Raw genomic sequence first — 56,140 nt, 5'->3', positions numbered from 1 at the left:
CGGCTTCCTGGAGGCCGGTATCCGCTGGCGCAAGCAGCAGGAGCAGAGCCAGGAGAAGTGACGGCGCGGGGCGACGGCCCCGCTGCCCGTGGTCGATGTCGCAACGGCTCCCGGACCGGGGGCCGTTGCTTTTTTGTGTGGCAGTTTCGTCACAGTCGTACCGGCATACCCCGGCAAACAGATCATTCCGGATGTTTTTCCTTTAACTTGCCTTGACGGTGGGCGGGTTCCTCGGAAGGGTGGACGCGGCATGCGTGTACTAGGGGCGCGTGCGTACGGGGAGACACGTCAACGACCTTCCGGCCGGACGAGGAAGGCGCGCCCCGCAGCCGGACACCGCCCCTGACGTCGCTGCACCAATGACGAGAACAGCTACTGGGGGTAGCAGACACATGACGAAGAAGACGCGGGTGCGCGTGGCGCGTATCGCGGCGAGCGCGGTGATCGCGGCCGGTGCGTCGCTCACCGCGGCAGGGGCGGCCTCCGCCTCGGAGGACCCGCAGGCCACCACCAAGGACGACGGCGGCATCATCGGCGGCCTCATCGGTGGCCTCATCGGTGGCGGCGACGGCGACCAGGACGGCAGCCAGAACGGCGGCGGTGACGGCAGCGAGAACGGCGGCATCATCGGCGACCAGGACGGTAGCCAGGACGGTTCGCAGAACGGCGACCAGAACGGTTCGCAGAACGGCGACCAGAACGGCAGCCAGGTCGGCGACCAGGACGGTTCGCAGAACGGCGACCAGAACGGTTCGCAGAACGGCGACCAGAACGGCAGCCAGAACGGTTCGCAGAACGGCAGCCAGACCGGCTCGCAGGACGGTTCGCAGAACGGCAGCCAGGACGGTTCGGACAACGGTGACGGCGACGGCACCGGGACCGACAACCAGGGCAGCAAGCCGGCGCAGCAGCCGGGTGCGTCCAAGGACCAGATCGGCAGCACCCCGAAGCAGTCGCAGCCGTCCGCCGACGGCCAGCTCGCCGAGACCGGTTCCTCCGGCACCACCTTCCTGATCATCGGTGCCGCCACCATGATCGCCGGTGGCGTGGGCTTCCGCCTGCTGCCCCGCCTGATGAACCGCGACGGCGGCGCGGCGGCTGCCTGACGGCTCCGCTGACCGTCGCATCCGCCGCCGGCAGGTGAGCGGATGAGGCCGCACAGACGCACGGCCCGGGAAGTGGATCCCCACTGCCCGGGCCGTTCGTCTGCCCGGACGCCGCCCCGCGGACCCGGACCCCGCCCCGCGGACCCGGGCGCCGCCCTCGACGGACAATGGCCGGAAACGGAACCCCCGGACCTCTCCGTGCGGTGATCCGCCGGGCCACCGGGCGCCGGACAAGCAGCCTGCCACGGACCCGTCCGGGGGCTGCGGAGGTCGGTCCACCGGTCACCAGGCCGTCGGGAGGGCGTACTGCCGGACGAGCGGGAGGCCGGAAGCCGGCTCTGACGGACCACCGGGGCCGGGGGAGTGCAACGGAGCCTGCGCGGGCGCGGTGCGGGGCCCTCCTGGGCCCTGCCCCGAACCCCGCGGAAGGGGCCACCCGGGCCGCAGCACCGCATCCTGCGGCGGACGTCCGCGCAGCGGGCGCAGCGGGCTGTGAGCAGTGCGGAGGGCCGTGAGCAGTGCCGCGGCGGCTGCTCAGGCCGCGTGCTGGAGGGCCAGCGCAACCGCCGCCGTCACCACCAGCAGCACCAGGAGCATCGTGGGGGTGAGCTGGCCGAAGAGACCGCTCTGCCGCCGCATACGCTCCCTGCTGGCCCGGCACACCGGGCAGCGGCCCTCGCTCACAGGGGCCGCGCAGTTGGCGCACACCAGTCGGTCGTACGTCATGCGACCTCCTCTCGACAGCGCCAACGCTCAGGCCGGCCAGCACGTTCCCTTCCACTGTGCCAGGCCCGCCGGGGATCGGCGCGTTCCACGGCCTTTCTCCGGACGTAAGGCACATGACAAGTCCGCGCACATGTGCCGTTTGTCCGTCCGCGGCCGGTTGGCGCCGTGACCAAGCGCACGGACACCGGAGGGCGTCTGCACGCCCGTGACGGTTCGCGTAGGGTCACGCACACCGACGGGAGTCGCTCACGCGGCGTTCCGTTCCCCTACCCAGGCCGACCGTTGGTGCACAGTGATCCGATTCGACAACGTCTCCAAGACCTACCCGAAGCAGAGCCGTCCCGCGCTCCGCGACGTGTCGCTCGAAATCGAGCGCGGTGAGTTCGTCTTCCTCGTGGGATCGTCGGGCTCCGGCAAGTCCACCTTCCTGCGTCTGCTGCTGCGGGAGGAGCGCGCCTCCCACGGCGCCGTCCACGTCCTCGGCAAGGACCTGGGCCGCCTGTCCAACTGGAAGGTGCCCTCGATGCGCCGCCAGGTGGGCACCGTCTTCCAGGACTTCCGCCTCCTGCCCAACAAGACGGTGGGGCAGAACGTCGCCTTCGCCCTGGAGGTCATCGGCAAGCCGCGCGGCCAGATCCGCAAGACCGTGCCCGAGGTCCTCGACCTCGTCGGTCTGGGCGGCAAGGAGGACCGCATGCCCGGTGAGCTCTCCGGTGGTGAGCAGCAACGCGTGGCCATCGCCCGCGCCTTCGTCAACCGCCCCATGCTGCTCATCGCGGACGAGCCGACGGGCAACCTCGACCCGCAGACCTCCGTCGGCATCATGAAGCTGCTGGACCGCATCAACCGGACCGGCACGACCGTGGTCATGGCCACCCACGACCAGCAGATCGTCGACCAGATGCGCAAGCGGGTCATGGAACTCGAGAAGGGCCGGCTCGTACGCGACCAGAAGCGCGGCGTGTACGGCTACCAGCACTGAAAGGACGCCATGCGCGCCCAGTTCGTGATGTCGGAGATCCGCGTCGGTCTCCGCCGCAACCTCACGATGACCTTCGCCGTCATCGTCTCCGTCGCCCTCTCGCTCGGCCTCTTCGGTGCCTCGCTCCTCATGAGCGACCAGGTCGACACCATGAAGGGCTACTGGTACGACAAGGTCAACGTCTCCATCTTCTTCTGCAACAAGAACGACGCGGAGTCCGGCACCAACTGCGCCAAGGGCGCGGCGACGAGCCAGCAGAAGGCCGAGATAAAGAAGGAGCTGGACGGCCTCCCCATCGTCCAGAGCGTCGTCCACGAGTCGAGCGACCAGGCGTACAAGCACTACAAGGAGGAGTTCGGCGACACCCCGGTCGCCGGACTGGTCACCCCCGACCAGCTCCCGGAGTCCTACCGCGTCAAGCTCAAGGACCCGACCAAGTTCGCGGTCATCAAGTCCGCGTTCAGTGAGCGCCCCGGTGTCCAGGAGGTCCAGGACCAACGGGACACGGTCGAGCCGCTGTTCCGGCTGCTGGACGGCATGCGGTACGCGGCGCTCGGCGTCATGGGGCTGATGCTCATTGTCGCGCTGCTGCTGATCGTCAACACCGTGCGGGTCTCGGCCTTCAGCCGCCGCCGGGAGACGGGCATCATGCGACTGGTGGGCGCCTCGGGGTTCTACATCCAGATGCCGTTCATCATGGAGGCCGCCATCGCCGGCCTCATCGGCGGCGTCTTCGCCTGCGTGCTGATCAGCGGCGGCAAGTACGTACTGATCAACAACTGGCTGGCCGAGAAGATCCAGGTGGTGCGGTTCATCGGCTGGGACTCCGTCATCTCGGTGCTGCCGCTGGTCCTGCTGATCAGCCTGCTGATGCCGGCGCTCGCCGCGTTCTTCGCCCTGCGCAAGTACCTCAAGGTCTGACAACGGGCCCTCGCGCGGGGGGCCGTGACGGCGGGGCACCCAGGCGCGGAGGACGGCGTGCCGCGCCCCGCCTGTCCTACACTCGGCGCCATGACCGGCCCCCGACTGCCCCTCCCGCCCGCCCGCGTCCGGCGCGGTGCGGCGGCGCCCCTGGCGCTGGTCGTGGCCGGCGCCCTGGCGGCGGGGGTCATCGCGGCCGGCGGCGGCGAGGGAGCGGGGACGGACTCCGCCGACCACGGCCGGGCCGCGGGCCGGGGCCGCGACGTCGCGCCGGCCCCCGCCCGGCGCGAGTCCACCGACCGCGCCGCCGTGCTGGACGCGGCCCGGGAGGCGGCCGCCGACGGCAAGTCCGGCTCGCAGGCCGCGGCGGAGGTGGTCAGCCGCAGCGGCGACCGCTGGTCGACCGTCTACACCGCCCGCCAGTACCGCGACTTCCAGCAGCAGCTCGACGGCCGGTACGTCGGCGTCGGGCTCTGGGTGAGGCAGGCGGCCGACGGCCGGGTGCGGGTCGCCAAGGTCGGCGCCGACGCCCCCGCGGCCCGCGCCGGCGTGGCCCCCGGCGACCTGCTCGACGCGGTCGACGGCTCCGCGACGAAGGGGCGCCCCATCACCGACGTCGTCGCCGACCTGCGCGGCTCCCGGGCCGGGGACGACGCCCCATCTGCGGCGGGCAGCGCCGTCATCCTGGACCTGCGGCGGGGCGGGCGGCGGTGGCGGGTCACGCTGCACCGGGTCCGGATGCGCACACAGAACGTCACCGTGCGCAGGTCCGATGCCCCCGGCGGCCCGACACTGATCGCCGTCGCCGCGTTCGCCAAGGGCACCGGGGAGGAGGTCCGCCGGGCCGTACGGACCGTTCCGGCCGGCGGTGGCGTCCTGCTCGACCTGCGCGGCAACTCCGGGGGACTGGTCTCCGAGGCCGTCACGGCCGCCGCCGCCTTCCTCGACGGGGGGCTGGTGGCCACCTACGACGTGGAGGGGCACCAGCACGCGCTGTACGCGCAGCAGGGCCGTGCGGTGAAGGCCCCCCTGGTCGTCCTCGTCGACAGCGGCACCATGAGCGCCGGCGAACTGCTGGCCGGCGCCCTCCAGGACCGGGGCAGGGCGGTGCTGGTCGGCGACCGGACCTTCGGCAAGGGATCGGTCCAGCTGCCCAGCACCCTGCCGGGCGGCTCCGTCGCCGAACTCACCGTGGGCCACTACCGCACGCCCTCGGGCCGCAGCGTCGACGGGCGCGGCATCGTGCCCGACCTCCCCTCGCAGTCGGGCGCCGAGGAGCGGGCCCGCACAGTACTGAGTGGCCTCGGCACCGGCGCCTAGGGAAAAATGGCCTGACTATGGCAAAGGCGAACGCGAACACCAAGGCGAAGCGGAAGGCCGAGGCCGTCGGCCGCAAGCTGATCGCCCAGAACAAGAAGGCGCGCCACGACTACCTCGTCCTCGACACGTACGAGTGCGGGATCGTCCTCACCGGCACGGAGGTGAAGTCGCTGCGCCAGGGTCGCGCCTCCCTGGTCGACGGCTTCGTGCAGATCGACGGCGGTGAGGCCTGGCTGCACAACGTCCACATCCCCGAGTACGCCCAGGGCACGTGGACCAACCACGCCGCCCGCCGCAAGCGCAAGCTGCTCCTGCACCGCGACGAGATCGACCGGCTGGGCTCGAAGATTCAGGAGACCGGCCACACCATCGTGCCGCTCTCGCTGTACTTCACCAGCGGCCGGGCCAAGGTCGAGATCGCCCTGGCCAAGGGCAAGAAGGAGTACGACAAGCGGCAGACGCTGCGCGAGCAGCAGGACCGGCGGGAGGCCGACCGCGCCATCTCGGCGGCCCGGCGCAGGCAGCGGGGCACGGTCTGAGCGGCGGGCCGGACGCCGGCCGGGAATGCGGCGGCAGCGGCGTCCCGCCGGGAATAGGCTGGCAGACCACCACGTTGTTCCCGTACGATGGAGGCGTCCCGCCTGGCCGGGGCGCTGTTCCGTCCGAAGCGCGTGAGCGTGCCGGGCGGATTGACAACACCACATGGGGATGATCGGTTTCGACAGCGGATGTCGAATCAGGGGAAGCGAGTCGAGGAAGCGGCAATGATCTCGTAAACCATATGCCGAAACAAATAATCGCCAACACCAAGCGCGATTCCTTCGCCCTCGCTGCCTAAGTAGCGACCTGCGAAGTGTCAGCCCGGGGGTGTTCCCGACCCGGATCCTGGCATCAGCTAGGGGACTCACCATCAGACTCGGTCACGGAGTCTGATCGGGACATTTCACAGTGACTGAGCCCGTCGGAGACTTGTCCGTGTGATCTCCGGGGCCGAGAAAAGCACAGCGGACTGCACTCGGAGAAGCCCTGGTTCCGCACCGTTGGACGCGGGTTCGATTCCCGCCATCTCCACCACCCCATGGCAGACCCCCGCCACCGGAAACGGTGAGCGGGGGTCTGGTGCGTCCGGAGGGGAGACGCGATGTCCCGGGGACCCTGGTTCGGAGATACTGAAGCCCCGAGGCTGCCCGAGGGAGGCGAAGGGACGCCGTGAGTGCCGTACCCACTGATCACACCGGGCCCTGGACGCTCAGCGACGTCCTGGCCCTGCCCCAGGACGCCAGGCAACGCGTCGAACTCGTCGGGGGATCGCTCATGATGAGCCCCGCTCCGGGCATCCCGCACCAGCGCGCCTCCCGCCGCCTGGCCGCCCTGCTGGAGGCTGCCGCCGACGCGGACGGAGGCGCCCTGGAGGTCCTGGAGGCCATCAACGTCGTCGTGCCGGACGGACTGCTGATCCCGGACATCGCGGTGGTCGACGCGGAGGCGGCCGCCACCGCCGGGCTCACCCTCCCCACGCACGACGTCCTGCTGGTCGTGGAGATCGCCTCCCCCTCCCCCCGCCTCGCCGACCGCCGTCTGAAACCGTCCCTCTATGCCGACGCGGGCGTTCCCCACTACTGGCGCCTCGACCTCGACCCCGCCCCCCGGCTCCACCTCGGACGGCTGCGCGGCCGGGGCTACGAGGAGCACACCGTCGTGGCCGGGCAGCGCACCAGGGTCCGAAAACCCTTCGAGGTGTGGGTCGACCCGGGCGCCCTCGCCGGACGCTGACCCGCGGGTGCGCGCGCGGCAGCGGAACCAGCGCCCACCGGTCCCCGGAACCCGCCCCCGCCCGCCCCGCCGAGCTGTGATGATGGCCCGATGCCGCAGGACATCGAGGTCAGGCTGCTGCGCGCCTTCGCCGCCGTCGCCGACGAGTTGCACTTCACCCGGGCCGCAGCCCGGCTCCACCTCGCCCAGCAGGCGCTCAGCCGTGACGTGCGGCGGCTGGAGCGGCAACTGGACCGGGCGCTGTTCGTCCGCACCACCCGCAGCGTCGAGCTGACCCCGGAGGGTGAGCGGCTGCTGCCGCACGTGCGGGCGACGCTCGCCGCCCACGACGAGCTGGCGGCGGCCTGCCGGCGCCAGGCCCGGCCGCTCCTGGTCGACACCGGTGCCGACGTCGGCACCGCCCACCGGGTGCTGCTCCACGCCCGGCGGCTCGCACCCGGCGTGGAGCTGACCGCCCGGCACCACAGCGGTCTGACCGGCGCGGCCCACGAGATCGCCGCGGGCCGCCTCGACGTCTCCTTCGGCCGCCTCGCCGGCCTCCCGCCGAGGCTGCGCACCCACCTGGACCACCAGCCGGTGCGCTACGAGCCGATGGCCGTCCTGCTGCCCGAGGACCACCCGCTGGCCGCCCGCCCCCGGCTGACCCCCGACGACCTGGCGGGCGCGACCCTGTACGCCGCCGACGGCAATCCCCACACCGCCGAGTGGACCGACCTGGCCCGCCTCCTCTTCGACCGCCACGGCGTCGTCATGGCCGAGCCCTTCCCCGAGATCGACGGCGACGCCGAGTTCGTCCGGGTGGTACGGGAGCGGGGCTGGGCGGTGCTGGCGAGCGTGGAGTTCCTCCGGGTGCCGCAGATGGTGCTGCGCCCGCTGCACGCCCCCGTGCCGCTGTCCGCCGTGAGCATGGTCTGGCGGCGTGGGACGCGCCACCCCGGCCTGACCGCCCTGCACACCGCCGCCCGGGAACTGGGCGGGCGGGAGGGCTGGTTGACGGTACCGGCGGACCACTGGCTGCCGGAGGCGGACCGGCTGGTCATGGCCCCCGGCCAGGGGCGGGACGACGCCCCGCCCCGCTCGGCCGCACCACCTCGCTGAGGCTGCTCAGCCCGCGTCGATCGCCGTGATCACGGCCTGTCCGGTGGCGGCGCCGTCCTCGTCGTAACCGGCCGCCGCGAGGGCGCCGCGGGCCATGGTCAGGGCCGCCTCCTGGGCGGCGGGGGAATTGTCGGCGGCCACCTCCAGCCGCAGGACGAACCTGCCCTCGTCCTCCACGCTCAGCGCGTCCAGGTCCAGCGGGACGTCACCGACCTCGTCGGGGTCGGCGCCCCGGACCGCGGCGAGCACCCGGCGGCGGGCGTCCTCCGTGAGCGGCCTGAGGAACGTGCCGGGAACGGAAACGACGTACTGGGCCATGCGTCCTCCGTAAGTTGTCAGTCGGCCCGGTGGCTGCCGAAGCGTGTGACTGCACTCTCCCCTGGCGCCTTTCCCGTCAGCCGCGGTCAATGCCCCCCGCCGCCCCCGGCCCTCCCCGCCGCCTCCGGCCGCGCCGCCGCTGCCCGGGCCGGGGCGGCGACAAGTCCGGCACATCCCCCGGCGGGGGCCGGGTATCCGCTAGCTCGTGACCAGAGAACCAGAGCAGACGACGCACCCGGACCGGACGCCGCCCGCCGCCGCACCGGACGCCGCCGCCCGGCCGGTGTCCGCCTCCGGGCGCTCCGGCCACGACACGCCGGACCGGCCCGCGCAGCGACCGGGGGACGCGGACCGCAAGCCGCCCGAGGACGCGGCGGAGCCCGCCGAGGCCGACCGGGGCCAGGGCGGTGAGCAGGGACGGGACGGTGAGACCAAGAAGACCGTGTGGGTCGCGCTCGCCGCCAACCTGGTCATCGCCGTGGCCAAGCTGGCCGGCGGCCTCGTGGCCGGCTCACCGGCGCTGCTGTCCGAGGCCGCGCACTCGGTCGCCGACAGCCTCAACGAGGTCTTCCTGCTGGCCTCCCTCAAGCGCAGCAAGCGTCCGGCCGACTCCGAGCACCCCTTCGGCTACGGCAAGGAGCGGTTCTTCTGGTCCCTGATCGCAGCGGTCGGCATCTTCGTCACGGGCGGCTGCTTCTCCTTCTTCCAGGGCATCGAGGCGTTCGGGTCACAGGGCGGCGAGTCCACCCTCGGCTACGTCATCGGCCTGGTCGTCCTCGTCGTGGCCCTGCTGGCCGAGGGCACCTCGCTGGCCAGGGCCGTCCTGCAGACCCGCACCGAGGCCCGCAAGCACGGCCGCGGGCTGCTCGCCGAGGTCCGCGGCACCGAGGACCCGGCCCTGCGCACCGTCCTGGCCGAGGACAGCGCGGCCTGCCTCGGCGTCGCCCTGGCCATCGCCGGCATGGCGCTGCACATGGCCACCGGCGAGTCCGCGTACGAGGCGTGGGCCTCGCTGCTGATCGGCGTGCTGCTGGTGTACATCGCCTACACCCTCGGCCGCAGCGCCAAGGACCAGCTCATCGGGGAGGCGGCCGACCCGGCGCTCCAGCACGGCATCCGCAGCTACCTCGACGAGCAGCCCGAGATCGACACCGTCACGGCCGCCCTCACCATGCGGCTCAGCCCCGACTCGGTGATGCTCGCCGCCCGCGTGGACCTGGTGCCGGGGGTGGACAGCGAGAGCGTCGAGGCGGCGCTGGTACGCGTCAAGCAGGGGCTGCGCGAACAGTGGCCCACCGTCGACCAGATCTTCCTGGACGTGACGGACGCCAGCGCCGCCGACCGCCGCCGCGCCCGGCGCGAGAGCCTCGCCCTGGAGCAGGCCGCCGACGAGGCCGTCTGACCGGCCCGCCCCGGCCCCGGGCGCCCCCGCCGCGAGCAGGTCCCGCGGCGGGGGCGCCCTTTCGCGGGGACCCGGCAGGTGCGCGGCCTGCCCGGTTCGCGTACGGTTGACGGCTGCCCTCAGCACACCAGAAAGGGGCTCGGGTGGCCGCGCAGAACGCCACGCACACGCCGGAGCAGTCGCCGGAGGCCGTGACCGCGCGGGACTCCGTGCGCGACCGGGAGATCCAGGCCGAGCAGCAGCACCTCGACCGCGTGTACCACCGCCTCCAGGAGAAGATCCACGAGGCCGAGTTCCTCATGGGAGACGCGGCACGAGTGGGCCAGGTCGGCACCCCGGGGGCGCTCGCCGAGCGGGACGCCCAGGTCTTCCAGGCCGGCCTCCACCTGCACCGCCTCAACTCCGAGTACGAGGACTTCCTCTTCGGCCGCATCGACCTGCTGGCCGGCAAGGACGGCGAGCGCGGCCCGGACGGCGCCCAGACCTCCGTTGAACCCGCCGACGACGCGGTGCGCGAGGGCCGCGCCGAGATCGCCGAGACGCTGCACATCGGCCGCCTCGGCGTGCTGGACGCCGACTACACGCCGCTGGTCATCGACTGGCGCGCCCCCGCCGCCGCCCCGTTCTACCGCGCCACCCCGGTGGCCCCGGGCCGGGTGGTGCGCCGCCGCGTCATCCGCTCCAAGGGCCGCCGGGTCCTGGGCGTCGAGGACGACCTGATGCGGCCCGAGGTCACCGCGACCCTGGACGGCCGGGAGCTGCCCGCGGTCGGCGACGGCGCCCTGATGGCGGCCCTGGGCCGGGCCCGCAGCCACACCATGCGCGACATCGTCGCCTCCATCCAGGCCGAGCAGGACCGGGTGGTGCGGGCGCCCTCGGCCTCCGTCACCGAGGTCGAGGGAGGCCCCGGCACCGGCAAGACCGCGGTCGCGCTGCACCGGGCCGCCTACCTGCTCTACCAGGACCGCCGGCGCTACTCCGGCGGCATCCTGGTGGTCTCCCCGACGCCGCTGCTGGTGGCCTACACCGAGGGCGTGCTGCCCTCGCTGGGGGAGGAGGGCCAGGTGGCCGTCCGCTCCCTGGGGTCCCTGGTGGACGGAGCCGAGGCCAGCGTCCACGACGAACCGGCGGTGGCCCGCATCAAGGGCGCCGCCCGCATGCAGAAGGTGCTGCGCAGGGCGGCGCGGGGCCTGCTGGACGCCCCGGCCCCCGCAGCGCCGGCCGAATCCGCCGACGGGCAGCTCACTCTGGAGGACCCCGCGGAGGCGGCCCGGCCGCCGGCCGTCCCCGACCGGTTGCGCGTCGTCGTCTTCGGCAGCCGCCTGGAGCTGGACGCGGAGGCGCTGCGCCGCATCCGGCACAGCGCCCTGGGCGGCACCGCCCCCATCAACCTGCTGCGGCCGCGCGCCCGCCGGCTGCTGCTGGACGCGCTGTGGGAGCAGTCCGGCGCCGCCCGCCGGCACACCGACCCGGAGCTGGCCGCCGAGGCCCGGCAGGGCTTCGACGAGGACGTCACCGGCGAGAGCACCTTCACCGCCTTCCTCGACGCCTGGTGGCCGGAGCTGACCCCGCGCGCGGTCCTGGCCGCCATGGCCGACGAGCGGCGCCTGGGCCGCTGGGCGCGCCGGGTGCTGAACCCGCGCGAGGTGCGTCGGCTGGCCAGGTCGCTGCGGCGGCTGGGGCCCGAGGGGGAGGGCCCGGTCTCGGTCCACGACGTGGCGCTGCTGGACGAGTTGCACCTGGTGCTGGGCACCCCGGCCCGGCCCGCCACGCCCCGCGCGGCGGACCCGCTGGACCACCTGACGGGGCTGGAGGAGCTGACCACCTGGGCCGAGCGCAACGGGGGCGGCCGCTCGCGGCGGGACCGGCTGGTGGAGGAGCGCACCGAGTACGCCCACGTCATCGTCGACGAGGCCCAGGACCTCACCCCCATGCAGTGGCGCATGGTGGGCCGCCGCGGCCGGCACGCCACCTGGACCGTGGTCGGCGACCCGGCGCAGTCCTCCTGGTCGGACCCCGACGAGGCCGGAATCGCCCGCGACGAGGCACTCGGCAACCGGCCGCGCCGCCGCTTCACGCTGACCGTCAACTACCGCAACCCCGCGGAGATCGCCGAGCTCGCCTCCCGGGTGCTGGCGCTGGCCATGCCCGGCACGCCGGCGCCGGAGGCGGTCCGCTCCACCGGCCTGGTGCCGCGCTTCGCGGTGGCCCCCGCGGAACGGGACGGTCTGGCGGCGTGCGTGCGGGCGGAGACCGAGCGGCTGCTCGGCGAGGTGGAGGGCACCGTCGGCGTGGTCACCGCCATGGCCCGGCGGCAGGAGGCGGCCGGCTGGCTGGCGGGGCTGGGGGACCGGGTGGTGGCGCTCGGCTCGCTGGAGGCCAAGGGCCTGGAGTACGACGCCACCCTGGTGGTCTCGCCGGCCGAGATCGCGGACGAGTCGCCGGCCGGTCTGCGGGTGCTGTACGTGGCGTTGACGCGCGCGACGCAGCAGCTCACGGTGGTCTCCTGGCGGCGGGACGAGCCCGACGAGGCGGGCGTCCCGGACCTGCTGCGGCCGTAGGCGACCCCGGCCGGCCGGGTGCCCCGGCCGGTCCGACCTCGCGTCAGCCCGGGCCCGCAGGGGTCACCCTGAAGCGGGAGGTGGGTGTTAGCCTGGTAGAGACACCGGCCCGATCCAAGCCCCCGGGCCCAACCTAAGTCGCTTCGAGCGACCACTTGCCGCGAGGCGAGCATGGCGGGTCGGTGTCATCTCCGTTCCCCCGGCGCCACAGGCGCACGGGGGTCTTCTTCTGTCCGGCCTTGGTGCGCGGCTGCTCAGCCGAGGACCCGGACCTGCTCCGCCTGCGGGCCCTTGCGGCCCTCGGCGATCTCGAACTCGACGCGCTGGGTGTCCTGGAGGCTGCGGTAGCCGTCCCCGGCGATCGAGCTGTAGTGGACGAAGACGTCCGGTCCGCCGCCCTCCTGGGCGATGAAGCCGTACCCCTTCTCCGCGTTGAACCACTTCACGGTGCCCTGAGCCATACCCACTCCTGCTATTCGACGGTGCTGCGGGCAGATCCTACGACCGTTTTTGGTCGATATCAGATGTTGTGCGGCGATTTTCAGGCGACTGGGTGGGGGTTTCGCGCGGATGCCACTCTCTCGTAATGTGGAATTAAGTTTTCGGAGTAACCACCTGGTTATCGTGTACCGGTTGGTAGGTGGGACGATCAGACAACACGCTGCGGCTGCGGGCCCCCCGTCGCGGCAGCAGACGAGTCCGGGTCCGGACAGGCGCCGCGCCGCGGCACTGCCGGCGGCCCGGCAGGTGCGGTCCGACCGGCCCGCACACCCGGCAGTGCCCGCACACGGCAGTCAGCAAGGAAAAGTAGAGGAAGTCGGCCATGGCAACGGCGCCTAGCGTCTCGTACTCGATGACGGTGCGACTGGAAGTTCCGGCCAGCGGAACAGCGGTCAGTCAGCTCACCACGGCCGTGGAGTCCTCCGGCGGCACTGTCACCGGCCTCGACGTCACCGCCTCGGGGCACGAGAAGCTCCGCATCGACGTCACCATCGCCGCCAGCTCCACCGCGCACGCCGACGACATCGTCGAGAAGCTCCGCGGCATCGAGGGCGTCAGCATCGGCAAGGTCTCCGACCGTACGTTCCTGATGCACCTCGGCGGCAAGATCGAGATGTCGTCCAAGCACCCCATCCGCAACCGTGACGACCTGTCGATGGTCTACACCCCCGGTGTGGCCCGCGTCTGCCAGGCCATCGCCAACAACCCCGAGGACGCCCGCCGCCTGACCATCAAGCGCAACAGCGTCGCCGTGGTCACCGACGGCTCCGCGGTGCTGGGCCTGGGCAACATCGGCCCCAAGGCCGCACTGCCGGTCATGGAGGGCAAGGCGGCGCTCTTCAAGCGCTTCGCCGGCATCGACGCCTGGCCGATCTGCCTGGACACCCAGGACACCGACGCCATCGTCGAGATCGTCAAGGCCATCGCCCCCGGCTTCGCCGGCGTCAACCTGGAGGACATCTCCGCCCCCCGCTGCTTCGAGATCGAGGCACGGCTGCGTGAGGCCGTCGACATCCCCGTCTTCCACGACGACCAGCACGGCACCGCCATCGTCGTGCTGGCCGCCCTGACCAACGCGCTGCGCGTGGTCGACAAGAAGATCGAGGACGTCCGGGTCGTGATGTCCGGGGCGGGCGCGGCCGGCACCGCCATCCTCAAGCTGCTGATCGCCGCGGGCGTGCGCCACGCGGTCGTCGCCGACATCCACGGTGTCGTCCACGCCGGCCGCCACGACCTGGTGGACACCGACGGCGACACCGCGCTGCGCTGGATCGCCGACAACACCAACCCCGAGGGCATCACCGGCACCCTCAAGGAGGCCGTGGTCGGCGCCGACGTCTTCATCGGCGTCTCCGCCCCCGACGTCCTGGACGGCGAGGACGTCTCGCAGATGGCCGACGGCGCCATCGTCTTCGCGCTCGCCAACCCCGACCCCGAGGTGGACCCGGCGATCGCCCGGCAGACCGCCGCCGTGGTCGCCACCGGCCGCTCCGACTTCCCGAACCAGATCAACAACGTGCTGGTCTTCCCGGGTGTCTTCCGCGGCCTGCTGGACGCCCAGTCCCGGACCGTCAACACCGACATGATGCTGGCGGCGGCCCGCGCCCTGGCCGACGTGGTCCTCGACGACGAACTCAACGCCAACTACGTCATCCCCAGCGTCTTCAACGAGAAGGTGGCCGGAGCCGTGGCCGGGGCAGTCCGGGAGGCCGCCAAGGCCGCCGGCGTCACCGAGCCCACCACCGAGCCCTCCGGCGCCGTCTGAGGCCCCCCTCCGGCGCGCGGGCGCCCGGGGCCGCCCCCCTGTCCGTCAGCGCGCCGGGTGGCGGACCACCCCCGCGCGGCCCCCGGCGGCGCGCCGCGGGCCGCCGGGGACCGCACGCCCCTATGGTGGCGGGCGGCCTGAGGGCGCCCGCCGGGGCGGCCGTCCGGGGCCGGCAAGGGTGCGCGATGTCACCCGACGTCACCTTGAAGGGCCTACAAACGCTTTCGTGGTGACCCTCCGGGGTGCCGGATTGGCTTTACCGCCGCAGGTGGGGGCAGGATGCTTATTCGGGCGCGAGGGTCTGGTTCAGACACCGGGTCCGGGGGCCTGCATCCCAGGCCCCCGGGAGCATCGGCTTCGATACTCACGCCTCACAGGCAAGATGAACACGGGAGTACATAATGAACCGCAGTGAACTGGTGGCCGCTCTGGCCGACCGTGCCGAGGTGACCCGCAAGGACGCCGACGCCGTTCTGGCCGCGCTCGCCGACACCGTCGGCGAGGTCGTCGCCAAGGGCGACGAGAAGGTCACCATTCCTGGCTTCCTGACCTTCGAGCGCACCCACCGTGCCGCTCGCACCGCGCGCAACCCGCAGACCGGCGACCCCATCGAGATCCCCGCCGGTTTCAGCGTGAAGGTCTCCGCCGGCTCCAAGCTCAAGGAAGCCGCCAAGGGCAAGTAAGCCGCACGCCCCCTGACCAGGGGGTGCGACCCAGAGCTTCGTACGAGGGCGGCCACCCGGGGGGTGGCCGCCCTCGTCGTGTCTGCCCGGCGGGCGAGGAGCCCCCTGAGGGCCCCCAGCACGCGAGGAGCCGCCCGGCACCATGCCGGACGGCTCCTCGTCGTCGTACGGGGCGCAGAACCCCGCTCAGCCCTGCGGCAGCTCCACCTTCGCGCCGAGGCTCACCAGCTTCTCCTGGAAGTTCTCGTAGCCGCGGTTGATCAGGTTGATGCCGTGCACCCGCGAGGTGCCCTGTGCGGCCAGCGCCGCGATCAGGTACGAGAACCCGCCGCGCAGGTCGGGGATGACCAGGTCGGCGCCCTGGAGCCGGGTCGGCCCCGAGACCACCGCCGAGTGCAGGAAGTTGCGCTGCCCGAAGCGGCAGGCGCTGCCGCCCAGGCACTCGCGGTAGAGCTGGATGTGCGCGCCCATCTGGTTGAGCGCCGAGGTGAAGCCCAGCCGCGACTCGTAGACCGTCTCGTGGACGATGGACAGGCCCGAGGCCTGCGTCAACGCGACGACCAGCGGCTGCTGCCAGTCGGTCTGGAAACCGGGGTGGACGTCGGTCTCCAGGGCGATGGCGTTCAGCGAGCCGCCCGGGTGCCAGAACTGGATGCCCTCGTCCTCGACCTCGAAGGCGCCCCCGACCTTCCGGAAGGTGTTGAGGAAGGTCATCATCTCGCGCTGGCGGGCGCCGCGGACGTACACGCTGCCCTCGGTCGCCAGCGCCGCGGACGCCCAGGAGGCGGCCTCCAGCCGGTCCGGCAGCGCGCGGTGGTTGTACCCGTCGAGCCGGTCGACACCGGTGATCCGGATGGTCCGGTCGGTGTCCATGGAGATGATCGCGCCCATCTTCTGCAGGACGCAGATCAGGTCCTCGATCTCCGGCTCGACCGCCGCGTTGGAGAGCTCGGTCACACCCTCGGCCAGCACCGCCGTCAGCAGCACCTGCTCGGTGGAGCCCACCGAGGGGTAGGGCAGCCGGATCTTGGTGCCGCGCAGCCGCTGCGGGGCCTCCAGGTACTGGCCGTCCGCCCGCTTGTCGATCGTCGCACCGAACTGGCGCAGCACGTCGAAGTGGAAGTCGATGGGCCGGCCGCCGATGTCGCAGCCGCCCAGGCCCGGGATGAAGGCGTGGCCGATGCGGTGCAGCAGCGGCCCGCAGAACAGGATCGGGATGCGTGAGGAACCCGCGTGGGCGTCGATGTCGGCGACGTTCGCGCTCTCGACGTGCGTGGGGTCCATCACCAGCTCACCGGGCTCGTCGCCGGGGCGGACGGTCACGCCGTGCAGCTGCAGCAGGCCGCGGACCACCCGCACGTCGCGGATGTCGGGGACGTTGCGCAGCCGGCTCGGCCCACTGCCGAGCAGCGCGGCGACCATGGCCTTGGGCACGAGGTTCTTCGCGCCGCGGACATTGATCTCGCCCTCGAGCGGGGTGCCGCCATGGACAAGCAGTACGTCGTCGGGGATGACGGTCATGGATCTCGCGTTCCTGGAGACGGGCGGGGGGCAGAGAAAATGGTACGGCGGTTGGGGCCCTTGTTCGACGGACCACCCGGCGGGGGCCGCGGACCATGGATTTGTCACACCACGGACCGTCCGGCGCACCGGACACCCCGTGACGTGGCGCCCGGCACGCGCCGTGCGTGCGCCGGGGATGCCGTTGTACGCCTGCCCCGTGCGCACCCGAACAGGCCGACGACTGTCCCGCGTGACCCGGAGTGCGGGATCATGTCGCCATGACGGAGGTGTCCTCGCTCACGGGCCGGTTGCTCGTGGCCACGCCCGCGCTGGCCGATCCGAACTTCGACCGCGCGGTCGTGCTGCTGCTCGACCACGACGACGAGGGCTCCCTCGGCGTCGTCCTCAACCGTCCCACACCCGTCGACGTCTCCGACATCCTCGGCTCCTGGGCGCCGCTGGCCGGCGAACCCGGCGTCGTCTTCCAGGGCGGACCGGTCTCGCTGGACTCGGCGCTGGGCGTGGCCGTCGTCCCCGGCGGGCAGGGCGGGGCGGGGCGCACCACCGACAGCGGGCCGCTCGGCTGGCGACGCGTGCACGGCGCCATCGGCCTGGTGGACCTGGAGGCGCCGCCCGAACTGCTCTCCCGCGCGCTCGGCTCGCTGCGCATCTTCGCCGGCTACGCGGGCTGGGGCCCGGGGCAGCTGGAGGCGGAGCTGGCCGACGGCGCCTGGTACGTCGTCGACTCCGAACCGGGCGACGTCTCCTCCCCCGATCCCGAGCGGCTGTGGCGCTCGGTGCTGCGGCGCCAGCGCAACGAACTGGCCATGGTCGCCACCTATCCCGACGATCCCTCCCTCAACTGAGGCGCCCCGCGGCCCCCGGCGCGGTGGCGCCGGCCACACCCTCGTCGCCCCGCCGCCACCCGCATTACTCTTGGGGCCATGAGCACTCTTGAGCCCGAGCCCGAGCGCGGAACCGGTACGGGGACCCTGGTCGAACCGACGCCACAGGTGTCCCACGGCGACGGCGACCACGAGCGCTTCGCCCACTACGTCCAGAAGGACAAGATCATGGCGAGCGCGCTCGACGGGACGCCCGTCGTCGCGCTGTGCGGCAAGGTCTGGGTTCCCGGCCGGGACCCGAAGAAGTACCCGGTCTGCCCGATGTGCAAGGAGATCTACGAGTCCATGAACGCCGGCGGCGACAAGGACAAGGGCAAGGACGGCAGCGGGAAGAAGTGACGTCCGGCGGGGCGGCCGCGCCGCCGCCCCGCCCCCGTCCCGCCCGCCGACCGGGCGTCCCACCGCCCTTCCCGCCCGCCGGGGCCCAGGTCAGACTGTCGCCCATGCCCGACACCGACCTGCCCGCCGCCCCGGCACTCCCCGGTCTCCTGCCGCAGCCCCGCACCCTGACGCCGCTCGACGGTGAGCCGCCGTTCACCCTGGACGCCCGGACCGCCCTCGACGCGGGCCCCGGCACCGAGGACACCGCGCACTGGCTGCGCGCCACCCTCGGCGACGCGCTGCGCCTGCCGCTGCCGCCCGCCGGCCCCGCCACCCCGAAGGCGCGCCGCCTCACCCTCGCGGTCGACCCGGCGCTGCCCGAGGGCGGCTACCGCCTTCAGGTGCACGGTGAGCGGGGCGCCGAACTGGCCGGCGGGGACGCCGCGGGCGTCTTCCACGGCGCGCAGACCCTGCGTCAACTCCTCGGGCCGCAGGCCCACCGCCGGGCGCCGATCCGGCCCCCCGGCCCCCTCGCCGTCCCCGCCGTCACCGTCGAGGACGCCCCCCGGTTCGGCTGGCGCGGCCTGCTGCTCGACGTCGCACGGCACTTCCTGTCCAAGGACGCCGTACTGCGGTACCTGGACCTGATGGCCGCGCACAAACTCAACGTCCTGCACCTGCACCTGACGGACGACCAGGGCTGGCGGATGGAGATCCACCGCTACCCGGAACTCACCCGCACCGGCGCCTGGCGCCCGCGCACCCGCCTCGGCCACCGCGACTCCACCCGGTGGGACGACCGCCCGCACGGCGGCTACTACACCCAGGACGACCTGCGCGAGATCGTCGCCCACGCCGCGGCCCGGCACATCACCGTCGTCCCCGAGATCGACGTCCCCGGCCACTCGCAGGCCGCCATCGCCGCCTACCCGTACCTGGGCAACACCGACGTGGTGGACACCGCGGCCCTCGGCGTGTGGGACACCTGGGGCGTCAACCCCAACGTCCTCGCCCCCACCGAGACCACCCTGCGCTTCTACGAACACGTCCTGGAGGAGGTGCTGGAGGTCTTCCCCTCCCGCTTCGTCCACCTGGGCGGCGACGAGTGCCCCAAGGACCAGTGGCGGGCCTCGCCCACCGCCCAGGCCCGCATCCGCGAACTGGGCCTGGCCGACGAGGACGAGCTGCAGAGCTGGTTCGTGCGCCACTTCGACACCTGGCTCGCGAGCCGTGGGCGGCGGCTGGTCGGCTGGGACGAGATCCTCCAGGGCGGCCTGGCCCCCGGCGCCACCGTGTCCTCCTGGCGCGGCTACGCGGGCGGGGTGAGCGCGGCGCGGGCCGGCCACGACGTCGTCATGTGCCCCGAGCAGCAGGTCTACCTCAACTACCGGGAGGACGGCGGCGCGGACGAACCGGTTCCCATCGGGTACGTCCGCACCCTGGCGGACGTCTACCGCTTCGAACCGGTGCCGCCGGAGCTGACCGAGGCCGAGGCCCGGCACGTGCTGGGCACCCAGGCCAACCTGTGGAGCGAGGTGACCGAGAGTCAGAGCCGGGTGGACTACCAGCTCTTCCCCCGGCTCGCCGCGTTCGCCGAGGTGGCCTGGAGCGTGCTGCCCGCCCCGGCCGACCGCGACCTGGCCGGCTTCACGGCCCGGTTGGCGGACCACTACCCGCGGCTGGACGCCCTCGGCGTCGACTACCGTCCGCCCGGCGGTCCGCACCCCTGGCAGCGCCGGCCCGGCGTCGTCGGACGCCCCTTCGAGGGGCTGCCCCCGAACGTGTGAGGCCCGCGGGAGGGCCGCCCGCCGACCCCACCGGCCTGGGATGCTGCCGGTACCGGGGGCGGGCCGGCAGGTCCGTGCCGGGGCGGCGGCGGGACGGCCGGCGCCCCGGCGTCCGGCGGGAGGCGCCGCAGGCCGCTCACCGCCGGGCCCCGCTCCCGCGGCGCGGGGCCCCGACCGGGCGCCCGCGCCGGCGACCACCTCCTCCGGGCCCCGGCGGCCATGGCACCCAAGGCGGAACCGATGTGCGGATACAGGACATTCGGGGGCTCGGGGAGGGAACGCGGGTTCGTGGACCTGGGCGTCACCCCGTCGCGAAGATGTGCCAGAGTTGCCACGTCCGGGCTGTGAGCACGTACCGTACGGCGCAGTGCGACAGCCGGGACACCGGGGAAGGGGCGACTGGGTTGACCACGCACGCAGCACCGCAGGCGTTGCCGTCCGTGACGTTGCCGGTCTCGCTGGACGAGGCCGTGGCGGCCCTGACCGCCATGCCCGCCGCCGTGCCGGTCGCCGGCGGCACCGACCTGATGGCCGCCGTCAACGCCGGCCTGCTACGGCCCGCCGCCCTCGTCGGCCTCGGCCGGATCAGCGAGATCAGAGGCTGGCAGTACCTCGACGGCCAGGCGCTGCTCGGCGCCGGCCTGACCCTCGCGCGCATCGGACGCCCCGACTTCGCCGCGCTCATCCCCGCGCTCGCCGCCGCCGCGCGCTCCGCCGGGCCGCCGCAGATCCGCAACGCCGGGACGCTGGGCGGCAACATCGTCAGTTCCGCGCCCACCGGCGACACCCTTCCGGTGCTGGCCGCCCTGGAGGCCACCGTCGTCGTCGCGGGGCCCGGCGGCGCCCGCCGTGACATCCCCGTCAGCCACCTCCTGGCCGGCCGCGACATGCTCGGCCCCGGGGAGGTCGTCGGCTTCGTCCGGGTGCCGCTGCTGCACGCCCCGCAGGCGTTCCTGAAGGCCACCGGCCGTACCGGCCCCGGCCGCGCGACGGCCTCCGTCGCCGTGGTGCTCGACCCGGCGCGGCGCAGCGTGCGGTGCGCGGTGGGCGCGGTCGCGGCCATGCCGCTGCGACCGCTGGAGGCCGAGGAGTGGGTCGCCTCGCTCATCGACTGGGACGGTGCGCGCGGCCTGGTGCCCGAGGCGCTCACCGCGTTCGGCGAGTACGTCGCCGCGGCCTGCATCCCCGACCCGGCGCCCGACGAGGCGGGCGAGACGTCCCCCCTGCCGCCGGCCGCCCTGCACCTGCGTCGTACCGTGTCGGCCCTTGCCCGCCGAGCCCTTGGGAGGGCGCTGTCATGAGCGACGAGCGCGACGAGCACGGTCCCCGCCACTCCGGCCAGCGCTGGGAGCCGCTGCCGCAGGGCGGCGAGGTCGACCAGGAGGCCACCTCCTTCGTCCAGTTGCCCGAGGGGTTCACCACCGGGCCGGCGCGCCGCCGCGGTGCGCCGGGCGGCGACCCCGCGCAGGACCACGGCGATCCGCTGGCCGCCCCCGGCCACGGCTACACGCCGCCGTCCTCGTTCCCCGCCCCGGACGCCGCCGGCAACCCGCCCGGCGCGGACGCCGACCCGGCCGCCACCGCCCAGTGGACGATGCCGTTCGCCGGTGCCGCGGGCGACCCCGGGCAGTGGGGCGCCCACCAGTACTGGCCGGAGCAGGGCGACCCCGGCGCCGCGGACTACGGGCGCAGCGGGGACTGGTCCGTCCCCGTCGCCCCCGAGGACCAGCGGGACGACTCCGGCGAGTACACCGCCACGGGCGGCCACTACGGCGACGCCGGCGGCCACTCCGCCTACCCCCACCAGGGCTACGCCGACCCCCTCACCGACCCGTCCGCCGGCGGCCACGACACCGGTGCCCGGCAGCAGTGGCACACCGGGGAGACCTGGCAGCAGCCGGGCACCGCGCACGACGCCCTCTCCGCACCCGGTCCGTACGCCGACCCCGGGACCTGGGGCGGGGCCGGCCACGACCAGGGCTACGGCTACCCGCAGGGCGACCTGCACGCCCCCGGCCCCGCCGAGCCGCACCCCACCGACCCCGCCGACCACGGCGAGCACCCCGGCGACCCCGCGCACCCCGGCGGCCAGTGGGGCCTGGCACCGCACACCGACGGCGCGTGGGAGACCACCACCCCGCACGACCCGTTCGGTCCCCCCGGGACCGGCCATGCGGGAGCGGACGCGGCCGGCGGGAGCGGAGCGGCGGAGCCGGACCCCGCCGCCTTCCGCCCCGGCGCGCCCGCCGCCGACCATCTCCAGGACACCCTCGGCCACGACCCCTTCGGCCAGGGCGCGTTCGAGCAGCAGCCCTACCCCCAGGACCTCCACGGCCAGGACCTCCACGGCCAGGACCCCTACGGCCAGGGCACGCCGTTCACCGGGGAGCCGTACCCCGGCGGGCAGCCCTACGAGGAGCACCGGCCGGCGACGGACCCCGGCACCGAGGGCTACGGCTACGGGGACCAGCAGCCCTTCGCCGCCCCCGCGGACGACCCGCACGCCCCGCTCGCCCAGGCGGCGCCGGAGGCCGCCACGGGCGGCGCCGGGACGCTCAGCCCCGAGGCCGCACCCGAGGCCGCGCTCCCCGAGGCCGCACCCGAGGCCGCCCCCGACGCCGGTGCCTGGCCCGCCTCCGACGCCGAGGCCGCCCAACCCCCCGTCGACGCCGAACCCGCCGAGCCGGTCGACGTGCAGCAGGCCCCGCCCGTGCCCGCCGAGGAGGACGCCGGCCACCGGCCGGACGCCGACGCGGAGCCTGCCGCACCCGCCGGCCCCGACCACGGCCCGGGAGGCGACCCGGCCATCCCACGGGCCCGCCGCCCCCTCGACGGTGCCGACGGGCACCGCGCGCCGGACGGCGCGCCGACCGTCCCGGCGCAGGGCGGGGAGCCGGCCGTTCCCGCTGACCCGGACCACGCTCCGCACGAGGCCACGGCGGCCCCGGCCGACCTCGGCGACCCCGCCGGCCCGGCCGGCGTGCCCGCGAGCCCGCCCGTCCCGGCGCAGGACGCACCCCAGGAGGCACCGGGCGCCGAGGCGGACCAGGACACCGAGGAGGCCGCGCCCGCCCCCGACCCGTCCTTCGAACACCCCCTCGCCTCCTACGTCCTCACCGTCAACGGCGCCGACCGGCCCGTCACCGATGCCTGGATCGGCGAGTCGCTGCTGTACGTGCTGCGGGAGCGGCTCGGCCTGGCCGGCGCCAAGGACGGCTGCTCGCAGGGCGAGTGCGGCGCCTGCTCGGTGCAGGTGGACGGCCGGCTCGTCGCCTCCTGCCTGGTGCCGGCCGCCACCGCCGCCGGCAGCGAGGTGCGCACCGTCGAGGGCCTCGCCGAGAACGGCCAACCCTCCGACGTGCAGCGGGCGCTGGTCGCCTGCAGCGCCGTGCAGTGCGGCTTCTGCATCCCGGGCATGGCCATGACGCTGCACGACCTGCTGGAGGGCAACCACGCCCCCAGCGAGCTGGAGGCCCGCAAGGCGCTCGCCGGCAACCTCTGCCGCTGCTCCGGGTACCGCGGTGTGCTCGACGCCGTCGACGAGGTGGCACGGGCACGGCGCGCCGCGTACGAGGAGGCCCACGCGGAGCCCGGGGACGCCGCCGCCCCCGGGGCCGGGCAGCAGGACGGAACCGACCACCCGCGTGACGCCGGGCCAGGGACCGGCACCACCCCGCCGACGACGGGAGGCCCCGCATGACCGCCACCACCCACACCCCGGTCACCGCGACCCCGGCCCCAGCGGGCCCGGACCTGGTGGCGGACGAGCAGCCGCACGGACTGGGCGAGCCGGTCCCCTCGGCGGACGCACCCGCCAAGGTGCAGGGCCTCTTCCCCTACGCCGCCGACCTGTGGGCCGAGGGCCTGCTGTGGGCCGCCATCCTGCGCTCCCCGCACCCGCGGGCCCGGGTGCTGTCCGTCGACACCAAGCACGCCGTGGACATGGCGGGCGTCCACGCGGTGATCACCCACGCCGACGTGCCCGGCGACGCCGCCTACGGCCGCGGCACCTCCGACCGGCCCGTCTTCGCCCACGACGAGGTGCGTCACCACGGCGAGGCCATCGCCGCCGTCGCCGCCGACCACCCCGACACCGCGCGCCTGGCCGCCGCCGCCATCGCCGTCGAGTACGAGCTCCTGGAGCCCGTCACCGACCCGCAACTCTCCTTCGAGGCCGAGCCGCTGCACCCGGACGGCAACCTGCTGCGCCACATCCCGCTCAGCTTCGGCGACCCGCAGGCCGTCGGCGAGGTGGTCGTGGAGGGCCTCTACCGCATCGGCCGGCAGGACCCGGCACCCATCGGCGCCGAGGCCGGACTGGCGGTGCCCCGGCCCGACGGCGGCGTGGAGATCTACGCCGCGGTCACCGACCCGCACGTGGACCGCGACCTGGCCGCCGCCTGCTTCGGGCTGGGCCCCGAACAGGTCAAGGTCGTCGTCACCGGCGTGCCCGGCGCCACCGCGGACCGGGAGGACCCGGGGGTCTCCATCGCGCTCGGCCTGCTGGCCATGCGCACCGGCTGCCCCGTCAAGCTCGCCGCCACCCGCGAGGAGTCCTTCCTCACCCACAGCCACCGCCACCCCACGCTGCTGCGGTACCGCCACCACGCGGACCGCGAGGGGAAGCTGGTCAAGGTCGAGGCGCAGATCCTGATGGACGCGGGCGCCTACGCCGACACCTCCTCCGAGGCACTGGCCGCCGCGGTGTCCTTCGCCTGCGGCCCCTACGTCGTGCCGCACGCCTTCGTGGAGGGCTGGGTGGTGCGCACCAACAACCCGCCGTCCGGGCACGTGCGCGGGGAGGGCGCGATGCAGGTGTGCGCCGCCTACGAGGGCCAGATGGACAAGCTCGCCGCCGAACTGGACATGGACCCGGCCGAGTTGCGGATGCGCAATGTGATGGCCACCGGCGACCTGCTGCCCACCGGCCAGACCGTGACCTGCCCCGCGCCGGTCGCCGAGCTGCTGCGCGCGGTGCGCGAGGAGCCGCTGCCGGAGCTGCCCAAGGACGCCCCGCCCGAGGAGTGGCTGCTGCCCGGCGGCCCCGAGGGCGCCGGGGAGCCCTCCGCGGTGCGCCGCGGCGTCGGCTACGCGCTGGGCATGGTGCACATGCTGGGCGCCGAGGGCGCCGACGAGGTGTCCACCGCCACGGTGAAGGTGAGCGGCAACGTCGCCACCGTCATCTGCGCCGCGGTGGAGACCGGTTCGGGCTTCTCCACCCTGGCCCGCCAGATCGTCCAGGACGTCCTGGGGGTGGACGAGGTCGTCGTCGCCGGCGTCGACACCGACCAGCCGCCGGCCGGCCCGGCCTGCCACGGCCGCCACACCTGGGTCTCGGGCGGCGCGGTGGAACGCGCCGCGAAGATGGTGCGCACCCAGCTCCTCCAGCCGCTGGCGCACAAGTTCGGTATGTCCACCGAACTCCTCCAGATCAACGACGGCCGCATCACCTCCTACGACGGGGTGCTCTCCACGACGGTCGACGAGGCGCTGGACGGCAAGGAGCTGTGGGCCACCGCCCAGTGCCGCCCGCACCCCACCGAGCCGCTCGACGAGTCGGGCCAGGGCGACGCCTTCGTCGGCCTCGCCTTCTGCGCCATCCGCTGCGTGGCCGACGTCGACATCGAACTCGGCACCGTCCGCGTCGTCGACATGACCGTGGCGCAGGACGTGGGCCGCGTCCTGAACCCCGCCCAGCTCAGGGCCCGCATCGAGGCCGGCGTCACGCAGGGCCTGGGCGCGGCGCTCATGGAGAACCTGCGCAGCAGCCGCGGTCAGGTCCGCCACCCGGACCTGACCGACCACCCGCTGCCGACCTCCCTGGACGCCCCCGACATCCGCATCGTCAAGCTCGTGGAGGAGCGGGACGTGGTGGCGCCGTTCGGCGCCAAGCCGGCCAGCGCCGTGCCGGTGGTCACCTCGCCGGCGGCGGTCGCCTCCGCGGTGCGCGCCGCCACCGGCCGCCCCATCGGCCGCCTCCCGATCCGCCCGCAGGCCGCGGTGGCCGCACCGGGCTGACGTCCCGAACCTCGCCGAAATCCCGCAGCCGGAAGGGCAGTCGGCGTTTCGGAACGACCTGCCGGGGGCGGCGGTGGGGGTGGCAGGATGGGCGGCAGCCGACAGAGAGGGTGTTCCCCATGGCCGTCGTCCACCGCACCACGCTGAGCCCCACCAAGCTGGAGCTGCTCGCCGGATGGCTCCCGACCCGGCCGTGGTACGTCGGCGGCCGGGCACCACGGCTGGAGCGGACCGGCGGCTTCCGGCTGGACGACCCCGCCGGCGAGGTCGGCATCGAGATCATGGCCGCCACCGACTCCGCCGGGCCCGAGCCGGTGACCTACCACGTACCGCTCGCCTACCGCGGCGCACCGCTGCCGGGCGCCGAGGACGCGCTGCTGGGCACCATGGAGCACGGTGTGCTGGGCCGGCGCTGGGCCTACGACGGCAGCCGCGACCCGGTCGTGGTGGCGCAGCTGACCGCGCTGCTGCACGGAGCGGCCGAGCCGCAGGCCCAGAGCGTCAGCAACACCCCCGACCCGGCCGTCGAGGTCCTCACCAGCCTCGCCGGCCCGGTGGACGCCGCCGGTCCCACGGCCGTCAAGGACACCGCCCACGGCACCGAGCTGGCCGTCACGGGCGCCACCGGCTCGCCCCTCACCCTGCACCTGCTGCGCGTCCTGCGCCCCGGGGGTGATGCGCCCGCCCCCGGCGGCCTCGGCCGTGTCGTCGCCGACTGGACTCCCGCGGAGGGCGAGAAGGCCCGCGGCACCTGGATGGTGGCGCTCGACGCCGCCCGGTAGCCGAGGGCCGCCACGCCCCGCACCCTGGTCGCGGGCGCTCACCCGGCCCGGAGGAACTCCGTCACCACCTCGGCGAACAACTCCGGCTCGTCCACCCACGGGTAGTGGCCCACGCCCGGCAGGGTGCGGCGGCGCACGTCGGCGGAGGCGGTGAAGGACGCGGCGGCGAGGTCACCGGCCCGCACCCCGGTGACCCCGTCCAACTCGCCGGTGACCACCAGGACGGGGCACGCCACCCGGCCCAGCCCCTCGACCAGGGCCCGGCGCGCCGCCTCGTCCACGCCCTGCCAGAACCCGGCGCGCGGCACCGGCCCGAGCTGTCCGCCCTCGGTCGCCGCGTGCGCCTGCTGCCGCTCCTCCCAGCGGCCGTACGCCAGCGGCGCCGCCCGCCACCGCAGCTCGCGGACCTCGCGCAGGTCCGAGGCGGTGGCCAGGTCCGCGACGGCCGCCGCGGCCTGCGGCCACCACTCCTCCCCGGAGCGGGCCTCGAAGATCTCCCGCGCGTCCTCCAGCTGCCCGCCCTGCAACCGGGAGCCGGGGCACACCAGCACCAGCCGGGTCAGCCGCTCCGGGTACAGGGTCGCGTACGCCTGGGCCGTCGTCGCGCCCGCGTCGTGCCCGAGCAGCGCGAACCGCTCCAGGCCCAGGTGGGCCCGGAGCGCCTCGACGTCCTCCGCGACGCGCGGGAAGGCGTACTGGAACGGGTCCTGCGCGACGGGGGAGTCCCCGGTGCCGCGGGCGTCCGGCACCACCAGGGGACGGGTCCGGGCGAGCCCGCCAGGTCGCCGAGGTAGGCCGCGTCCCGGCCCGGCCCGCCGGCCAGGCAGACCAGCGGGGGGAACGGCGTGCCGGACGGACCCAGCTCGCGGTAGTGGAGGCGGGCCGTGTCGTAGGAGGCGTAGGTCGGCATGGCTCAAGCCTGCCCGGGATCGCGCCGGACCTGCGCCGGCCGGGCGGACCCACGGGCGCGGTGGCGCGGGGGCCACTGGGACCGGGAGGAGGTCAGCGGGGCAGCCGGCGCACCTTCACCGTGTTGTCCCTCCGGTGGACCTCCTCGCCGTCCGGGCCCTTCTGCACGCGGTCGTGGTCCTCGCAGACCAGCACCTCCCACTCGCCCTCGGGCAGCCGCAGGTCCGTGACGACCTGCTGCGGCGAGGGGAGCTGGAGGTCGGCGTGGTGGTGGTCCTGCTGCCAGGGGGACGGGGAGGAGTGGCCCTCGACCAGCAGCACGCCGCCCGGGGCGACGGCGGCCGCGGCCCGCCGCAGCACCTGCTCGCGGGGCAGGGTGCCGGGGGTGTGCAGGAACTGCGCGCTCACCAGGTCGTACTCGCCCTCGGGGAAGGACTCGGCCAGGTCGTGGCGGCGCCACTCCACCCGGTCGGCGACGCCCGCGTCCCGGGCGTGCCCGGCGGCGCGCTCCAGCGCCACCTCGGAGATGTCGACGCCCGTGACCCGCCAGCCCTGCCGGGCGAGCCACACCGAGTCCGCCCCCTCGCCGCACCCCAGGTCCAGGGCGCGGCCCGGCGACAGCTGTGCCACCTCCCGCACCAGGACGACGTTGGGCTCCCCGCTCCAGATCCGCTCGGCACTCGCGTAGCGGGCGTCCCACATCGCGGCGTCGTCCGCGTACTGCGCCGGGTCCATCTCCGTGTGCACCATGGCTCCTCCTGGCTCGCCTTCTCGGACCGTCCCTGCGAAGGGTCACCCACCCCGGGACAGCTTGACAAACTTTGTTGCCGGGGCGGCAAATGGAGGGATGAGCGACGACTTGAGCGGTGTGCTGACCGCCGTGGGGCCCAGGCTGCGTGCGCTGCGCCAGGAGAGCGGCATGACCCTGGCCCGGCTCGGGGAGCTCACCGGAATCTCCGTCTCCACCCTCTCCCGCCTGGAGTCCGGCGGCCGCAAGCCCACCCTGGAGCTGCTGCTGCCCCTGGCCAGGGCGCATGGCGTGCAGCTGGACGAGCTGGTCGGCACCCGGGCCGCCGAGGACCCGCGCATCCACCCCAAGCCCTTCAACCTCCACGGCACCACCTTCATCCCGCTCACCCGCTATCTGGGCGGCATGCGCGCGTACAAGCAGATCTACCCGCCCCTCGACCCGGACGCCCCGCTGCCGGAGCTGAGGAGCCACGAGGGGTACGACTGGCTGTACGTGCTCTCCGGGCGGCTGCGGCTGCGGCTGGGCGAGCACGACATGGAGCTGCGGGCCGGGGAGGCCGCCGAGTTCGACACCCGGGTGCCGCACGCCATGAGCAACGCCGGCACCCGGCCCCTGGAGGTCCTGGGCCTCTTCGGGCCGCAGGGCGAGCGCCTCCACGTACGGGCCCGGCCGGCGGGGCGGGCGGCGGCGGGGGACGAGGACGCCGAGGCCCACTGACGCCGACGCCCATTGAGGGTGGACGGGCCGGCGGCGGGCGGGCCCGTACGGCGGGCGGGACGGTGGCGGGCGCCCGGGACGACGCGGCCCGGCCCCCGCACGGAGGCCGGCAGCCCGGGCGGAACGCGGCCCGCCAAAGCCCGGGTTGGCCCCGCGGGAAGAGGCCGGGGTCACATCGGCGGGGCGGGGGCGGTGCGGGCGGCGCCCGACCCCGACGCGTTAGGCTGACGCGGTTGCGCAACGCCGACCCGCCCGACGGAGACCGTGACTACCACCACCAACGCCACCAGCAACCACCACCTGTCCCCGGCCTTCCCGGGACGGGCCCCCTGGGGAACCGCGAGCAAGCTGCGGGCCTGGCAGCAGGGGGCGATGGACCGGTACATCGAGACCCAGCCGCGTGACTTCCTGGCGGTGGCCACCCCCGGCGCCGGCAAGACGACCTTCGCGCTGACCCTGGCGTCCTGGCTGCTCCACCACCACGTCGTCCAGCAGGTCACGGTCGTCGCGCCGACCGAGCACCTGAAGAAGCAGTGGGCCGAGGCCGCCGCCCGGATAGGGATCAAACTCGACCCCGAGTACAGCGCGGGCCCGCTCGGCCGGGAGTACCACGGCATCGCGGTGACCTACGCCGGCGTCGGCGTGCGGCCCATGCTGCACCGCAACCGCATCGAGCAGCGCAAGACGCTGGTGATCCTGGACGAGATCCACCACGCCGGCGACTCCAAGTCGTGGGGCGAGGCGTGCCTGGAGGCGTTCGAGCCGGCGACCCGGCGCCTGGCGCTGACCGGCACCCCGTTCCGCTCCGACACCAACCCCATTCCCTTCGTCGCCTACGAGGAGGGCAACGACGGCATCCGCCGCTCCGCCGCCGACTACACCTACGGCTACGGCGACGCCCTCTCCGACGGCGTCGTCCGCCCGGTGATCTTCCTGTCCTACAGCGGCAACATGCGCTGGCGCACCAAGGCCGGCGACGAGATCGCCGCGCGGCTGGGCGAGCCCATGACCAAGGACGCGATCTCCCAGGCGTGGCGCACCGCGCTGGACCCGCGCGGCGAGTGGATGCCCAACGTCCTCCAGGCCGCCGACCGGCGCCTGACCGAGGTGCGCAAGGCCATCCCCGACGCCGGCGCCCTGGTCATCGCCAGCGACCAGGAGCAGGCCCGCGCCTACGCCAAGCTGATCCGCGAGATCACCGGGGAAGGCCCCACCCTCGTCCTGTCCGACGACACCGGCGCCTCGCAGCGCATCGACGACTTCGCCGCCTCGCAGGACCGGTGGATGGTCGCGGTGCGGATGGTCTCCGAGGGCGTCGACGTGCCGCGCCTCGCGGTCGGCGTCTACGCCACCACCATCTCCACCCCGCTGTTCTTCGCGCAGGCCGTGGGCCGCTTCGTGCGCTCCCGCAAGCGCGGCGAGACCGCCTCCGTCTTCGTGCCCACCGTCCCCTCCCTGCTGACCTTCGCCAACGAGATGGAGGTGGAGCGCGACCACGTCCTGGACAAGCCGAAGAAGCAGGGCGAGGAGGACCCCTACGCCGAGTCCGAGAAGGAGATGGACGAGGCCAACAAGGAGCAGGACGAGGACACCGGCGAGCAGGACCAGCTCTCCTTCGAGGCGCTGGAGTCCGACGCCGTCTTCGACCGGGTCCTCTACGACGGCGCCGAGTTCGGCATGCAGGCGCACAGCGGCAGCGAGGAGGAGCAGGACTACCTGGGCATCCCCGGCCTCCTCGAACCCGACCAGGTCCAACTCCTGCTCCAGAAGCGGCAGGCCCGGCAGATCGCCCACAGCAAGAAGCGCCCCGACGAGGAGGCCGACCTGCTGGAGATGCCCGCCGAGCGCCGGCCCGTGGTCACCCACAAGGAACTGCTGGGGCTGCGCAAGGAGCTGAACACGCTGGTGGGCGCCTACGTCCACCAGAGCGGCAAGCCGCACGGCGTCATCCACACCGAACTGCGCCGGGTGTGCGGCGGACCGCCGAGCGCCGAGGCGACCGCCGGACAGCTCACCGAACGGATCAAGAAGATCCGGGAGTGGGCGACCCGCATGCGCTGACCGGACGCGCCGGCCGACCGCGTTGACCTGGCGCGCCCGGATTCTGGACAGACCCTTCCGCTCAGCGGACCGGCTCGCTACTCTCCCGCTCACGCACCCGCCTCGTGGCAGAGCCGCCGCGGAGCGCAGCCGGTGTGCATCGCGATCGGCGGCCTCACGGCGCGCTGCCGCGGGACCGGCAGCCGCACCGCCTGGTGCCGCCACGTTGGGGAGGAGGGGGTGCCGTGACCGCGGAGACCTCCCAGACGCTCGACCGGGGGTTGCGGGTCCTGCGACTGCTCGCCGAGAGCGACCACGGCCTGACCGTCACCGAGCTGTCCACCAGGCTCGGCGTCAACCGCACCGTCGTCTACCGGCTGCTGGCCACCCTGGAGCAGCACTCCCTGGTCCGGCGTGACCTCGGCGGCCGGGCCAGGGTGGGACTGGGCGTGCTGCGGCTGGGCCGGCAGGTCCACCCGCTGGTCCGCGAGGCGGCGCTGCCCGCCCTGCGCTCCCTGGCCGAGGAGGTCGGTGCGACCGCCCACCTCACCCTCGTCGACGGCCACGACGCCCTCGCCGTCGCCGTCGCCGAACCCACCTGGACCGAGTACCACGTCGCCTACCGCACCGGGTTCCGGCACGCCCTGGACCGGGGCGCCGCGGGCCGCGCCGTGCTGCGCGCCCGGGAGGGCCGGACCGAGGACGGCGGCCTGGTCGTCACCCACGGCGAACTGGAGACCGGCGCCAGCGGCGCCGCCGCCCCGCTGCTCGGCGTGTCCGGCATAGAGGGCAGCGTCGGCGTGGTCATGCTCAGCGACGCGGTGCCCGACCGGGTCGGGCCCCGGGTGGTGGAGGCGGCCCGGGAGGTGGCGGAGGCGTTGCGGTAGGCCCCGCGGCACGGGCCGTCACCACGCGGCGGAGACCTCGTGCTCGGCGGACCGTACCCACACCCGCTGTCCGCACGGGGTGACCGTGATGCCCATGTCCCGGTCGGACGGGCGGCCGAGTCTTTCGTACTCCGCCCACATCGCCTCGACGTCCTTCCAGACGTCCCGCGGCCCGTAGACCGTGACCGAGCCGTCCGCGTCCGCGACGGCAGCCGACCCGCTGCCGTCCGCCACCCACAGCCGCACGCCCGCCTCGCCACTGCCCTCCACCATGCTCAGACCCGGAAGTCGAGCCCCGGCGTACAGTGCGAAACCGAGCCGGGTGAGGTGGGTGGGTGCCACCTCGGCCCACCGGCTGCGAGGCGAGGAAGTATCGACCGGGGCCGCGGCGCCGGCCCGGTGGGAGCGCATCGGCATGTAGGACGCGCCGCCTGCGAACGGCTCGGGACGCCGTTCCGTCCTCCCGAGCCGTGAGGCGCACCAGGGCGCCGCTCCACACCTCGCGGACCAGGGGAGCGACGATCACGCCGCCGTCGCGGCACTGGCGGACCAGCGCGTAGGGAACCTGCCGCAGTGCGCACGTGGAGATGACACGGTCGTACGGCGCGCCGCCGGGCCACCCGGCCGCGCCGTCGGCAACGACCAGTCGGGGGTGGTGGCCGCCTGCGGTGAGGAACCGACGGGCCTGCTCGGAGAGGCCGGCGTCGATCTCCACACTCGTGACGTGCTCTGCGCCGAGGCGGGCCGACAGGAGCGCGGCGACATAACCGGTGGCAGTGCCGATCTCCAACACCTCCTGCCCGTCGCGGACGTCGAGCAGGCCGAGCATCGTGGCCACCATGCTCGGCATGCTGTTGGAGGCGGTGGCGACGCCGGGGCCGTCCTCTGCCCCATCATCGATCTGCGTGACGATCGGGACGTCCGAGGCGAGGAGCCGTGACCGTTCCTCCTCGGTGGTGACCGGACGGCACCGGTCAGGATCCTGGCGCCAGACGCGCTCGGGGAGGTACGCGGCGCGCGGCGTGCGCCGCCACACGGCGCACCACTGCGGGGACAACAGGCCGCGCTCGTCCAGCTCCTGGACGAGCGCAGCATGCCCCTGGTGGGGAGTGGGCACGGCCTATCGCCCGTTCCCGCTGCCGCCACCGTTGCCGCCGTTGCCCCCGCCGTTCCCGTCCGGGCTCGGCGGGGTGGGCGGCGTCCACGGCTTGATGGGAGCGGGCTTCCCGCCGTGCCTGCCGTCGTGTGTGGGTGCGGTCGTCATCGGGTGACTCCTGTCGTTGTCGAGTGGTGCGTGTCGCCCGCCGCGGTTCCTCGTGGGACACCGCGGCGGGAGTACAGGGGCCGCTCAGCCGTGGGCGATACCGAGGGCGAGCAGGCCGGCGAGGACGGCGAGCACCGTGAGGTACGTCGCCGCCCGCGTCCTATGCGGGTCCATGCGCGTCGAGCTGCGTGAGCAACCACTCGCAGCCGCGCATGAGTTGGCCGACGTCGGAGTAGGCGGCTCCGGCGCTGGGCGGGAGGGGCGGGCGTGGGTGGCGGTGAGGCGCTGGAGGTGGATGTCCATCCGGTGCCGGTCGAAGGAGCCGGCGGGCATGCGGGCGGCAAGCTCGCGGGCGTCGTCGAGGAGGACGGCGAGGTGGCCGCGGAGGGCGAGGTGGACGGCGGCCACGTCGTCGTACGCGAGGCGGCCACGGGCCATGCCGTGCACTCTGGCGATGGTGGCGTTGATCGTCCTTACGTCGACGGACGCGGAGTCGTCATCGCGGTCGCTCCTCGATCGGGTGGATGGCATCGCTGGGTGACCCCCGCTGGCGAAGGTGGACTGTCCCTTGAGATTGGACCGGTTGACCGGTCCAGTCAATCCCCCGAAAGGGGTCAGCCCGCCCTCCCCATCGGGTACTGGTCGACTGCTTCCCAGAGGTCGCCCGGTGTGACGCCCTCCTCACAGACCAGAACGCCACCGTCCCGGTCATACGCCGTGTGCAACATGACGGCGACAGCGGTGGGCCGCTCCACCCCTAGTAGCTCCGCTTCCTCGCGGGTCGCCAACCGCGTGGTCGAGACATCCACGCCGGTCACCGGAGAGCGACCGGTCATCCGGGAGACGTAGGCCGTCGTGCCTTCGGCCAGCGGGCTCGCCTGTGCCAGGCGGGGGCACATGTCCGCGACGTTCCGCGGGAACCAGGCGCTCACGAGAGAGAACGGGTCACCCTCGTCGAGCAGGACCAGCCGGTCCCGACGCAGCGCCGCAACGCCTTCACCGACCTGCAGGGCCTCGGCGACCCGGGGTGGCGGTAGCTGCCAGTCCGGTGTTCCCAGGCGACGGAAGGGGCGCCCACCGATTGCACGCGGACCCATCCCGCGACGTCCGGCCGGTCTGGCCACCGGGGTTTCGACGACGGTGAAGCCGGAGCCCTGTTGCGCAGTGACGATTCCGTCGTGACGCAGCACGTCCATGGCCTTGACCACTGTTGCGCGGGACACGCCCCACTGGACGCACAGATCTCGCCCTGAAGGCAGCATGTCCCCGGGGCCGAACTCACCGTCGGTGATCCGCGACCGTAGGTTGTCGGCGATCTGCTGGTACTTCAGCTCGGCCATCGAACCTCCCGGGACAAGTTGTTCGGTCGACCGGTACCGTACCCGCCATGGTGCCTTCGGTCGCTCCTGAGGTCATGCGCTTCTACGCGTCCACGATCGACGAGTCGCAGCGCCTTTCGGCCACGGCCGAAGGGGTTCTCGAACTGGTGCGGACGCAGGAACTCCTGCGCCGCTACCTGCCCGCGCCACCGGCTCACGTCCTCGACGTCGGCGGTGGGCCCGGTGCGCACGCGCGGTGGCTGGTTGCGGACGGCTACCAGGTCACGCTCGTCGACCCGGTGCCCCGGCACGTGGAGCAGGCGGGCCGGATCCCCGGCTGTGTCGCGGAGATCGGTGACGCCCGTGCCCTCGGCGCCGAGACCTCCTCCTGTGACGTCGTCCTCCTCCTCGGGCCCCTCTACCACCTCCAGCAACGGCAGGACCGGGACCGGGCGCTGGCGGAGGCATGCCGTGTCGTCCGCCCCGGTGGGCTGGTCGCCGCCGCGGGGATCAACCGCTACTCCTCGCTCTTCGAGCACGCCGCGTTCGCCCACCTCCACCACGAGCGCCTGCACGACAGCGTCTCCACCATCCTGGAAAGCCAGGTGCACGACGGCAGGCGGGGATTCACGGCCGCCTACTTCCACAGCGGCGAGGAGCTGCGCCAGGAGATGACCGCCGCAGGACTGGAAGGCGTGGAGGTCCTCGGCGTCGAGGGGCCGGCGTGGTCGATGCTCGCCGCGGCCGAGCGGAACACGGACCGGTCCTTCCGCGCCTCGCCGCTGTTCGAGTCGGCGCTCGCCGCCGCGCGGATGGCTGAGCCGTACCCGGAACTGCTGGCTGCCGGCTCGCACCTGCTGGCGGTGGGGCGGCGTCCGGCCTGAGGGCTGTCCCGCACGGCCCGGAACACCGGCTCGGACCGGTCCCCACTAGGCTGTCCGGTGTGTCCTCTCGCTCCCGCGCCCTGACCGTCTGCGCCGTCCTGGTCGTCGCGCTGCTGGCGGTCGCCGTCTTCGCGCCGCTGCCGTTCTCGATCGCCGCCCCGGGGGAGACCGCCGACGTCCTCGGCAGCAAGGACGGCAAGCCCGTCATCACGGTGAGCGGGGCCACCACCCGGCCGACCACCGGGCAGCTGCGCATGACCACCATCGCGGCCAGCGGGCCCGACGTCGCCGTGCACCTGCCGGACGTCGTCTCCGGCTGGTTCGACCAGAAGATCGCCGTCATGCCGCACGACGCGGTCTACCCGGCCGGCGACTCCGACCAGGAGGTCAACCGCCGCAACCTCGCGCAGATGCGGCAGTCGCAGAACAGCGCCACCGCCGCCGCGCTCGGCTACCTCCACCGCTCCGGCGACGGCGTGAAGGTCACCCTGCGCCTGGCCGGCGTCGGCGGCCCCAGCGCCGGCCTGATGTTCTCCCTCGGCATCATCGACCGGCTCGCAGGTGACGGCGCCGGGCACGACCTGACCGGCGGCCGGACCATCGCCGGCACCGGCACCATCACCGACAGCGGCAAGGTCGGCCCGGTCGGCGGGGTCGCGCTCAAGACCCAGGGTGCCGCGCGCGCCGGCGCCACCGTCTTCCTCGTCCCGCGCGAGGAGTGCACCGACGCCCGGGCCCACCAGCCGAAGGGCATGCGGCTGGTGCCCGTCACCTCCCTGTCCGGCGCGGTCGACAGCCTCCGCAAGCTGCGGACCGGCGCCGCCGTCCCCAGCTGCTGAGACCCCGCGGAGCCGCGCCCGTCCGGCGCCCCTCAGCCCGGCGGCCGGCCGCCCTCCTCCGCCGCCTGCCGGACGAGCGGGATGACGCGGAAGCGCACCGGGTTCTCCATGGCGATCGTCGTCGCCGCCCGCACGATCCCGGCGAAACCCACCACCCGGTCGATGACGCGTTGCAGGTCGGCGTTGGAGCGCGCCACCAGCCGGCAGAGCATGTCGCCGTGGCCGGTGGTGGTGTGCAGCTCCAGCACCTCCGGCACCGACGCCAGGTGGGCCCGCACGTCCGCCCCCTGGCCCTGCCGGATCTCCAGGGTCGCGAACGCCGTCACCGGGTAGCCCAGCGCCGCCGGGTCCACGTCCGGGCCGAAGCCCCGCACCACTCCCCGGCTCTGCAGCCGGTCCAGGCGCGCCTGCACGGTGCCGCGCGCCACCCCCAGGCGGCGCGAGGCCTCCAGCACACCGATACGCGGTTCGGCGGCCAGCAACTCGATGAGCCTGCCGTCCAACTGGTCGATCGCCATCGGCGGACCATAGTCCCGCGGTGGGCATCCTGCACAGACCGCCCCGTCCGATCCGCTCCGCACCGGGCAGAATGCCCAGCCGCCGGCCGATGTGTTGCGCACCCTGTCGAGCGGGGGCACCCTGCCGCCATGGCAGACACCTCGACGCACATCGAGCAGGCCCCCACCCCCGACGCCGTCCCCGCCACCGCCCGCGCGGCCGACCCCTTCCCGGTACGGGGCATGGACGCCGTCGTCTTCGCCGTCGGCAACGCACGCCAGGCCGCCCACTACTACGCCACCGCGTTCGGGATGCGCCTGGTCGCCTACCAGGGACCGGAGACCGGCTGCCGCGAGACGGCCTCCTACGTCCTGACCTCCGGCAGCGCCCGGTTCGTCTTCACCTCCGTCATCCGGCCCACCACCGGCGCGGGCCGCTTCCTCGCCGACCACGTCACCGCCCACGGCGACGGCGTGGTGGACCTCGCCATCGAGGTGCCCGACGCGCGCGCCGCCTACGCCCACGCCGTCGCCCAGGGCGCCACCGGACTGGCGGAACCCCGGGAGAGCAAGGACGAGCACGGCACCGTCGTCACCGCCGCCATCGCCACCTACGGCCAGACCCGCCACACCCTCGTCGAGCGCTCCGGCTACACCGGCCCCTACCTGCCCGGGTTCGTCGCGGCCGAGCCGCTGGTCGACCCCGCCACCCAGGGCCCGCGCCGCTTCCAGGCCATCGACCACTGCGTCGGCAACGTCGAACTGGGCGCCATGGACAAGTGGGTGTCCTTCTACAACGACGTCATGGGCTTCACCAACATGAAGGAGTTCGTCGGCGAGGACATCGCCACCGAGTACTCCGCCCTGATGTCCAAGGTCGTCGCCGACGGGCACCGCAAGGTCAAGTTCCCGCTCAACGAGCCGGCGGTGGGCAAGAAGAAGTCGCAGATCGACGAGTACCTGGAGTTCTACGGCGGCCCCGGCGTGCAGCACATCGCGCTCGCCACCAACGACATCGTCGCCTCCGTCCGCGCCATGCGCGCCGCCGGCGTCCAGTTCCTGGACACCCCCGACTCCTACTACGACACCCTGGGGGAGTGGGCCGGTGAGACCCGGGTGCCGGTGGAGACGCTGCGCGAGCTGAAGATCCTCGTCGACCGGGACGAGGACGGCTACCTGCTGCAGATCTTCACCAAGCCGGTCCAGGACCGGCCCACGGTGTTCTTCGAGATGATCGAACGCCACGGTTCCATGGGCTTCGGCAAGGGGAACTTCAAGGCCCTCTTCGAGGCCATCGAACGGGAACAGGCCAAGCGCGGCAACCTCTGAGCACCCCGGGCCCGCGCCCCGCACGCCACCCCCCACCCCTACCGCTGCGTCCCCGCCCCGCGCCCCCACCGGCGGAACCGGGGACGCAGCGGCGGCCCCACGCGCCCCACCCCTCCCGCAGCCCCGGCCGACCACAGTGCGGGACGCTTTTCCACAGTCCTTCCGCAGCCCCGCCGACCGGTGCCACGCTGTCGCCATGGACAGCGCGAAGCTCATCGAACGGCTGCACTCCGGGCTACCGGAGGACGCGGTGCTCACCGACCCCGACGTCACCGTCTCCTACGCCCACGACATGGCGAGCTTCTGCGAGGCCGGCACCCCCGCGGCCGTCGTCCTGCCCCGCACCGTCGAACAGGTCCAGCACGTCATGCGGACCGCCACCGAACTGCGCGTGCCCGTCGTCCCGCAGGGCGCCCGCACCGGCCTGTCCGGCGCCGCCAACGCCAGCGACGGCTGCCTGGTCCTCTCCCTCACCAAGATGGACCGCATCCTGGAGATCGACCCCGTCGACCGGGTCGCCGTCGTCGAACCCGGCGTCATCAACGCCACCCTCTCCCGCGCCGTCGCCGCCCAGGGGCTGTACTACCCGCCGGACCCCTCCAGCTGGGAGATGTGCTCCATCGGCGGCAACATCGGCACTGCCTCCGGCGGCCTGTGCTGCGTCAAGTACGGCGTGACGGCCGAGTACGTCCTGGGCCTGACCGTCGTCCTCGCCGACGGCTCGCTGCTGAACACCGGCCGGCGCACCGCCAAGGGCGTGGCCGGCTACGACCTCACCCGTCTCTTCGTCGGCTCCGAGGGCAGCCTCGGCATCGTCGTCCGGGCGACCCTCGCCCTCAAACCCGAACCCCCGCAGCAGCTCGCCCTCGCCGCCGAGTTCCCCACCGCCGCCGCGGCCTGCGAGGCCGTCTGCCGCATCATGGCCGACGGCCACGCCCCGGCCCTGCTGGAACTCATGGACCGCACCAGCATCCAGGCCGTCAACGCCATGGCCAACATGGGCCTGCCCGAGACCACCGAGGCCCTGCTCCTCGCCGCCTTCGACACCCCCGAACCCGCCCGGGACCTGGCCGCCGTGGCCCGGGTGTGCACGGAGGCCGGCGCCACCGAGGTGGTGCCCGCCGAGACCGCCGCCGAGTCCGACCTGCTGCTCCAGGCCCGGCGCCTGACGCTCACCGCCCTGGACCGGGTCAAGGGCGTCACGATGATCGACGACGTCTGCGTCCCCCGCTCCCGCCTCGGCGAGCTGCTCGAGGGCGTCGCCGCCATCGCCGCCCGGCACGACCTGACCATCGGGGTCTGCGCCCACGCCGGTGACGGCAACACCCACCCCACCGTCTGCTTCGACCCCGCCGACGAGGACGAGGCCGCCCGCGCCCGCATCTCCTTCGACGAGATCATGGGCCTCGGCCTCGAACTCGGCGGCACCATCACCGGCGAGCACGGCGTCGGCCTGCTGAAGAAGGACTGGCTCGCCCGCGAACTGGGCCCGGTCTCCCTGCGGTTGCACCGCGGCATCAAGGAGGTCTTCGACCCGCTCGGCCTCCTCAACCCCGGCAAGGTCTTCTGACCGCCCGCCCGGCGCACCCGGAACACGGCACGGCCGTACTCGCGACGCCCGACCGGCCACGCCCGCGACGCCCGACCGGCCGTACCCGCAAGGCCCGCACCGTGTGGCCGCGCAGGCCCCGCCCGGGCAGGATGTCCCACGGGCCGGCCGCCAGGGCCGTGCGGGCGCGTCACCGACCGGTGCGCGCCGGGAGCCTTGCAGAGACGAGGGACCGATGGCGAGCAGGGACGAGGGCACCGGGGCCGGCACCGACGAGGCGGCGGAGACCTTCGACGTCGTGGTGGTCGGCGCCGGGCCGGTGGGGGAGAACGTCGCCGACCGCGCCCACGCCGCCGGCCTGACCACCGTGATCGTCGAGAGCGAACTCGTCGGCGGCGAGTGCTCCTACTGGGCGTGCATGCCCAGCAAGGGCCTGCTGCGGCCGGTCGCCGCCCACGCCGACGCCCGCCACACCCCCGGGCTGCGCAGCCTGGCCGCCGCACCGCTGGACGTCCCCGAGGTCCTCGCCCACCGCGACGCCGAGGCCTCCGGCTGGCAGGACGACGGGCAGGTGCAGTGGCTGGACTCCGCCGGCATCACCCTGGTGCGCGGCCACGGCCGGCTCGACGGCCCGCGCCGCGTCACCGTCACCCGCGAGGGCGCCGCCCCGCGCACCCTGCTGGCCCGCCACGCCGTGGCCGTGTGCACCGGCAGCCGCGCCGTCGTCCCCGACCTCCCCGGCATCGCCGGCGCCCGCCCCTGGACCAGCCGGGAGGCCACCTCCGCCAAGGCCGCACCGGGCCGCCTGGCCGTGGTCGGCGGCGGCGTGGTCGGCGTGGAGATGGCCACCGCCTGGCAGGCCCTGGGCTCCCGGGTCACCGTCCTGGTGCGCGGCGAGGGGCTGCTGCCCCGCATGGAGCCGTTCGCCGGCGAACTGGTCGCCGACGCCCTGCGCGAGGCGGGCGCCGAGGTCCGCACCGGCGTCTCCGTCGCCTCCCTGGACCGCGCCGACCCCGCGGGCCCGGTCCGCCTCACCCTGGACGACGGCTCGGAGCTGACCGTCGACGAGGTGCTCTTCGCCACCGGCCGCGCCCCGCGCACCGACGACCTCGGCCTGGAGACCGTCGGCCTGACCCCCGGCTCCTGGCTGGAGGTCGACGACGGCCTGCGCGTCACCGACGTCCCCGGCGGCTGGCTCTACGCAGTCGGCGACGTCAACCACCGCGCCCTCCTCACCCACCAGGGCAAGTACCAGGCGCGCATCGCCGGTGACGCCATCGGGGTGCGCGCCCGCGGCAACACCCTGCTGGAGGACGGCCCGTGGGGTGCGCACGTGGCGACCGCCGACCACGGCGCCGTCCCGCAGGTCGTCTTCACCGTCCCCGAGGTGGGCGCGGTCGGCCTCACCGCCGCCGAGGCGGAGCGCGCCGGCCACCGGGTGCGCACCGTCGACCTCGACCTGGCGGGCGTCGCCGGCGCCGGCCTCTACCGGGACGACTACACCGGCCGCGCCCGCATGGTCGTCGACCTCGACCGCGAGGTGCTGCTCGGCGTCACCTTCGCCGGGCCGCAGGTCTCCGAACTGCTCCACTCCGCCACGATCGCCGTCGTCGGCGAGGTCCCGCTGCGGCGGCTGTGGCACGCCGTGCCCTCCTACCCGACGCTCAGCGAGGCCTGGCTGCGGCTGCTGGAGGCGTACCGGGACGCGTGACCGCCCGGCCGGTGCGGACCCTGCGTCCGGACGCCCCGAAGGCATTGCGCGCAGCCCGCCCGGAAACCCGTGCCGCCAGGCGGGAAAACGCTGTCGAAACTTCTTCCGTCCGGCGGCCAAATGACGGGTGAATGGCCGTCGGGGAAGTCAATTTCCCTATGAAACTATCTCGTCGGACCGGTATGCGCCGATTCGCGCGGGGGCTCCTTGTCGAATCATCCGCAACGGCACGAGGGATGTTTCGGCGTAAAGGGTGGCCAACCCGGTCCTATCGTCCCGGGAAGGGCGGTTCCCGGGGCGGACGATGCCCGACCTCGGCCGCCAGGACACGGTGCTGGTCACCGGCGGCGGCCGGGGCATCGGCTTCGCCATCGCCGAGGAACTGGCCCGGCGGACCGGCTGCCGGGTCGTGGTCACCGGGCGCGCCGCACCCCCCGGCGACGAGCCGTGGCAGGCCCTCGACGAGAAGGCGTTCGCCCGGTGGAGCCGCGAGGAACTCAGGGCCGCGGCCGGGAAGGACGCCGTCCGCGACACGCGGCGGCGGCTGTCCCGGGCCGCGCAGCAGCGCGAGGTGCACGGCAACCTGCGGCGGGCCGCCGCCGCCGGGCTGCGCCTGGAGTACCAGCGCTGCGACTGCACCGACCCCGAGGCGGTGCGCGACCTGCTGGAGCGGATCGGCGAACCGCCCACCGTACTGATCCACAACGCCGGCACCGACCAGTCGCGACGCTTCGCCGACCAGAGCCCGCACGAGGTCGCCGACACCGTCGCGGTGAAGGTCGACGGCCTGCTCACCGTGGTCGACGCGGTGCGCACCCGCCCCGGGGCCCGGCTGCGCCTGGTCTCCGGCGTCGGCTCGCTGGCGGGGCGGGTCGGCGGCATGGTCGGCCAGGTCGCCTACTCCGCGGGCAACGACGCGCTGGCGCGCCTGGGCCACTGGATCAGCGCCGAGCTGGGCATCCCGGCGCAGACCACCGTCTGGCACACCTGGGCGGGCAGGAGCGGACTGGCCAACCTCAGGACCGCGGTGCGCTACACCTCCCTGGTGGACCCGGGCGAGGGGGTGGACCACTGGGCGCGCGAAATCCTCTCCGGAGCCGCGGGCGAGGTCCTCTTCATGGGCCGCTACGGCAACGCCGTCCTGCCCCACCAGCTCTCCAACCGCATGCCCCTGGTGTACGACGCGGACCACCCCCGGTGGGCCTCCGCCCGCCACTACCTGGGCGAGCTGCGCAGCTACCGCATCCACGGCGACATCGAGTGCGTGAACCGGCTGCGGACCGGCGACCACCCGTGCTTCGGCGAGTACACCGTCGACGGGCACCCGGCGCTGCCGGTGTCCGTCCTGCTGGAGTACGCGATCAGCCTCGGCGACTGGGTCACCCCCCACGGCTGGCCCCCACTGCGCCTGCGGGAGGTGACCGGCGTCGACGTCCGGCTCGGCTCCCTGGCCTTCCGGGACGGCGAACTGCGCCTGCGCAAACGGGGCCACGGCGCCGAACGCCGCGACGGCAGCTGGACGGTCACCGTCGACCTGGCCCGGGACGACGACGGCACCCCGGTGCTCTCGGCGGACCTGGTGTACGGCGAGGAGCCGGCCGAGGTCCCACCACCGCGCGCGAGGAGCGGCCCGCCCCGGCAGCCGGCCGCCGCGGCCACCGGGAGCTCCCGCCACCGCTGGTCCCGCCACCTCTTCCGCGCCCCGGTGCGCCGGGCCGCCGCGGGGGGAGGGGAGGAGTTCGCCCTGCGGCCGGTCGAGGGCGCCGACCTGTGGTCGCTGCCGTACGCCCCGGCTACCCGGATCGACCCCGCGGCCCTGGAAACGCTCGCCCGGACCGCGATCACCGCCCGGGGCGACAGTGCCGAGCGCCTGCGGATCGCCCGCCTGGTACCGGGCCCGGGCGCCACGCGGCTGCCGGTGCTGCGGAGTTCGGCCGACGGGGCCGACTGGCTCGGCACCACCGGCGAGGGCACCCCCGCGCTGCTCGCCGAGGGGGTGGCGGCGGGCCCCCTCACCTGACCCGCACCCGCCGGCCGTGCCGTGACCGGCGGTGGCTCAGCCCGCCGCGGACCGCGGCCCCTCCGGCGGTCCGCCGGCCCGGTCCTCCTCGGCCCCGCCCGGCCGCGCCTCCCCGGCGGCGCCCGCCACGCCGTCCGGCCCCTGCCCGGCGGCCGGGTCCGCGGCCCGCGGTGCGTCCGTCTCCCCCGCCAGCCAGTCGGCCACCGCCTCGCCCAGCCGCAGGTGGCCCTGTTCGGTGCCCGGCGGCACCAGGCGCAGGGTGCGCTCCAGCCACGCCGACAGCGGGGCCGTCGCCACCTCCAGCAGGGCCTGGCCGTCGGGCGAGGACAGCGCCATCGTGACCACCCCGCGGGACCCGCTGCGGCTCGGCCACACCCGGACGTCCCCCGCACCGCACGCCCGGAAGACGCCCTCCACCAGCAACTCCCGGGCGAAGACCCACTCCACGGGCGCCGGCGAGTCCAGGTGGAAGGTCACCCGCACCGCGTACGGGTCCGCACTGCGGTAGGTCAACCGCGCCGGCACTGCCACACTGCGCTCCGGTGACAGCACCAGCCGCAGCTCCAACTCCCGCTCCACCACCGCCTGCATGGTCCTCGCCCCTTTCCCCTGCCGCGGTTCCGCGGCTGCTCGCACCCCGCCACCGGGCGGGCCTGCCACGGCCGGCGACGTGCCGGCCGGTCACCGGCGACACGACGGCGACACCTTCCAAGAGGGCGTCTCCACACGATCCTTACGCGACTTCGCACACCCTTTTCGGAGGACCCCGTAAAGGTGGCCCACCTCCGTCGTGACCGTCCCACCTCGGCCCGTCTGATAGATGTGGACGCCGCGGTTGCGGCAGACTGCACCTGGTGACGTGCGCGACCCGACCGGGCCGGGCGCGAGCCGACCGCCCAGCACACCGAGACAGATACGGGAATTGGACATGAGTGCCCCCACTCCAGGAGCCGCCGGCGCACCAGCCCCGGGTTACTACCCGGACCCGTCCATCCCCGGGTACATCCGGTACTGGAACGGCTCCTCCTGGGAGCCGGGCACCAGCCGTCCCGCGGCGGCCGACGGCGAGACGCCCGCTCCGCCCGCGAACGCCGGCGCCCCGGCCGACACCCCCGCCGGCGCCGGGGCCCCCGCCGCGGCGGTGACCGACACCGGCCCGGTCTTCTTCGACGACGAGTCGGCCTCGGCCGCGCAGACCACGCCGCCGGCCCTGGACGGCCCCACCCCCGGCTGGCACGCGGACCCCGCCCGCCAGGGCGGCCTGGCGGACGGCGGACGGCTCAGCTGGGGCGCCGAGCAGTCCGCCGGCGCGGGCCAGGCGCAGCAGGCCGGGGTGCCCACCCCGCGCGGACAGGGCGGTGCCGCCCCGGAGGGCCAGGCGCCTGCCGCCGAGAGCGGCCCCACCCCGCCCGCCGACCGCGGCCCGCGCCACGAGGGAACGGTCGCCATCCGCGCGGTCCGGTCCGGTGGGGCGAAACCGTCCGGCGAGGGCGGTAGCACCCCCGCCGGCAGCACCCCCGCCGGCAGCACTCCGGGCGACAGCGCCCCGGCACAGTCCGGCCCCGCGCCCACCCCCGGCACCCCACCCCCGGCGCACAACAGCACCATGGCCATCCGCGTCCCGCGCCCGCAGAGCGGCCCCGGCGCGCAGGTCCCCCCGCAGGCGGCGCCGCAGGGCCCGTCGACCCCGCAGGGCGCCCCGCCGGCCCAGGGTGCGCAGCCCGCCCCCGCCGTGCCCCCGCAGGCGAACCCGGGCCCCGCCGGCCCGCAGGGTCCCACCGGCCCGGGCCCTGCCGGTCCGCAGGTCGGGGGCTTCCCGCCCGGCGCCTTCCCGCAGCAGACGGCGCTGCCGCCGGACGCCTTCGTCCCCGAGCCGTTCGCAGCAGGTGGCGCGGCCCCCGAGGGCGGCCCGGCAGCGGAGGGGGTCATGCCGTGGAAGCCGCCGGTGGAGAACCCGTTCGCGTTCGCCGAGGCGACCCCCGGCCGTCCCGCGGCCCTCGGCCGCCGCTTCGCCGCACGGCTGCTGGACAGCGTCGTCCTCGGTGCGGTGGTCGGCGCGGTGGCCTTCCCGCTCGGCTCCCTGGGCGCCGACCACATCGCCGACAAGGTGGCCGCGGCCAAGCAGAGCGGCCGGCTGACCACCGTCTACCTCCTGGACGGGACGACGGGCGGTTACCTCGCCGTGGTCCTCGCCGTCCTCCTCGTCGGCGGTCTGCTCTACGAGGCGCTGCCCACCGCGAAGTGGGGCGTCACGCTCGGCAAGCGGCTGTGCGGGGTCCGGGTGCTGGACATCGAGGACCACGAGACGCCCACCTTCGCCTCCGCCGCCCGACGCTGGCTGGTCTACGGCGTGCTGGGGGCCGTCGCGGTCGGCGTGGTGAACGCGGCATGGTGCCTGTTCGACAAGCCGTGGCGCCAGTGCTGGCACGACAAGGTGGCCCGCACCTTCGTGGCCGAGCGGGAGAGCGACTGACGGCTGCTCCGGTGCCGCCTGCGCCGGCCCGGGTGGCCGCTCCACCGGGGCGTCCGCTGGGGTGACCGTTTCCCCGTGCGGCGCGGCCCGGCGGGCGGTCCCCCGAACGGCGCGCGCCGGATGCGGGGCGGGGCCGGGCGCGATCGACTCGGGCCATGAGCACCGACGACTCCAGGACCCCGCCGGGAGAACCGCCGCGTGACGAGGACCCGCTCGCCGAGCGTCCCGGGCCGCCGGGCCTGTCCCACGCCAACGGCTCCCCCGGTGCGGACCCTGGGCGCGGACACGACCGGGCGCGGGCAGCCGGCCCGCCGCCCGGCTCCGGCCCCGGGGGCGGCGAGCCCCAGGGAGGCGGCGGGGCCCACGGCGGCGCCGGGGAACCGTACGGGGGCGGGCCCTACGGCGGGCCCTACGGCGGTGGACCGTTCGGCGGGCCGGGCTCGGACAACCCCTACGGCGGGCCCTACGGCGCGGCCGACCCGCTGGCGGGGATGCCGCCGCTGGCCAACCGGGGCCGACGGCTGGTCGCCCGCATCATCGACGCGCTCATCATCGGGGTGCCGATCGGCCTGATCATGTCCTTCGCGCTGAACATCCACTACACCGCGTCCGACGGCGACTTCGTCGTGGGCCGGGACACCGGCAAGCAGAGCCTGGTCCAACTGGTCACCCTGGTGGTGTACCTGGTCTATGAGGCCCTCATGCTCGCCTACCGGGGGCAGACGGTCGGCAAGATGCTCATGCGCATCCGGGTGGCGATGCTCGACGACGGTTCGGTGCCCTCCGGGCCCGCAGCGTGGATCAGGGCCGCGGTCTACTCGCTGCCGGAGGTCGTGCCCTGCTGCGGGGCGATCTTCTGGCTGGTCAACGTCCTGTGGTGCACCTGGGACCGGCCCTACCACCAGTGCCTGCACGACAAGGCCGCCAAGACCGTCGTGGTCTCCACCCGGCAGCCGTCGACGCCCTACTGACCGTCCGGTCCGAGGCCGTCCCAGCCGCCCCGGGCGACCACCGGGCCGTCCCCCGCCACCCCGGTGACCACCGGGCCCCCGGGTGCCGCGGCCTCGGCCGGGGCCGGCGGTCTGCGGGGGAGGGGAGGCGCGACGGCCGGGGCGGTGACGGCGACCAGGAGGCCCAGGGCCAGACCGGCGACCGTGACGACGGTGATCCCGGCGACGGTGCGGGTGCCCGAGAGCAGCAGCATCGTGAGGGTGGCCAGGAGGACCGTGGCCGAGCCGTAGACGATCTGGGCACTCGTGGGCCGGGGCATGGCGCCGCCCTCCGTGTCGCTGTCCGGGCCAGGGGCGGGACGGGCGCGCCCGGCCACTTGGCCGGACCTCGCCGGGAGCGGCGGACACCGTGCCGCGCGACGCCCCGCGGGCGTTCCTGCCCGCGAGCCGTCACCGGTAAGCGCCCGGGCGGCGGTGAGGGGAGGCACGAGGGGGCGCAGGGGTCGCGGCCCCGGGGACCGGCCGAGGGGGCCGGGGCGGGGCGAACCGCAGGCAGGTGGGCGAAATCCTCGCGTTTAAGGGCAAGTGAACGTACTGGTTGATCATGTGCCAGTCAAGATCTGTCTTTTCCGTTCTCTTTACGGTCGAATGCCCTTCACCACAGGTGCGAGTCAGGGGAGGACGACGTCAAGTGAAGGTGCAGAGACGGATGTTCGCAGGCCCCGCTCTCGTGACGGCCATCGCCGCCACGGTTGCGGTGACGCTGTCGGCGGGGGCGGCGCAGGCGGGGGCCGCGACCCCCTCATCGCGGCACACCGCTGCCGGCGGCGACCCGGCCCCCGAGGCCCGCAGCGTGGACCACGACCTCAAGGGCCCGTTCACCGACACCCGGACCGCGCAGCGCAAGCAGGCCCTCTCGGAGGTCCTCTCCGGACGCGCCAAGGCGACCCGCCGGGACGGCTCGGACGTCGTCAGGCTCGGCAAGGGCAAGTACGTCGAGCTGGCCCGGGAGAAGACGGACAAGATCTTCACGATCCTGGCCGAGTTCGGCGACAAGGTCGACGACACCACCATGTACGACCCGGACGGCAGCGGTCCGCAGCCGCCGGTGAAGAAGTACGGCGGCACGGCCGGCCCCGCGCACAACCAGATAGCCGAGCCCGACCGACGCACCGACAACAGCACCGACTGGCAGAAGGACTTCGACAGCCGGCACTACCAGGACCTCTACTTCTCGCACGACAAGAAGAAGGAGTCGCTGGCCAAGTACTACGAGAAGCAGTCCTCCGGGCGCTACTCGGTCGACGGCGAGGTCTCCGACTGGGTCAAGGTCCCCTACAACGAGGCCCGTTACGGCTCCGACTACTGCGGCTCCACCAACTGCCCCAACGCCTGGGACCTCATCCGGGACGCCGTCAACCAGTGGACGGCCGACCAGAAGGCCCAGGGCCGCACCGCCGGGCAGATCAAGGCCGACCTCGCCCAGTACGACCAGTGGGACCGCAACGACTACGACGGCGACGGCGACTTCAACGAGCCGGACGGCTACATCGACCACTTCCAGATCGTCCACGCCGGCGAGGACGAGTCCGCGGGCGGCGGCGTCCAGGGCGACGACGCCATCTGGGCGCACCGCTGGTACGCCTACGGCACCGACGCCGGGAAGACCGGCCCCGCCGGCAACCCCATGGGCGGCACCCAGATCGGTGACACCGGCATCTGGATCGGCGACTACACCATGCAGCCGGAGAACGGCGGACTCGGCGTCTTCGCCCACGAGTACGGCCACGACCTGGGCCTGCCCGACGAGTACGACACCTCCGGCACCGGCGAGTCCTCCGTCGACTTCTGGTCGCTGATGTCCGCCGGCTCCTGGCTCGGCACCGGGAAGAACGCCATCGGCGACCTGCCCGACGACCTCAGCGCCTGGGACAAGCTCCAACTGGGCTGGCTGAACTACGACACGGCGAAGGCCGCGACCAACTCCACGCACAAGCTGGGGGCGGCCGAGTACAACACCAGGAACCCGCAGGCGCTCGTCGTCAACCTGCCCGACAAGGCCGTCACCACCACCGTCGTGCCGCCCGCCGAGGGTGAGAAGCAGTGGTGGAGCGGTATGGGCGACGACCTGAAGAACACCCTGACCCGCACCGTGGACCTCACCGGCGCCTCGAAGGCCGCCCTCTCCCTCAAGGGCTGGTGGGACATCGAGAAGGACTACGACTACCTCTACGCCGAGGTCTCCACCGACGGCGGCGCCGACTGGCAGGCGCTGGACGGCACCGCGAACGGCACGGCGATCCCCCGTGACGGCAGCGGCACCCCCGCGCTGACCGGCACCACCGACGCCTACCAGGACCTGACCTACCCGCTCGACGCGTACGCCGGCAAGAAGATCGACCTGAGGTTCCGCTACCAGACCGACGGCGGGGTGGCCCAGAAGGGGTTCGCCGCCGACGACCTGGTCGTCACCGCCGACGGCAAGCCGGTCTTCAGCGACAACGCCGAGAGCGCGCAGCCCGGTTGGACCGCGCAGGGCTTCTCCCGGATCGGCTCCTCCTTCACCCGGGACTACCCGCAGTACTACATCGCGGAGAACCGCCGCTACGTCTCCTACGACAAGACCCTGCAGACCGGCCCCTACAACTTCGGCTGGAGCAGCACCCGTCCCAACCAGGTCGAGCACTTCCCCTTCCAGGACGGCGTGTTGGTGTGGAAGTGGGACACCTCGCAGGCGGACAACAACGTCGGTGAGCACCCCGGCCTCGGTCTGGTGCTGCCGGTCGACTCCCACCCGAAGGCGACCCGCTGGGCCGACGGCACGCTGATGCGCAACCGCTTCCAGACCTTCGACGCCACCTTCACCCACCACTGGACCGACCCGGTCACCCTCCACAAGGACGGGGTCAGGATCCGCATCCCCTCCCGCCCGGGGGTCGGCACCTTCGACGACCACAAGGGCGTCTACGTGGACGGGGCGAACCCCACGGGTGGCGTGAGCGTTGTTGACACCAACACTCGGATATCGATCACCGACGAGCCGCTGAGTGGCTCGACGGTCACCCTCCATGTGGGGCCGTCAGTCAAGTAAACGGTAAAGCCGCAGGTCAGAAGCCTTTTGGTCGCCCCCCCCTAGCGGGCGGCGACCAAAAGGCGTTTAGATGCCTCTAGCGATCCTTGTTGACACCCAGTCTCAGGAGAGGAGAGTGGCGCATGCCCGGCGGAGGTTTCGTCCGGCTCCCGAGAGGGAGTGTGGTGGTCGCCCTGAGCCTGCCCAGACCTGGTGGCCGGGAACACAGCGTGCGGGTGCTGGTGCACTCCGTGAACCGGCAGCGGGCCCTGACCCGGCTGCGGAACCTGGGCCTGCACTCGGTCTACCTGCGCGGCAACACCCACCCGCCGACCCCCGACGAGGTCAGCGCCGTCCTGCACCACCCCGACGGCCTGGTATGGCGGGCCAGCCCGGAGGACGACACCGAGTCCTGGCACCCCATCCGTCACCTGCTGCGCCCCGAGACGGCCGCCCCCCGGTGCCCCGCGGTCCTCGCCGCCCGCGCCCACGCCGCCGACGGCACCTGGTGGTCCTCGGACCGCACCCGCCTCCCGGCCGGCCGTACGGTCCCCACCGGCCCGGCAGGGCCCCGGCTGCCCCGCCCCGTGCCCGCCCCGGCGGCCGAGCGGGCACCCCGGGCCGCGCGGTTGCGGTGGTTCGGGTCAGCGGGCCAGGACGACTGGCTCCCCCGAGAGTTCCGCCCCGGCCTCACGTAGCTCCGCCAGCGCCCGCTCGGTGGTGTGCGGCGCCACCCCGGCGGTCAGGTCCAGCAGGACCCGGGTGGTGAACCCCTCACGCACCGCGTCCAGCGCCGTGGCCCGCACGCAGTGGTCGGTGGCGATCCCCACCACGTCCACCTCGCTGACCTCCCGGTCCCGCAGCCACTGCGCCAGGCCGGCACCGTCCTGGTCGCGCCCCTCGAATCCGCTGTAGGCCGCCGTGTAGTGGCCCTTGTCGAAGACCGCCTGCACGGCTCCGGAGGTCAGCGCCGGCGCCAGGTTGGGGTGGAAGCCACTGCCCTCGGTGCCCACCACGCAGTGCGGTGGCCAGGAGTGCTCGAAGTCGGGCTTGGGCGAGAAGTGGTCGCCGGGGTCGATGTGGTAGTCGCGGGTCGCCACGACGTACCGGTAGCCGGTGCCGCCGGCCTGTCCGATCAGCTCGGTCACGGCTGCGGCGACGTCCGCCCCGCCCGCGACCGCGAGGCTGCCGCCCTCACAGAAGTCGTTCTGGACGTCCACGACGATCAGTGCGCGGTGCATGTGCGGCCTTTCCGCTGGAAGGGGGAGCGGCCCGGAGGCGGAACCGCTCACGGTCCCCGCCGCCCCGGGGAGCCGTCCCGACCCGGTCCGCGTCCCGGGAGGCCGGGCGGTGACGGCGCTCACACGGCGACATGAATGAAGGGTAGACACCGGCTCGCCGGGACGGGAGGGGGCGGCGCCACGGCCGGACGGCCCCGGGGGCCACGCCCCGGACACACCCGGCGCACGGGGCGGGGGCCTTCGGCGCGGGCCGGCCGCGGGCGCACCGGGGACGCGGGGCCTCAGACGTACTCGGTGGGCAGGACCGGCTCGCCGCGTGAGAGCTGCGTCGCGGACATCGGCAGCCCGGCGCGCGCCGCGATGTGCCGCTCCCGGGCGGCCTCCAGCGGCTCCCGCGCCACGACCTCGCCGCCCCGGACCAGCGGTACCTGGAGCAGGTGGTCGCGCAGGCCGGCGGGGACCTCGCCGGTGCCGACGACCTCCGCCTCGGCGACGCCGTCGGCGTCCCGGCGGCGGGCGGCCCACTTGGCGCCGCCCCGGGAGGACTTCGCCCCGGCGGAGCGCTTGGCGACCGGCCGCAGCGGCGCCGACGGGTCGGTGCCGTCGGCCCGCGCCACGAGCTTGTAGACCATCGACGCGGTGGGGTGGCCGCTGCCGGTGACCAGCTGCGTGCCGACCCCGTAGGCGTCCACCGGCGCCGCGGCCAGCGAGGCGATGGCGTACTCGTCGAGGTCGCTGGTGACCACGATGCGGGTCTGCTTGGCGCCCAGCTCGTCCAGCTGCTGCCGCACCCGGTGGGCGAGCAGCAGCAGGTCACCGGAGTCGATGCGCACCGCCCCCAGCCCGGTGCCGGCCACCTCCACGGCGGTGCGCACCGCCTCGGCGACGTCGTAGGTGTCCACCAGCAGCGTCGTGCCGCTGCCGAGGGAGTCGACCTGGGCGGTGAAGGCGCCCCGCTCGCTGTCGTGCAGCAGGGTGAAGGAGTGGGCGCTGGTGCCGGCGGTCGGGATGTTGTAGCGGAAGCCCGCTGCCAGGTCCGAGGTGGTGGTGAAGCCACCGAGGTAGGCCGCCCGGGAGGCGGCGACCGCGGCCAGCTCGTGGGTGCGGCGCGCGCCCATCTCGATCAGCGGCCGGCCGCCGGCCGCCACCGCCATGCGCGAGGCCGCGGCGGCCACCGCGGAGTCGTGGTTGAGGATGGAGAGGATGACGGTCTCCAGCAGCACCGCCTCGGCGAAGGTGCCCTCCACCCGCATGACGGGGGAGCCGGGGAAGTACACCTCGCCCTCGGGGTAGCCCCAGATGTCGCCGCGGAAGCGGAAGTCCGCCAGCCACTCCAGGGTCGGCCCGTCCAGGATGCCGCGGTCGCGCAGGAACTCCAGGACGGTGGCGTCGAACCGGAAGTTCTCCACCGCGTCCAGGACGCGTCCGGTTCCGGCCACCACGCCGTAGCGCCGGGCCTCGGGCAGGCGGCGGGTGAAGACCTCGAAGACGGAAGCCCGCTCGGCGGTCCCCGACCGCAGTGCGGCCTGCAGCATGGTGAGCTCGTACTGGTCGGTGAAGAGCGCGGTCGAGGGCACTTCCACCGGCAGCCCCAGGTCTGCTGTGTTCATACGTGCGATGGTAGCGCGAATACTCGTCACTCTGACGATTTCAGTTTCGGCCACCTTCGCGCCGAGGCTTTCCCTCGCGGAGTTCCCGGGGCCCCACCTCGTCCCGGCCCGGTCCGAGGCGGGCCGCCGCCGGTCCTTTGCCCGCCCTCACGGCCCCGCTCGGTGCGCGGCAGGCCCTCCGGGTGGTCCCGGCCGGTCCGGCCGGCGGGACGTGCCCGCCGGGCCGGTTTGTGCGACGCGCCACGCGGGGTGGCAGCATGGGGGGCGTGAGTGCCCATCTGTCACCCGTCCATGGCCGAGCGTGGCCGCAGAGTTCGCTCAGTGTGCCGATCGAGATCGAGCGGCCCGAAGCCGAGGAGGCGCCGGTCGAGGTCCCGGAGCCGGACGTCCCGTGGGTGACGGTGGTCCACAACGACCCGGTGAACCTCATGAGCTACGTGGCCTACGTCTTCCAGAGCTACTTCGGCTACCCCAAGGACAAGGCGCACCAACTGATGCTGGACGTGCACCACAAGGGACGCGCGATCGTCTCCAGTGGCAGCCGAGAGGAAATGGAACGCGACGTGCAGGCGATGCACGGGTACGGCCTGTGGGCCACCCTCCAGCAGGACCGCTGATGCCGGGCTACTTCGAGGCGCGCCCGGAGGGCGGCGCGACCATCGTCCTGGACGAGGTGGAGATCTCCATCCTCCGCAGCCTCAGCGTGCAGCTCCTCGAACTCATCGGCCCCGGTGAGGAGCCGGCGCAGGACGCCGACCCGCTCGCGGCGCTCATGGTCGAAGGCCCCAGTGAGCCCCCCGCCGACCCGGCCCTGGCCCGGCTCTTCCCCGACGCCTACGGCGGCCCCGGCGCCCCCGCGGACCGGGCCACCCGGGAGGCCGCGGCCGAGTTCCGCCGCTACACCGAGACGGACCTGCGGGCCGGCAAGCGCGAGAACCTGCTCGCCGTGGTCGGCTCGCTGGACGGCCTGAGCGCCCGCGAGGACGAGGACGAGGTGCTGCGGCTCGACGCCGACCTGTGCCGCCAGTGGCTGGGCGCCCTCAACGACCTCAGGCTGGCCATCGGCACCCGCCTGGAGGTCTCCGAGGAGGACGACACGCTGATGCGCCTGCCGGACTCCGACCCCCGCAAGCCCATGGTCCACGCCTACCTCTGGCTGGGCGGCCTCCAGGAGACACTCGTCGAGTCCCTCACGGCCTGAGGGCGGGCCGAGCGGCCCGTGACGCCTGAGGGCCCGCGTGTCCGTGTTCGGGTGGCTGGGCGGCCACAGGTCCGGGGCCGGCCTTGCCGGACGCCCGGCCGGGGCGGTGACGCCGGTGCGCCGGCTTTCCGGCGACATCGGAATGATCAATTCCGTTTCCCTGGCACGCCGGTGAAGTCATTTCCGGTGAGCGAAATCCGGCTTCCCGGAAGTGGAGGTTTCCGGACATCAAGTCTGCGGCGCCGCATAACGATCCCATCACCCCGTGACCGGTTCGGCTCGGCAAGCTGTCCCTTTTGGTCCATACTTGTCATATTTATGGGGTCGTCACTTCGAAATACGTCCCTGGTCGACCGCAAAGTGGCCGTGATAGATCTTCTCGACCTGCCGCGTGGTGACGCCACCCCTGTCACCTGTGGGAGCGCCGAGCCGACCGACCGTCGGTGGGCGGGAAACTCCGTCCGGGGGGATCGAGAACCGATCTGGACAGACCGGATCGGTAGGAGAAAGGCGCAATCAATGACCTCTGTGCAGGTCGAGACGCACGAGGGTGACGGGGCCGCGGAGGCCGCACCCGAAGAGGGGTACCGGCGCGGGCTGGGCAGCCGGCAGATCCAGATGATCGCCATCGGCGGCGCCATCGGGACCGGGCTCTTCCTGGGGGCCGGACTGGCCATATCCAAGGCGGGGCCGAGCCTCATCCTGACCTACGCCGTGGTCGGCGTGGTCATCTTCCTGATCATGCGGGCGCTGGGCGAGCTGCTCATGTACCGCCCCGTCTCGGGATCGTTCTCCGAGTACGCCCGCGAGTTCCTCGGCCCGTTCATGGGATTCGTGACCGGCTGGACCTACTGGCTGTTCTGGGTGGTCACCGGCATCACCGAGGTCACCGCCGCCTCCACCTACGTGCGGTACTGGAACCACGACATTCCACAGTGGCTGCCGGCGCTGGTCTTCACCGTCGCGCTCTTCGTGGTCAACCTGATCTCCGTGAAGATCTTCGGCGAGCTGGAGTTCTGGTTCTCGATGGTCAAGGTCACGGCCATCGTCGGCATGATCCTCATCGGCCTCGGCGTGATCCTCTTCGGGTTCTCCGACGCCGGCCCCACCGCCTCTTTCAGCCACCTGTGGGCCGACGGCGGTTTCTTCCCGCACGGCATCGGCGGCACGCTGATGACCCTGCAGATCGTGATGTTCGCCTTCCTCGCCGTCGAGCTCGTCGGCGTCACCGCCGGTGAGGCCACCAACCCGCGCAAGGTGCTGCCCAAGGCCATCAACACCGTGCCGTGGCGGATCGGCCTGTTCTACGTCGGCGCGCTGATCATCATCCTGTCCGTGGTGAGCTGGACCGTCTTCGAGCCCGGGGTGAGCCCCTTCGTCGCCGCCTTCGCCAAGATCGGGCTGCCGGCGGGTGCGGCGATCGTGAACTTCGTCGTCCTCACCGCCGCCCTGTCCTCCGCGAACTCCGGCATGTACTCCACCGGCCGCATGCTGCGCGACCTCGCCCTCAACGGCCAGGGCCCGAAGTTCTTCACCAAGCTCACCGACCGCGGCCTCCCGCTGCGCGGCACCGCCGTCTCCGTGGGCATGATGCTGATCGGCGTGGTGATCAACTACGTGGCGCCGGGCAAGGCGTTCGACTACGTCGTCTCCTTCGCCACCATCTCCGGCATGTGGGCCTGGATCGTCATCCTCCTCTCCCACATCCGCTACCGGGCCAAGGCCGACCGCGGCGAGCTGCCGAAGTCCTCCTTCCGGGCACCCGGCGCCCCCTGGGCGTCCGCCTTCTCGCTCGCCTTCATCGCCCTGGTGATCGTCCTCATGGGCTTCGACGCGGACTCCCGGATCTCCCTGTACGCGGCCCCGGTGTGGGCCGTCATCCTCGGCGCCTCCTACCTGGTGATCAAGCGCCGGACGCCCGAGGCCTTCGCCACCGCCCGCCCCGAGGCGGTCGCCGCCCCGGAGCACCCGCAGGGCTGAGCCCCGCCGCGCCCGGCCACCGGCCCCAGCGCGCCCGCACCGCCGCCGCCCGCCCTCCGGGGCCGGGCGGCGGCGGTGGTGCGCGGGGGGCCGTCCCGGGCCCCGGACGCCCCGGGTTAGCCTTCCCGCATGCTGACCCTCACCAGGACCCTCCGCGACGCAATCGTCGAGCACGCCCGGCAGGACCACCCGGACGAGGCCTGCGGCGTGGTCGCCGGACCGGCCGGCACCGACCGCCCCGAGCGGTTCATCCCGATGCTGAACGCGGCCCGCTCGCCCACGTTCTACGAGTTCGACTCCACGGACCTGCTCAAGCTGTACCGGGAGATGGACGACCGCGACGAGGAACCCGTCGTGATCTACCACTCCCACACCGCCACCGAGGCCTACCCCTCCCGCACCGACATCGGCTACGCCAACGAACCCG

General features: G+C 73.9%; 48 protein-coding genes, 1 other RNA gene and 3 pseudogenes (2 of these 52 running past the window's edge). 37 read left to right on the top strand and 15 right to left on the bottom strand.

Translation table 11 applies throughout. The features are described from left to right. Both prfB and ACFV3R_RS04525 read left to right on the top strand, forming a co-directional pair. Positions 1 to 61, top strand: partial view of a peptide chain release factor 2 gene (prfB, locus tag ACFV3R_RS04530; protein ID WP_385575352.1) — the 3' portion only. The gene continues 1,058 nt to the left of window position 1, outside the view; only the last 61 of its 1,119 coding nucleotides appear in the window; its start codon lies beyond the left edge, outside the window; it ends in the stop codon at positions 59 to 61. Positions 62 to 392: 331 nt separating this feature from the next. Beyond that, entirely contained in the window at positions 393 to 1,106 is a 714-nt protein-coding gene (locus tag ACFV3R_RS04525) for a hypothetical protein (RefSeq protein WP_385575348.1), read from the top strand. A 534-nt stretch (positions 1,107 to 1,640) separates the two neighbouring features. Here ACFV3R_RS04525 and ACFV3R_RS04520 read toward each other — a convergent pair. Next, positions 1,641 to 1,832, bottom strand: a complete 192-nt coding sequence (locus ACFV3R_RS04520) for a hypothetical protein (RefSeq protein ID WP_385575345.1) — start codon at positions 1,830 to 1,832, stop codon at positions 1,641 to 1,643. Positions 1,833 to 2,124: 292 nt separating this feature from the next. On the opposite strand from ACFV3R_RS04520, the gene ftsE reads away from it, so the two are divergent. The 7 genes from ftsE to ACFV3R_RS04485 all read left to right on the top strand — a co-directional run bounded on the left by ftsE (position 2,125) and on the right by ACFV3R_RS04485 (position 7,926). Beyond that, entirely contained in the window at positions 2,125 to 2,814 is a 690-nt protein-coding gene (gene ftsE / locus ACFV3R_RS04515) for a cell division ATP-binding protein FtsE (RefSeq protein ID WP_385575342.1), read from the top strand. A 9-nt stretch (positions 2,815 to 2,823) separates the two neighbouring features. Further along, positions 2,824 to 3,735, top strand: a complete 912-nt coding sequence (gene ftsX, locus ACFV3R_RS04510; protein ID WP_385575340.1) for a permease-like cell division protein FtsX — start codon at positions 2,824 to 2,826, stop codon at positions 3,733 to 3,735. Between the two features lie 90 nt (positions 3,736 to 3,825). After that, entirely contained in the window at positions 3,826 to 5,055 is a 1,230-nt protein-coding gene (locus tag ACFV3R_RS04505) for a S41 family peptidase (protein ID WP_385575337.1), read from the top strand. Between the two features lie 17 nt (positions 5,056 to 5,072). Continuing rightward, positions 5,073 to 5,594 carry an SsrA-binding protein SmpB gene (gene smpB, locus ACFV3R_RS04500; RefSeq protein ID WP_385575334.1) on the top strand — a complete coding sequence of 174 codons (522 nt, stop codon included), beginning with the start codon at positions 5,073 to 5,075 and terminating at the stop codon, positions 5,592 to 5,594. Between the two features lie 165 nt (positions 5,595 to 5,759). Continuing rightward, positions 5,760 to 6,129, top strand: a transfer-messenger RNA (tmRNA) gene (ssrA, locus tag ACFV3R_RS04495). 135 nt (positions 6,130 to 6,264) lie between these two features. After that, on the top strand, positions 6,265 to 6,828 hold the full coding sequence (locus tag ACFV3R_RS04490; protein ID WP_385575331.1) for a Uma2 family endonuclease: 564 nt from the start codon (positions 6,265 to 6,267) through the stop codon (positions 6,826 to 6,828). 90 nt (positions 6,829 to 6,918) lie between these two features. Continuing rightward, positions 6,919 to 7,926, top strand: coding sequence for a LysR family transcriptional regulator (locus ACFV3R_RS04485; RefSeq protein ID WP_385575329.1), 1,008 nt, complete (start codon positions 6,919 to 6,921; stop codon positions 7,924 to 7,926). A gap of 6 nt (positions 7,927 to 7,932) precedes the next feature. On the opposite strand, the gene ACFV3R_RS04480 is transcribed toward ACFV3R_RS04485, so the two are convergent. Further along, positions 7,933 to 8,244, bottom strand: coding sequence for a hypothetical protein (locus ACFV3R_RS04480; RefSeq protein ID WP_385575327.1), 312 nt, complete (start codon positions 8,242 to 8,244; stop codon positions 7,933 to 7,935). Between the two features lie 283 nt (positions 8,245 to 8,527). On the opposite strand from ACFV3R_RS04480, the gene ACFV3R_RS04475 reads away from it, so the two are divergent. Together ACFV3R_RS04475 and ACFV3R_RS04470 are read left to right on the top strand one after the other, a co-directional pair. Continuing rightward, a complete protein-coding gene (locus ACFV3R_RS04475) occupies positions 8,528 to 9,646 on the top strand; it encodes a cation diffusion facilitator family transporter (protein WP_385575504.1) in 1,119 nt (372 codons plus the stop codon). A gap of 143 nt (positions 9,647 to 9,789) precedes the next feature. Beyond that, a complete protein-coding gene (locus tag ACFV3R_RS04470) occupies positions 9,790 to 12,207 on the top strand; it encodes a HelD family protein (protein WP_385575325.1) in 2,418 nt (805 codons plus the stop codon). A gap of 254 nt (positions 12,208 to 12,461) precedes the next feature. Here the strand turns inward: ACFV3R_RS04470 and ACFV3R_RS04465 are convergent, their stop codons facing one another. Beyond that, the gene (locus ACFV3R_RS04465) at positions 12,462 to 12,668 is read right to left on the bottom strand and encodes a cold-shock protein (RefSeq protein WP_385575322.1); all 207 of its coding nucleotides are present in this window, start codon (positions 12,666 to 12,668) and stop codon (positions 12,462 to 12,464) included. 362 nt (positions 12,669 to 13,030) lie between these two features. On the opposite strand from ACFV3R_RS04465, the gene ACFV3R_RS04460 reads away from it, so the two are divergent. Both ACFV3R_RS04460 and ACFV3R_RS04455 read left to right on the top strand, forming a co-directional pair. Then, positions 13,031 to 14,473, top strand: coding sequence for an NAD-dependent malic enzyme (locus ACFV3R_RS04460; protein WP_385575319.1), 1,443 nt, complete (start codon positions 13,031 to 13,033; stop codon positions 14,471 to 14,473). 401 nt (positions 14,474 to 14,874) lie between these two features. Next, a complete protein-coding gene (locus ACFV3R_RS04455; RefSeq protein ID WP_385575316.1) occupies positions 14,875 to 15,156 on the top strand; it encodes an HU family DNA-binding protein in 282 nt (93 codons plus the stop codon). A gap of 186 nt (positions 15,157 to 15,342) precedes the next feature. Here ACFV3R_RS04455 and murA read toward each other — a convergent pair whose 3' ends face one another. After that, a complete protein-coding gene (murA, locus tag ACFV3R_RS04450; RefSeq protein WP_385575313.1) occupies positions 15,343 to 16,677 on the bottom strand; it encodes a UDP-N-acetylglucosamine 1-carboxyvinyltransferase in 1,335 nt (444 codons plus the stop codon). Between the two features lie 260 nt (positions 16,678 to 16,937). On the opposite strand from murA, the gene ACFV3R_RS04445 reads away from it, so the two are divergent. The 7 genes from ACFV3R_RS04445 to ACFV3R_RS04415 all read left to right on the top strand — a co-directional run bounded on the left by ACFV3R_RS04445 (position 16,938) and on the right by ACFV3R_RS04415 (position 26,472). After that, positions 16,938 to 17,525: a YqgE/AlgH family protein gene (locus ACFV3R_RS04445; RefSeq protein WP_385575307.1), complete on the top strand. Its 588-nt coding sequence runs from the start codon at positions 16,938 to 16,940 to the stop codon at positions 17,523 to 17,525. A gap of 78 nt (positions 17,526 to 17,603) precedes the next feature. Then, the gene (locus ACFV3R_RS04440) at positions 17,604 to 17,903 is read left to right on the top strand and encodes a DUF3039 domain-containing protein (RefSeq protein WP_385575304.1); all 300 of its coding nucleotides are present in this window, start codon (positions 17,604 to 17,606) and stop codon (positions 17,901 to 17,903) included. A 104-nt stretch (positions 17,904 to 18,007) separates the two neighbouring features. Continuing rightward, the gene (locus ACFV3R_RS04435; RefSeq protein ID WP_385575301.1) at positions 18,008 to 19,672 is read left to right on the top strand and encodes a beta-N-acetylhexosaminidase; all 1,665 of its coding nucleotides are present in this window, start codon (positions 18,008 to 18,010) and stop codon (positions 19,670 to 19,672) included. 404 nt (positions 19,673 to 20,076) lie between these two features. Continuing rightward, a complete protein-coding gene (locus ACFV3R_RS04430) occupies positions 20,077 to 20,973 on the top strand; it encodes an FAD binding domain-containing protein (protein WP_385575299.1) in 897 nt (298 codons plus the stop codon). Further along, positions 20,970 to 23,372: a 2Fe-2S iron-sulfur cluster-binding protein gene (locus tag ACFV3R_RS04425; RefSeq protein WP_385575296.1), complete on the top strand. Its 2,403-nt coding sequence runs from the start codon at positions 20,970 to 20,972 to the stop codon at positions 23,370 to 23,372. Before ACFV3R_RS04430 ends, ACFV3R_RS04425 begins: the two co-directional genes overlap by 4 nt. Next, on the top strand, positions 23,369 to 25,690 hold the full coding sequence (locus ACFV3R_RS04420) for a xanthine dehydrogenase family protein molybdopterin-binding subunit (protein ID WP_385575293.1): 2,322 nt from the start codon (positions 23,369 to 23,371) through the stop codon (positions 25,688 to 25,690). Before ACFV3R_RS04425 ends, ACFV3R_RS04420 begins: the two co-directional genes overlap by 4 nt. A 119-nt stretch (positions 25,691 to 25,809) precedes the next feature. Continuing rightward, complete coding sequence (locus ACFV3R_RS04415) at positions 25,810 to 26,472, top strand: 1,4-alpha-glucan branching protein (RefSeq protein WP_385575290.1); 663 nt, start codon at positions 25,810 to 25,812, stop codon at positions 26,470 to 26,472. A gap of 38 nt (positions 26,473 to 26,510) precedes the next feature. Here ACFV3R_RS04415 and ACFV3R_RS04410 read toward each other — a convergent pair. Together ACFV3R_RS04410 and ACFV3R_RS04405 are read right to left on the bottom strand one after the other, a co-directional pair. Continuing rightward, a pseudogene (locus ACFV3R_RS04410) lies at positions 26,511 to 27,382 on the bottom strand (alpha/beta fold hydrolase). A 92-nt stretch (positions 27,383 to 27,474) separates the two neighbouring features. Beyond that, positions 27,475 to 28,131 (bottom strand): SAM-dependent methyltransferase, encoded by a 657-nt coding sequence (locus ACFV3R_RS04405; RefSeq protein WP_385575286.1) that lies wholly within the window; start codon positions 28,129 to 28,131, stop codon positions 27,475 to 27,477. 97 nt (positions 28,132 to 28,228) lie between these two features. Here ACFV3R_RS04405 and ACFV3R_RS04400 point away from each other — a divergent pair, with 97 nt between their 5' ends. From ACFV3R_RS04400 to ACFV3R_RS04390, 3 genes are all read left to right on the top strand, one after another. Next, on the top strand, positions 28,229 to 28,849 hold the full coding sequence (locus ACFV3R_RS04400) for a helix-turn-helix domain-containing protein (protein WP_385575283.1): 621 nt from the start codon (positions 28,229 to 28,231) through the stop codon (positions 28,847 to 28,849). A 264-nt stretch (positions 28,850 to 29,113) separates the two neighbouring features. Continuing rightward, positions 29,114 to 30,910 carry a DEAD/DEAH box helicase gene (locus tag ACFV3R_RS04395; protein ID WP_385575280.1) on the top strand — a complete coding sequence of 599 codons (1,797 nt, stop codon included), beginning with the start codon at positions 29,114 to 29,116 and terminating at the stop codon, positions 30,908 to 30,910. A gap of 224 nt (positions 30,911 to 31,134) precedes the next feature. After that, positions 31,135 to 31,776, top strand: a complete 642-nt coding sequence (locus ACFV3R_RS04390; protein ID WP_385575277.1) for an IclR family transcriptional regulator — start codon at positions 31,135 to 31,137, stop codon at positions 31,774 to 31,776. 18 nt (positions 31,777 to 31,794) lie between these two features. Here ACFV3R_RS04390 and ACFV3R_RS04385 read toward each other — a convergent pair whose 3' ends face one another. From ACFV3R_RS04385 to ACFV3R_RS04370, 4 genes and pseudogenes are all read right to left on the bottom strand, one after another. Continuing rightward, a complete protein-coding gene (locus tag ACFV3R_RS04385) occupies positions 31,795 to 32,118 on the bottom strand; it encodes a hypothetical protein (protein WP_385575510.1) in 324 nt (107 codons plus the stop codon). A 172-nt stretch (positions 32,119 to 32,290) separates the two neighbouring features. Continuing rightward, positions 32,291 to 32,605, bottom strand: a pseudogene (locus tag ACFV3R_RS04380) (methyltransferase domain-containing protein); the annotation flags it as partial. A gap of 519 nt (positions 32,606 to 33,124) precedes the next feature. Further along, the gene (locus tag ACFV3R_RS04375) at positions 33,125 to 33,571 is read right to left on the bottom strand and encodes a DUF6415 family natural product biosynthesis protein (RefSeq protein WP_385575274.1); all 447 of its coding nucleotides are present in this window, start codon (positions 33,569 to 33,571) and stop codon (positions 33,125 to 33,127) included. A gap of 83 nt (positions 33,572 to 33,654) precedes the next feature. Next, positions 33,655 to 34,380 carry a GntR family transcriptional regulator gene (locus ACFV3R_RS04370; protein ID WP_385575271.1) on the bottom strand — a complete coding sequence of 242 codons (726 nt, stop codon included), beginning with the start codon at positions 34,378 to 34,380 and terminating at the stop codon, positions 33,655 to 33,657. A gap of 47 nt (positions 34,381 to 34,427) precedes the next feature. Here ACFV3R_RS04370 and ACFV3R_RS04365 point away from each other — a divergent pair, with 47 nt between their 5' ends. Then, a complete protein-coding gene (locus ACFV3R_RS04365) occupies positions 34,428 to 35,243 on the top strand; it encodes a class I SAM-dependent methyltransferase (protein ID WP_385575269.1) in 816 nt (271 codons plus the stop codon). A gap of 59 nt (positions 35,244 to 35,302) precedes the next feature. Then, positions 35,303 to 36,082, top strand: a complete 780-nt coding sequence (locus ACFV3R_RS04360; RefSeq protein ID WP_385575266.1) for a PDZ domain-containing protein — start codon at positions 35,303 to 35,305, stop codon at positions 36,080 to 36,082. Positions 36,083 to 36,114: 32 nt separating this feature from the next. On the opposite strand, the gene ACFV3R_RS04355 is transcribed toward ACFV3R_RS04360, so the two are convergent. Next, the gene (locus tag ACFV3R_RS04355) at positions 36,115 to 36,600 is read right to left on the bottom strand and encodes an Lrp/AsnC family transcriptional regulator (protein WP_385575263.1); all 486 of its coding nucleotides are present in this window, start codon (positions 36,598 to 36,600) and stop codon (positions 36,115 to 36,117) included. Between the two features lie 129 nt (positions 36,601 to 36,729). Between ACFV3R_RS04355 and hppD the strand changes: the two genes are divergently transcribed. From hppD to ACFV3R_RS04335, 4 genes are all read left to right on the top strand, one after another. Next, positions 36,730 to 37,908, top strand: a complete 1,179-nt coding sequence (gene hppD / locus ACFV3R_RS04350) for a 4-hydroxyphenylpyruvate dioxygenase (protein ID WP_385575260.1) — start codon at positions 36,730 to 36,732, stop codon at positions 37,906 to 37,908. Positions 37,909 to 38,104: 196 nt separating this feature from the next. Beyond that, positions 38,105 to 39,478: an FAD-binding oxidoreductase gene (locus tag ACFV3R_RS04345; protein ID WP_385575257.1), complete on the top strand. Its 1,374-nt coding sequence runs from the start codon at positions 38,105 to 38,107 to the stop codon at positions 39,476 to 39,478. Between the two features lie 214 nt (positions 39,479 to 39,692). Next, positions 39,693 to 41,168 (top strand): dihydrolipoyl dehydrogenase family protein, encoded by a 1,476-nt coding sequence (locus tag ACFV3R_RS04340; RefSeq protein WP_385575253.1) that lies wholly within the window; start codon positions 39,693 to 39,695, stop codon positions 41,166 to 41,168. A gap of 304 nt (positions 41,169 to 41,472) precedes the next feature. Beyond that, complete coding sequence (locus ACFV3R_RS04335) at positions 41,473 to 43,188, top strand: SDR family NAD(P)-dependent oxidoreductase (protein ID WP_385575250.1); 1,716 nt, start codon at positions 41,473 to 41,475, stop codon at positions 43,186 to 43,188. Positions 43,189 to 43,224: 36 nt separating this feature from the next. Here the strand turns inward: ACFV3R_RS04335 and ACFV3R_RS04330 are convergent, their stop codons facing one another. Continuing rightward, positions 43,225 to 43,779, bottom strand: coding sequence for an SsgA family sporulation/cell division regulator (locus tag ACFV3R_RS04330; protein WP_385575247.1), 555 nt, complete (start codon positions 43,777 to 43,779; stop codon positions 43,225 to 43,227). 337 nt (positions 43,780 to 44,116) lie between these two features. On the opposite strand from ACFV3R_RS04330, the gene ACFV3R_RS04325 reads away from it, so the two are divergent. Both ACFV3R_RS04325 and ACFV3R_RS04320 read left to right on the top strand, forming a co-directional pair. Then, positions 44,117 to 45,661: an RDD family protein gene (locus ACFV3R_RS04325; RefSeq protein WP_385575244.1), complete on the top strand. Its 1,545-nt coding sequence runs from the start codon at positions 44,117 to 44,119 to the stop codon at positions 45,659 to 45,661. A 155-nt stretch (positions 45,662 to 45,816) separates the two neighbouring features. Next, on the top strand, positions 45,817 to 46,632 hold the full coding sequence (locus ACFV3R_RS04320; protein ID WP_385575241.1) for an RDD family protein: 816 nt from the start codon (positions 45,817 to 45,819) through the stop codon (positions 46,630 to 46,632). Here the strand turns inward: ACFV3R_RS04320 and ACFV3R_RS04315 are convergent. Beyond that, entirely contained in the window at positions 46,626 to 46,931 is a 306-nt protein-coding gene (locus ACFV3R_RS04315) for a hypothetical protein (RefSeq protein WP_385575238.1), read from the bottom strand. The genes ACFV3R_RS04320 and ACFV3R_RS04315 overlap by 7 nt on opposite strands. Positions 46,932 to 47,320: 389 nt before the next feature. Here ACFV3R_RS04315 and ACFV3R_RS04310 point away from each other — a divergent pair, with 389 nt between their 5' ends. Further along, positions 47,321 to 49,702, top strand: coding sequence for an immune inhibitor A domain-containing protein (locus tag ACFV3R_RS04310; RefSeq protein WP_385575233.1), 2,382 nt, complete (start codon positions 47,321 to 47,323; stop codon positions 49,700 to 49,702). Positions 49,703 to 49,824: 122 nt separating this feature from the next. Beyond that, positions 49,825 to 50,130, top strand: a pseudogene (locus ACFV3R_RS04305) (hypothetical protein); the annotation flags it as partial. A 195-nt stretch (positions 50,131 to 50,325) separates the two neighbouring features. Here the strand turns inward: ACFV3R_RS04305 and ACFV3R_RS04300 are convergent. Then, positions 50,326 to 50,922: an isochorismatase family protein gene (locus ACFV3R_RS04300; protein ID WP_385575229.1), complete on the bottom strand. Its 597-nt coding sequence runs from the start codon at positions 50,920 to 50,922 to the stop codon at positions 50,326 to 50,328. 281 nt (positions 50,923 to 51,203) lie between these two features. Next, entirely contained in the window at positions 51,204 to 52,532 is a 1,329-nt protein-coding gene (locus ACFV3R_RS04295; protein WP_385575225.1) for a nicotinate phosphoribosyltransferase, read from the bottom strand. 323 nt (positions 52,533 to 52,855) lie between these two features. Between ACFV3R_RS04295 and clpS the strand changes: the two genes are divergently transcribed. The 4 genes from clpS to ACFV3R_RS04275 form a co-directional block, all read left to right on the top strand. Beyond that, the gene (gene clpS / locus ACFV3R_RS04290; protein WP_385575501.1) at positions 52,856 to 53,149 is read left to right on the top strand and encodes an ATP-dependent Clp protease adapter ClpS; all 294 of its coding nucleotides are present in this window, start codon (positions 52,856 to 52,858) and stop codon (positions 53,147 to 53,149) included. Continuing rightward, positions 53,149 to 53,733, top strand: a complete 585-nt coding sequence (locus tag ACFV3R_RS04285) for a DUF2017 domain-containing protein (RefSeq protein WP_385575221.1) — start codon at positions 53,149 to 53,151, stop codon at positions 53,731 to 53,733. Before clpS ends, ACFV3R_RS04285 begins: the two co-directional genes overlap by 1 nt. A gap of 519 nt (positions 53,734 to 54,252) precedes the next feature. Beyond that, positions 54,253 to 55,713 (top strand): amino acid permease, encoded by a 1,461-nt coding sequence (locus tag ACFV3R_RS04280; RefSeq protein WP_385575218.1) that lies wholly within the window; start codon positions 54,253 to 54,255, stop codon positions 55,711 to 55,713. Between the two features lie 129 nt (positions 55,714 to 55,842). Continuing rightward, positions 55,843 to 56,140, top strand: the 5' portion of a protein-coding gene (locus tag ACFV3R_RS04275) for a Mov34/MPN/PAD-1 family protein (RefSeq protein ID WP_385575215.1). 128 nt of this gene lie beyond the right edge of the window; only the first 298 of its 426 coding nucleotides appear in the window; its start codon is at positions 55,843 to 55,845; its stop codon lies beyond the right edge, outside the window.

It is taken from the genome of Streptomyces sp. NPDC059740, from assembly GCF_042733155.1.
Classification (GTDB): Bacteria; Actinomycetota; Actinomycetes; order Streptomycetales; family Streptomycetaceae; genus Streptomyces.
Note: the sequence above shows the minus strand (reverse complement) of the source record. Positions and strands in the feature narration are given on the sequence as shown.

Excerpts from the sequence above, each read along its gene's own strand:
- ACFV3R_RS04525 (WP_385575348.1), top strand. The coding sequence starts at position 393 with ATGACGAAGAAGACGCGGGTGCGCGTGGCGCGTATCGCGGCGAGCGCG.
- ACFV3R_RS04520 (WP_385575345.1), bottom strand. The coding sequence starts at position 1,832 with ATGACGTACGACCGACTGGTGTGCGCCAACTGCGCGGCCCCTGTGAGC.
- ftsX (WP_385575340.1), top strand. The coding sequence starts at position 2,824 with ATGCGCGCCCAGTTCGTGATGTCGGAGATCCGCGTCGGTCTCCGCCGC.
- ACFV3R_RS04505 (WP_385575337.1), top strand. The coding sequence starts at position 3,826 with ATGACCGGCCCCCGACTGCCCCTCCCGCCCGCCCGCGTCCGGCGCGGT.
- smpB (WP_385575334.1), top strand. The coding sequence starts at position 5,073 with ATGGCAAAGGCGAACGCGAACACCAAGGCGAAGCGGAAGGCCGAGGCC.
- ACFV3R_RS04485 (WP_385575329.1), top strand. The coding sequence starts at position 6,919 with ATGCCGCAGGACATCGAGGTCAGGCTGCTGCGCGCCTTCGCCGCCGTC.
- ACFV3R_RS04480 (WP_385575327.1), bottom strand. The coding sequence starts at position 8,244 with ATGGCCCAGTACGTCGTTTCCGTTCCCGGCACGTTCCTCAGGCCGCTC.
- ACFV3R_RS04465 (WP_385575322.1), bottom strand. The coding sequence starts at position 12,668 with ATGGCTCAGGGCACCGTGAAGTGGTTCAACGCGGAGAAGGGGTACGGC.
- ACFV3R_RS04460 (WP_385575319.1), top strand. The coding sequence starts at position 13,031 with ATGGCAACGGCGCCTAGCGTCTCGTACTCGATGACGGTGCGACTGGAA.
- ACFV3R_RS04455 (WP_385575316.1), top strand. The coding sequence starts at position 14,875 with ATGAACCGCAGTGAACTGGTGGCCGCTCTGGCCGACCGTGCCGAGGTG.
- murA (WP_385575313.1), bottom strand. The coding sequence starts at position 16,677 with ATGACCGTCATCCCCGACGACGTACTGCTTGTCCATGGCGGCACCCCG.
- ACFV3R_RS04445 (WP_385575307.1), top strand. The coding sequence starts at position 16,938 with ATGACGGAGGTGTCCTCGCTCACGGGCCGGTTGCTCGTGGCCACGCCC.
- ACFV3R_RS04440 (WP_385575304.1), top strand. The coding sequence starts at position 17,604 with ATGAGCACTCTTGAGCCCGAGCCCGAGCGCGGAACCGGTACGGGGACC.
- ACFV3R_RS04435 (WP_385575301.1), top strand. The coding sequence starts at position 18,008 with ATGCCCGACACCGACCTGCCCGCCGCCCCGGCACTCCCCGGTCTCCTG.
- ACFV3R_RS04425 (WP_385575296.1), top strand. The coding sequence starts at position 20,970 with ATGAGCGACGAGCGCGACGAGCACGGTCCCCGCCACTCCGGCCAGCGC.
- ACFV3R_RS04420 (WP_385575293.1), top strand. The coding sequence starts at position 23,369 with ATGACCGCCACCACCCACACCCCGGTCACCGCGACCCCGGCCCCAGCG.
- ACFV3R_RS04415 (WP_385575290.1), top strand. The coding sequence starts at position 25,810 with ATGGCCGTCGTCCACCGCACCACGCTGAGCCCCACCAAGCTGGAGCTG.
- ACFV3R_RS04405 (WP_385575286.1), bottom strand. The coding sequence starts at position 28,131 with ATGGTGCACACGGAGATGGACCCGGCGCAGTACGCGGACGACGCCGCG.
- ACFV3R_RS04400 (WP_385575283.1), top strand. The coding sequence starts at position 28,229 with ATGAGCGACGACTTGAGCGGTGTGCTGACCGCCGTGGGGCCCAGGCTG.
- ACFV3R_RS04375 (WP_385575274.1), bottom strand. The coding sequence starts at position 33,571 with ATGCCATCCACCCGATCGAGGAGCGACCGCGATGACGACTCCGCGTCC.
- ACFV3R_RS04370 (WP_385575271.1), bottom strand. The coding sequence starts at position 34,380 with ATGGCCGAGCTGAAGTACCAGCAGATCGCCGACAACCTACGGTCGCGG.
- ACFV3R_RS04365 (WP_385575269.1), top strand. The coding sequence starts at position 34,428 with ATGGTGCCTTCGGTCGCTCCTGAGGTCATGCGCTTCTACGCGTCCACG.
- ACFV3R_RS04355 (WP_385575263.1), bottom strand. The coding sequence starts at position 36,600 with ATGGCGATCGACCAGTTGGACGGCAGGCTCATCGAGTTGCTGGCCGCC.
- hppD (WP_385575260.1), top strand. The coding sequence starts at position 36,730 with ATGGCAGACACCTCGACGCACATCGAGCAGGCCCCCACCCCCGACGCC.
- ACFV3R_RS04345 (WP_385575257.1), top strand. The coding sequence starts at position 38,105 with ATGGACAGCGCGAAGCTCATCGAACGGCTGCACTCCGGGCTACCGGAG.
- ACFV3R_RS04340 (WP_385575253.1), top strand. The coding sequence starts at position 39,693 with ATGGCGAGCAGGGACGAGGGCACCGGGGCCGGCACCGACGAGGCGGCG.
- ACFV3R_RS04335 (WP_385575250.1), top strand. The coding sequence starts at position 41,473 with ATGCCCGACCTCGGCCGCCAGGACACGGTGCTGGTCACCGGCGGCGGC.
- ACFV3R_RS04330 (WP_385575247.1), bottom strand. The coding sequence starts at position 43,779 with ATGCAGGCGGTGGTGGAGCGGGAGTTGGAGCTGCGGCTGGTGCTGTCA.
- ACFV3R_RS04325 (WP_385575244.1), top strand. The coding sequence starts at position 44,117 with ATGAGTGCCCCCACTCCAGGAGCCGCCGGCGCACCAGCCCCGGGTTAC.
- ACFV3R_RS04320 (WP_385575241.1), top strand. The coding sequence starts at position 45,817 with ATGAGCACCGACGACTCCAGGACCCCGCCGGGAGAACCGCCGCGTGAC.
- ACFV3R_RS04315 (WP_385575238.1), bottom strand. The coding sequence starts at position 46,931 with ATGCCCCGGCCCACGAGTGCCCAGATCGTCTACGGCTCGGCCACGGTC.
- ACFV3R_RS04310 (WP_385575233.1), top strand. The coding sequence starts at position 47,321 with ATGTTCGCAGGCCCCGCTCTCGTGACGGCCATCGCCGCCACGGTTGCG.
- ACFV3R_RS04300 (WP_385575229.1), bottom strand. The coding sequence starts at position 50,922 with ATGCACCGCGCACTGATCGTCGTGGACGTCCAGAACGACTTCTGTGAG.
- ACFV3R_RS04295 (WP_385575225.1), bottom strand. The coding sequence starts at position 52,532 with ATGAACACAGCAGACCTGGGGCTGCCGGTGGAAGTGCCCTCGACCGCG.
- ACFV3R_RS04285 (WP_385575221.1), top strand. The coding sequence starts at position 53,149 with ATGCCGGGCTACTTCGAGGCGCGCCCGGAGGGCGGCGCGACCATCGTC.
- ACFV3R_RS04280 (WP_385575218.1), top strand. The coding sequence starts at position 54,253 with ATGACCTCTGTGCAGGTCGAGACGCACGAGGGTGACGGGGCCGCGGAG.